This window comes from Gordonia sp. GN26, assembly GCF_054823965.1.
The window spans coordinates 1-41,960 of record NZ_JSYC01000165.1; the positions used below are offsets into that span (position 1 = coordinate 1).

General features: G+C 69.3%; 35 protein-coding genes. 28 read left to right on the top strand and 7 right to left on the bottom strand.

Features of this window, described 5'->3' with window-relative positions; translation table 11 throughout:
• Positions 1 to 83: 83 nt before the first annotated feature.
• On the bottom strand, positions 84 to 1,676 hold the full coding sequence (locus OK17_RS21630; protein WP_461418732.1) for a glycosyltransferase 87 family protein: 1,593 nt from the start codon (positions 1,674 to 1,676) through the stop codon (positions 84 to 86).
• A 136-nt stretch (positions 1,677 to 1,812) separates the two neighbouring features.
• Between OK17_RS21630 and OK17_RS21635 the strand changes: the two genes are divergently transcribed.
• Both OK17_RS21635 and OK17_RS21640 read left to right on the top strand, forming a co-directional pair.
• Positions 1,813 to 2,307, top strand: coding sequence for a polyadenylate-specific 3'-exoribonuclease AS (locus OK17_RS21635; protein WP_461418711.1), 495 nt, complete (start codon positions 1,813 to 1,815; stop codon positions 2,305 to 2,307).
• A 41-nt stretch (positions 2,308 to 2,348) separates the two neighbouring features.
• Entirely contained in the window at positions 2,349 to 3,746 is a 1,398-nt protein-coding gene (locus OK17_RS21640; protein WP_232718165.1) for a class II 3-deoxy-7-phosphoheptulonate synthase, read from the top strand.
• A gap of 135 nt (positions 3,747 to 3,881) precedes the next feature.
• Here OK17_RS21640 and OK17_RS21645 read toward each other — a convergent pair whose 3' ends face one another.
• Positions 3,882 to 5,126 carry a protein kinase domain-containing protein gene (locus OK17_RS21645; protein WP_461418712.1) on the bottom strand — a complete coding sequence of 415 codons (1,245 nt, stop codon included), beginning with the start codon at positions 5,124 to 5,126 and terminating at the stop codon, positions 3,882 to 3,884.
• A 124-nt stretch (positions 5,127 to 5,250) separates the two neighbouring features.
• Here OK17_RS21645 and OK17_RS21650 point away from each other — a divergent pair, with 124 nt between their 5' ends.
• Positions 5,251 to 5,616 carry an Rv2175c family DNA-binding protein gene (locus tag OK17_RS21650; protein WP_005200101.1) on the top strand — a complete coding sequence of 122 codons (366 nt, stop codon included), beginning with the start codon at positions 5,251 to 5,253 and terminating at the stop codon, positions 5,614 to 5,616.
• Here the strand turns inward: OK17_RS21650 and OK17_RS21655 are convergent.
• Both OK17_RS21655 and OK17_RS21660 read right to left on the bottom strand, forming a co-directional pair.
• Complete coding sequence (locus OK17_RS21655; RefSeq protein WP_461418713.1) at positions 5,585 to 7,177, bottom strand: alpha-(1->6)-mannopyranosyltransferase A; 1,593 nt, start codon at positions 7,175 to 7,177, stop codon at positions 5,585 to 5,587. The two genes, OK17_RS21650 and OK17_RS21655, sit on opposite strands and share 32 nt — an antisense overlap.
• Positions 7,174 to 8,325, bottom strand: coding sequence for a polyprenyl synthetase family protein (locus OK17_RS21660; protein ID WP_461418714.1), 1,152 nt, complete (start codon positions 8,323 to 8,325; stop codon positions 7,174 to 7,176). The genes OK17_RS21655 and OK17_RS21660 overlap by 4 nt, the downstream gene beginning before the upstream one ends.
• 11 nt (positions 8,326 to 8,336) lie before the next feature.
• Between OK17_RS21660 and OK17_RS21665 the strand changes: the two genes are divergently transcribed.
• Complete coding sequence (locus OK17_RS21665; protein WP_461418715.1) at positions 8,337 to 9,314, top strand: methylenetetrahydrofolate reductase; 978 nt, start codon at positions 8,337 to 8,339, stop codon at positions 9,312 to 9,314.
• Between the two features lie 22 nt (positions 9,315 to 9,336).
• Here OK17_RS21665 and OK17_RS21670 read toward each other — a convergent pair whose 3' ends face one another.
• The 3 genes from OK17_RS21670 to OK17_RS21680 all read right to left on the bottom strand — a co-directional run bounded on the left by OK17_RS21670 (position 9,337) and on the right by OK17_RS21680 (position 12,627).
• Entirely contained in the window at positions 9,337 to 10,224 is an 888-nt protein-coding gene (locus OK17_RS21670) for an LppM family (lipo)protein (RefSeq protein WP_461418716.1), read from the bottom strand.
• Between the two features lie 62 nt (positions 10,225 to 10,286).
• A complete protein-coding gene (locus OK17_RS21675; RefSeq protein WP_461418717.1) occupies positions 10,287 to 11,909 on the bottom strand; it encodes a phytoene desaturase family protein in 1,623 nt (540 codons plus the stop codon).
• Positions 11,910 to 11,958: 49 nt separating this feature from the next.
• Positions 11,959 to 12,627 carry a GNAT family N-acetyltransferase gene (locus OK17_RS21680; RefSeq protein WP_461418718.1) on the bottom strand — a complete coding sequence of 223 codons (669 nt, stop codon included), beginning with the start codon at positions 12,625 to 12,627 and terminating at the stop codon, positions 11,959 to 11,961.
• 320 nt (positions 12,628 to 12,947) lie between these two features.
• Between OK17_RS21680 and OK17_RS21685 the strand changes: the two genes are divergently transcribed.
• From OK17_RS21685 to sigJ, 24 genes are all read left to right on the top strand, one after another.
• The gene (locus OK17_RS21685; RefSeq protein ID WP_461418719.1) at positions 12,948 to 13,412 is read left to right on the top strand and encodes an SAV_6107 family HEPN domain-containing protein; all 465 of its coding nucleotides are present in this window, start codon (positions 12,948 to 12,950) and stop codon (positions 13,410 to 13,412) included.
• Between the two features lie 177 nt (positions 13,413 to 13,589).
• Positions 13,590 to 13,991: a DUF3040 domain-containing protein gene (locus OK17_RS21690; protein ID WP_232718175.1), complete on the top strand. Its 402-nt coding sequence runs from the start codon at positions 13,590 to 13,592 to the stop codon at positions 13,989 to 13,991.
• Positions 13,992 to 14,453: 462 nt separating this feature from the next.
• Positions 14,454 to 14,894: a division/cell wall cluster transcriptional repressor MraZ gene (mraZ, locus tag OK17_RS21695; RefSeq protein ID WP_006434990.1), complete on the top strand. Its 441-nt coding sequence runs from the start codon at positions 14,454 to 14,456 to the stop codon at positions 14,892 to 14,894.
• Positions 14,895 to 15,137: 243 nt separating this feature from the next.
• Positions 15,138 to 16,124 carry a 16S rRNA (cytosine(1402)-N(4))-methyltransferase RsmH gene (gene rsmH, locus OK17_RS21700; RefSeq protein ID WP_461418720.1) on the top strand — a complete coding sequence of 329 codons (987 nt, stop codon included), beginning with the start codon at positions 15,138 to 15,140 and terminating at the stop codon, positions 16,122 to 16,124.
• A gap of 2 nt (positions 16,125 to 16,126) precedes the next feature.
• Positions 16,127 to 17,017, top strand: coding sequence for a hypothetical protein (locus OK17_RS21705; RefSeq protein WP_461418721.1), 891 nt, complete (start codon positions 16,127 to 16,129; stop codon positions 17,015 to 17,017).
• A 103-nt stretch (positions 17,018 to 17,120) separates the two neighbouring features.
• The gene (locus tag OK17_RS21710) at positions 17,121 to 19,055 is read left to right on the top strand and encodes a peptidoglycan D,D-transpeptidase FtsI family protein (RefSeq protein WP_232718178.1); all 1,935 of its coding nucleotides are present in this window, start codon (positions 17,121 to 17,123) and stop codon (positions 19,053 to 19,055) included.
• Between the two features lie 190 nt (positions 19,056 to 19,245).
• On the top strand, positions 19,246 to 20,928 hold the full coding sequence (locus tag OK17_RS21715; RefSeq protein WP_461418722.1) for a UDP-N-acetylmuramoyl-L-alanyl-D-glutamate--2,6-diaminopimelate ligase: 1,683 nt from the start codon (positions 19,246 to 19,248) through the stop codon (positions 20,926 to 20,928).
• Entirely contained in the window at positions 20,925 to 21,473 is a 549-nt protein-coding gene (locus OK17_RS21720; protein ID WP_461418723.1) for a UDP-N-acetylmuramoyl-tripeptide--D-alanyl-D-alanine ligase, read from the top strand. Before OK17_RS21715 ends, OK17_RS21720 begins: the two co-directional genes overlap by 4 nt.
• A gap of 94 nt (positions 21,474 to 21,567) precedes the next feature.
• Positions 21,568 to 22,665, top strand: a complete 1,098-nt coding sequence (mraY, locus tag OK17_RS21725; RefSeq protein WP_461418724.1) for a phospho-N-acetylmuramoyl-pentapeptide-transferase — start codon at positions 21,568 to 21,570, stop codon at positions 22,663 to 22,665.
• A complete protein-coding gene (murD, locus tag OK17_RS21730) occupies positions 22,658 to 24,229 on the top strand; it encodes a UDP-N-acetylmuramoyl-L-alanine--D-glutamate ligase (RefSeq protein ID WP_461418725.1) in 1,572 nt (523 codons plus the stop codon). Before mraY ends, murD begins: the two co-directional genes overlap by 8 nt.
• 5 nt (positions 24,230 to 24,234) lie before the next feature.
• Positions 24,235 to 26,073 (top strand): putative lipid II flippase FtsW, encoded by a 1,839-nt coding sequence (ftsW, locus tag OK17_RS21735; RefSeq protein WP_461418726.1) that lies wholly within the window; start codon positions 24,235 to 24,237, stop codon positions 26,071 to 26,073.
• 73 nt (positions 26,074 to 26,146) lie between these two features.
• Positions 26,147 to 27,355, top strand: coding sequence for an undecaprenyldiphospho-muramoylpentapeptide beta-N-acetylglucosaminyltransferase (murG, locus tag OK17_RS21740; protein ID WP_461418733.1), 1,209 nt, complete (start codon positions 26,147 to 26,149; stop codon positions 27,353 to 27,355).
• A 71-nt stretch (positions 27,356 to 27,426) separates the two neighbouring features.
• A complete protein-coding gene (gene murC / locus OK17_RS21745; protein ID WP_461418727.1) occupies positions 27,427 to 29,031 on the top strand; it encodes a UDP-N-acetylmuramate--L-alanine ligase in 1,605 nt (534 codons plus the stop codon).
• Positions 29,028 to 29,729 (top strand): cell division protein FtsQ/DivIB, encoded by a 702-nt coding sequence (locus OK17_RS21750; protein ID WP_154883596.1) that lies wholly within the window; start codon positions 29,028 to 29,030, stop codon positions 29,727 to 29,729. The genes murC and OK17_RS21750 overlap by 4 nt, the downstream gene beginning before the upstream one ends.
• A gap of 294 nt (positions 29,730 to 30,023) precedes the next feature.
• A complete protein-coding gene (ftsZ, locus tag OK17_RS21755) occupies positions 30,024 to 31,199 on the top strand; it encodes a cell division protein FtsZ (RefSeq protein ID WP_005198817.1) in 1,176 nt (391 codons plus the stop codon).
• Positions 31,200 to 31,204: 5 nt separating this feature from the next.
• Positions 31,205 to 31,930 (top strand): peptidoglycan editing factor PgeF, encoded by a 726-nt coding sequence (gene pgeF / locus OK17_RS21760; RefSeq protein ID WP_461418728.1) that lies wholly within the window; start codon positions 31,205 to 31,207, stop codon positions 31,928 to 31,930.
• A gap of 49 nt (positions 31,931 to 31,979) precedes the next feature.
• On the top strand, positions 31,980 to 32,744 hold the full coding sequence (locus OK17_RS21765; protein ID WP_119033795.1) for a YggS family pyridoxal phosphate-dependent enzyme: 765 nt from the start codon (positions 31,980 to 31,982) through the stop codon (positions 32,742 to 32,744).
• A gap of 122 nt (positions 32,745 to 32,866) precedes the next feature.
• Entirely contained in the window at positions 32,867 to 33,580 is a 714-nt protein-coding gene (locus OK17_RS21770; RefSeq protein ID WP_461418729.1) for a cell division protein SepF, read from the top strand.
• Positions 33,581 to 33,636: 56 nt separating this feature from the next.
• Positions 33,637 to 33,978 (top strand): YggT family protein, encoded by a 342-nt coding sequence (locus OK17_RS21775; protein WP_006868152.1) that lies wholly within the window; start codon positions 33,637 to 33,639, stop codon positions 33,976 to 33,978.
• Between the two features lie 300 nt (positions 33,979 to 34,278).
• Positions 34,279 to 35,088 (top strand): DivIVA-like cell division protein Wag31, encoded by an 810-nt coding sequence (gene wag31 / locus OK17_RS21780; protein ID WP_006868153.1) that lies wholly within the window; start codon positions 34,279 to 34,281, stop codon positions 35,086 to 35,088.
• Between the two features lie 34 nt (positions 35,089 to 35,122).
• A complete protein-coding gene (locus OK17_RS21785; RefSeq protein WP_119032627.1) occupies positions 35,123 to 36,043 on the top strand; it encodes a hypothetical protein in 921 nt (306 codons plus the stop codon).
• A 325-nt stretch (positions 36,044 to 36,368) separates the two neighbouring features.
• On the top strand, positions 36,369 to 39,572 hold the full coding sequence (ileS, locus tag OK17_RS21790; protein ID WP_461418730.1) for an isoleucine--tRNA ligase: 3,204 nt from the start codon (positions 36,369 to 36,371) through the stop codon (positions 39,570 to 39,572).
• An 86-nt stretch (positions 39,573 to 39,658) separates the two neighbouring features.
• A complete protein-coding gene (locus OK17_RS21795; RefSeq protein WP_119032625.1) occupies positions 39,659 to 40,861 on the top strand; it encodes an NAD(P)/FAD-dependent oxidoreductase in 1,203 nt (400 codons plus the stop codon).
• A 29-nt stretch (positions 40,862 to 40,890) separates the two neighbouring features.
• Entirely contained in the window at positions 40,891 to 41,808 is a 918-nt protein-coding gene (sigJ, locus tag OK17_RS21800; RefSeq protein WP_461418731.1) for an RNA polymerase sigma factor SigJ, read from the top strand.
• Positions 41,809 to 41,960 lie beyond the last annotated feature (152 nt).

Consider the following 41,960-nt stretch of genomic DNA (forward strand, 5'->3'; position numbering starts at 1 on the left):
GGCTCGTCGCTTGCGCTCCTCGCACCTCAGCCAGCAGTGGGGACCTCGGCAGCAATGAACCCGAGCCCGGCGCCGGAGAAGCTCTAACCCGCTTCGCCGACCCTCGCCTCGTCGAGGATGATGCACAGTTCGGGAATCCAGTCGCGATCGGCGGGGACGACGTCGTCGAGGTCCAGGCTCCGGAGGTCGGCGGCGGTGAACCACTGCAGATCGAGGTGTTCGAGCGCGGCCGGGGTGCCGGCGCGGAGACGTGCGCGGTAGGCGTGCAGGACCAGACCGTTGGGGAGTGTCACCGGCTTCCCGACGGCGTCGCTCGCCTCCACCTCGGCGCCGAGTTCCTCGCGGATCTCCCGGACGAGGGCGGCGGCATGGGTCTCGCCGGTTTCGACCCGGCCGCCGGGGAGTTCCCACTTGCCGGCGAGTTCGACCGGATGGGCGCGCTGGGCGAGCAGGACCCGACCGGCGTCGACGACGGCCGCGGCGACGACGTCCTTCGGGCGGTCGTCGGGCGCATCGACGCCACGTGCGGAACGGGTGGCGATCATCCAGCCCATCGTGACGAAGGTGGCGATCGTCCAGGCCGCGCCGAGTACGGCCTCGACGGCGGCAGGGGGCACGGGACCGTATTCGATGAGGACGCGCAGGACCCACGGGATGCCGAGGCCGGCGACCACGAGCCACAGACCGAGGACCGCGCGGGCACCGGGGCGTCGTGCGCCGGCGCCGTGGACCAGCCAGATACCCAGCGGGACGACCCAGACCCAGTGGTGGACCCAGGAGATCGGCGAGATCAGCAGCCCGAAGAACTGCACGACGAGCAGGACGCCGAGTGCGTCGGAGACCGCGCGCCAGGTGAACACGACGACGATGGTGGAGACCACGACGCCGACGAACCAGATCCAGCCGGTGCCGACGTCGAAGCCGACGAACCGCGACAGTGTTCCGCGCAGACTCTGGTTGATGACCGCCTCGACGGGACCGATTCGTTCCGCGTCGCCGAAGAGGGTGCCGTAGTAGGTCCGGGTGACCTCCGGGAAGAGCAGCAGACAGCCCAGGACGGTGAGGACGAAGGCGAACGCCGCCGACAGCGCGCCCCACGGTTTGCGGACGGCGAGGTACCAGAGGCCGGTGATGGCCGGGGTGAGCTTGATGCCGGCCATCAGTCCGATCAGCGCGCCGCCCGCGAGCACGCCGCGTTCGTTCGGCGTCCCGTCGGCGCGGCGGGCCCAGGAGATCGCCAGCAGGGTGCCCAGCATGAGGAAGACGTTGATCTGGCCGTAGTCCAGGGTCACCCGGACCGGTTCGCACCAGATCGCCGGTGCGGTCCACAGCGCGGCGAGCGCGTGAACGTCGGTGGTGCGGCCGCACAGCCGCAGCGAAAGGACCACACACGCGTAGAGCGCGGCGAAGGTCGCGAGCTGCCAGCCGATCGCCACGACGTCCCACGGGATCAGCGACAGAGGATAGAGGACCACCGCCGCGAACGGCGGATAGGTGAAGGGGAGCGCGAAGTCGGTCTCACCGGAATAGGTGAACAAATAGAGCGACCCGTCGGCGAGACCCGCCGAACCGTCGCGGTAAACGTGCAGGTCCACGAAGTTCCTGCCGTTCACGGTCAGCGTGTCCCAGACGAGCCGCGCGATGATCGACGCCGCCAGGAAAGCGGTCGCCAGCACAGACCTGGAGCGCACGAATTACCAGGGTAGCCAGCAAAGGACGGCAATGGCCAAACGTGCGTCACCCCGGCGCGTGGGCGGAACGGGTCGAGGGAGTCCGGGGAGTGCGCGATCGGCGTATGTGAATACTGTCCCCATGCGGTTCTTCTACGACTCGGAGTTCATCGAGGACGGAAACACCATCGAGCTGGTCTCGATCGGGGTCGTCGGCGAGGACGGCCGTGAGTTCTATGCGGTGTCCACCGAGTTCGACCCCGGCCGCGCCGGTGACTGGGTCCGGGCCAACGTGTTGCCCAAGCTGCCGTCGCCGTCGTCGCCGGTCTGGAAGGACCGTCGCCGGATCCGCGAGGACCTCCTCGAGTTCCTCACCGCGGACGGCTCCGACATCGAGCTGTGGGCGTGGATCGGCGCGTACGACCACGTGGTCATGTGCCAGATGTGGGGTCCGATGACCGCGCTGCCCCGTCCGATCCCGCGTTTCACCCGGGAACTCCGCCAGCACTGGGAGGCCGCCGGGCGTCCCCCGCTCCCGCCGGCGCCGTCCGACGCCCACGACGCACTGAGCGATGCACGGCACAACCTGCGCCGTTGGGAGGCGATCGAGAAGGCCCGTCTGGACTCGCGTGGCTGACCCGGCGTAACTCGCGGGGGAGTCTGCTTTACGCTGGACCAGTGGTGAACTGGACCGTAGACGTTCCTATCGACGAACTCCCCGAACTGCCGCCGCTGCCCGGTGGGCTCCAGGAGCGTTTCGACGACGCGATGAGCCGCCCCGCGCTGCAACAGCCGAGCTGGCCCGCCGAGGAAGCACGCAAGATCCGCACCGTCCTGGAGTCGGTGCCGCCGATCTGCATGCCCGCCGAGGTGCAGTCGTTGTCGGCGCAGCTGGCCGACGTGGCCGAGGGCCGCGCCTTCCTGCTGCAGGGCGGTGACTGCGCAGAGACCTTCGCCGACAACACCGAACCCCACATCAAGGCGAACATCCGCACCCTGCTGCAGATGGCCGTCGTCCTCACCTACGGCGCGAGCATGCCGGTGGTCAAGGTCGCGCGTATCGCCGGTCAGTACGCGAAGCCGCGGTCGTCGAATGTCGACGCCCTCGGTCTGCCGTCGTACCGCGGTGACATGGTCAACGGTTTCCCGGCCGACGAGGCCGTGCGCCAGCACGATCCGTCGCGTCTGGTGCGCGCATACGCGAACGCCGCCGCCGCCATGAACCTGGTCCGGGCGCTGACCCAGGCCGAGGCCGACCTGCACCGCGTCCACGACTGGAACCGCGAGTTCGTGCGGACCTCGCCTGCGGGCGCCCGCTACGAGGCCCTGGCCTCCGAGATCGACCGCGGCCTGCGGTTCATGGACGCCTGCGGCGTCACCGACTCGAGCCTCCACTCGGCGTCGATCTTCGCCTCGCACGAAGCACTCGTCCTCGACTACGAGCGCGCCATGCTGCGTCTCGCCGACGCCCCGGACAAGGAGTCGCAGGAGAAGGTCCTCTACGACCTGTCCGCGCACTTCCTGTGGATCGGTGAGCGCACCCGTCAGCTCGACGGCGCGCACATCGCCTTCGCCGAACTGATCAGCAACCCGATCGGTGTGAAGATCGGCCCGACGACGACGCCCGAGCAGGCCGTCGAATACGTCGAGCGTCTCGACCCGCACAACGTTCCCGGCCGGCTGACCCTCGTCGCCCGCATGGGCAACGGCAAGGTACGCGAGGTGCTCCCGGCGATCGTCGCCGCCGTCGAGGCGACCGGCCACAAGGTCATCTGGCAGTGCGACCCCATGCACGGCAACACCCACGAGGCGTCGACCGGCTTCAAGACGCGTCACTTCGACCGCATCGTCGACGAGGTGCAGGGCTTCTTCGAGGTCCACCGCGCACTCGGCAGCCATCCCGGTGGCGTGCACGTCGAGCTGACCGGTGAGGACGTCACCGAATGTCTCGGTGGCGCACAGGAGATCTCGGACCTCGACCTCGCCGGCCGCTACGAGACCGCCTGCGACCCGCGCCTCAACACCCAGCAGTCGCTGGAGCTGGCGTTCCTCGTGGCGGAGATGCTGCGCGGCTGACGGTTCGGCCTGGCGGCGAGGTGGTTTCGATACGCCTCGTCGCAGGCTCCTCGGCTACTCGACCAGCGATGGGGTGCGCCTCGTCGCAGGCTCCTCGGTTACTCGACCAGCAGCGCTCTGCCGTCCGTGTCGAGGTCAGCCGATCGTGAGATAGGTGCTGCCGACCCAGAACCCGGCAGCGCCGAGACCCACGGCGATCACCAGCACCAACAGAATCCACACGACCGCGCCGAGGCGCCCGCCCCCGATGAGTTCGGGTTCGAGCGGGTCCTGGTCGTGCGCATCGACGGCGTCTCGGCGACGGGGAACCGGTCGGTCCTCGCGCCCGCGTGCCGCCGCGCGACCGTCCGCGTCACCGGCCCCGGCGACCGGGCGGATCGGTGCCGCGGGGGAATCCGGCGTCGACGATCCCGGTTCGTACGGTCCCGGTGCCGACTGGACGCGGGTGTCGTGGCCGACCGGCCCGGCTGCGCGGTAGCGCGACTTCATCTCTCGCTCCCGGGACCGCTTCGGTGCGGGCACCGTGAACGGCGGGAGGTCGAGGTCGTCGGCGACCGCGAGCAGCGCGTGCTGCATTTCGAAGCCGTCGGCGAATCGGTCGGCCGGGTTGCGTTCGGTCGCACGTAGCACGATCTCGTCGAACTCCGCAGGGACACCGGCGATCACGTCGCCCGGCGCGGGAACGTCGTAGGTGAGCCGCTGGTAGGCCAGCGACAGCGGTGAGTCGCCGTGGAAAGGCGTTCGGCCGGTGAGTAATTCGAACATCATCACGCCCATGGAGTAGACGTCGCTGCGGGCGTCGGCGTGGGTGGACTCGACTTGTTCGGGGGAGAGGTAGGCGGCGGTACCGAGGATGACGCTGGCCGAGGTGACCCCGGCTTCGGCGACGGCGCGCACGAGTCCGAAGTCGGCGACCTTGACTTCGCCGGCGTCGGAGATCAGCACGTTCTCGGGTTTGACGTCGCGGTGGACCAGGCCCGCCGCGTGTGCGGTCCCGAGGCCGCCGAGTACGGGTTCGGCGACGGCGACCACCGCATGCGGCGGCATCGGGCCCCGTTCGCGGAGGAGTTCACGCAGGCTCCCGCCGTCGACGAGTTCCATGACCAGGAAGGCGATGCCGTTGTCGATGCCCTGGTCGTAGACCGCGACGAGACCGGGGTGCTTGAGGCCGGCCACCGCCCGCGCCTCGAACTCGAAACGGCGCAGGAACTGCGGATCGCCCGAGTACCGGGAGTCCATCACCTTGACCGCGACCTCGCGTCCGAGCCGGAGGTCGACACCGAGGTAGACCGCCGACATGCCACCCCTCGCGATGGGTGCGTCGATGCGGTACCGGTCCTCGAGGACGGTCCCGAGCATCGGGTCGACGGGGGCGTTCACCCCGCTGAATCTACCTGCATGACCACGCCGTCGGGGGCATCGGCGCGTGTGACCCGCCCCCGGTGTCGGGCGCGCGGAGATCGGCGGTTTCATCGTGCCCGCCTCTACCGCTACGCTTCTTTCCGTGGGTTCCATTCCGTTGTCGCCTGACACCCTGTCCGCTGATGTCGAGATGCTGTCGGTCGACGAGGTCGCCGACCGGCTCGCGGTGTCCACCAACCGGGTGCGCACACTCATCCGCGACCACAATCTGCTCGCCGTCTCGCGCGGTGGCCATCCGGTCATCCCGGCGGTGTTCTTCGACGACGAGGGCGTCGTCAAACACTTCTACGGTCTGGTCGGGGTCCTGCTCGACGGCGGTTACACCCGCGACGAGGCGATGAACTGGTTGTTCACCGTGCAGGAGGATCTCGACCTCCACCCGGCCGCGGCGCTGCACACCGACTCCGCCCGGGAGGTCATCCGCCGGGCGCAGGCTCAGGCTTTCTGACCTCGTCCTCGCCGGCCGCCGGCTGCTCGGGTGTGCCCGTACGTTCCGTGGCCCAGGCCCATCGTCCGAAGCGGCCGAGCCGCAACGGGTCCGGACGTAGCAGCGACCAGGCGGCGAGTCCCGCGAGCAGGAACGCCAGCGTGAGCTCAACGGGCTTGTAGAAGACGATCGCATCGTCGGGCTGGAAGACAATGAGCATGAACGTCGACGCCCCGACCACGGTCGCGCGCGCCCACGGCGGAAGAGTGAACGCCACGGCGATCGCCAGCGCCCACGTGTAGTACCAGGGGAGTGTGGACGGTTCGAGCAGGAGCACGGCCAGCATCGCCCACGCCATCCCGGCAACCGCATCCCGCTCGTCTCGCCGGTGACGCCACCACAGCGCGACAAGCGTGACAGCGAGGACCACCGACCCGATCGCACGCGTGATCTCCAGCACCGGTTGCAGATTCAGAGCGACGAACGGTGCGGCGACCAACGTGACGACATGGGCGACGAAGGTCGGGATCGTGAACCAGTTGATGATCACGTCGGCCCAGCCCAGTCCCGTCAGCCAGCCGAGCCCGAGGCCCACCAGCAGGGTCCAGAGTCCGAACACCGCGACGGAGATGCCGACGATCGCGGCGAAGACGCCGACGACGTCGCGGGCGGTCACCGGGCGGCGGGACCGTATGTGGGACAGCCAGATCCACAGCACGAACGGCACCGCTATCCCCGCGGTGACCTTGATCGACACCGCGAGCGCGAGGACCGCCGTGCCGGCGACGTGACGTCCGGTCACGACCAGGACGACACCGGTGGTCAGTACGCCGGCCATCAGGAGTTCGACGTGGGGTCCCGCGACGAGGTGGATGAGGACCATCGGATTGAACAGGGCCAGCCACAGTCCCGCCTGCGGTGAGGCGCCGAAATGCCGTGCGAGGCGGGGGACCGCCCACAGCGACAAGAAGAGTCCGGGTAGGAGGACGAGTCGCACGGCGAGGATGCCCGCGACGACGTGGTCGCCGGTCACCTCGGTGACGACCCGCAGCAGACCCATGGTGAACGGCCCGTACGGCGCGGTGGTGGTGGCCCAGACCGTCGCCATGCTGTCGACGAGCGGACCCGGGTGGTGGGCCGGGCCGTCGGCGTAGGGGTTGAACCCGGCACCGAAGACCGCCCCCTGCGCGAGGTAGGCGTAGACGTCGCGGCTGTAGACCGGCACCGCCACGAGCAGCGGTGCGGCCCAGACGAGTAGCCACCGCTGCAGGGTCCGGACGGACGGGGAGTCCGTGGCGCCCCGGGCGATCCGACGTCCGAGTCGGACCCAGGCGAACACCATGGCGAAGACGCCGAGCCAGAAGAAGATGCCGAAGAGATTCTTGCCGTGACCGTAGGTGATCCAGCTGAGTCCCAGATCGGCGAGTGTCGTGGTGTTGCGGGGCGGGTCGCCGACGCCGAAACTACCCACGCAGACCAGGATCGCGCCGATCGCGCCGATGATCAGATCGCCGCGTGCGGTCCGGTCACGGACGCCCGTGTGTGCGGGCGCCGGGGTCGATGCCTTCACGTCGGACTTCACGCCTCGCGATGAGCGGTCCGGTGGGCGACCGCGGTGAGTTCGCTGCGGATGTCGTCGCCGATGTCGGCGGTGTCGAGTGCACCGATAGCGGCGCCGAGGAGGTCGTCGATCTGCTCCTCCATCTCGGCGACCGCGCCCACGTCGACGAGAAGCCCTCGCGCGGAGCCCAGTTCGTTCTCGTCGAGTGGGCGTCCGATGAAGTCCCGCAAACGGTTCCCGAGAGCGGGGTCGGAGTCGTCGGCGCGACGCAGGGCGGTGGCCAGCAGGGCGGTGCGCTTACCCGAGATCAGGTCGTCACCCGAGGGTTTACCCGTCCGCTCGGGGTCGCCGAAGACGCCGAGCTGGTCGTCGCGCAATTGAAAGGCGATACCGAGGTCGTGGCCGATCTTCCGCAGCGTCGCGACCAGATCCTCCGACGCACCGGCGAGACGTGCGCCGAGCTCGAGCGGGCGGGCCACCGTGTAGGCGGCGGTCTTGAACTCCATCACGCGATAGGCGGCGGCTGCCGAGTCGTCGCCGCTCGCCTCGTTGACGATGTCGAGGAACTGGCCGCCGAGCACCTCGGTGCGCATCGCCGCCCAGGTCGCGCCGACGGCGGGCGGGAGCGCCCGGTACTCGACGGTGCCCGCCGTAACCCCCGGCCGGTGATCGTGCACGAGGTCGTCGGCCCACGCGAGCGCGAGGTCGCCGGCCAGGATCGCGGCGGCCACCCCGTGGTCGGCGGCGTCGCCGGCCCAGGAGGCGGCGGCATGGCGCGACTGGAAGACACGATGCAGCGTCGGGTGCCCCCGCCGGGTGTCGGACTGATCAATGATGTCGTCGTGGATGAGGGCGCACGCCTGCACGAGTTCGAGCGCCGCGCCCACCCGCAGCGCGTCGCGGGCCTCACGACCGACGTTCGACGCCGGATCGGCCTCGGCGCGATCCGATTCGGTCATGCCACACCGCCATCCGGCGAAGGCGAAGACCGGCCGGATCCGCTTGCCGCCCTGCAGGACGAAGTCCCGGACCAGTTCGGCTGCGGTGCCGACCACCGGGGCGATCTCGGCCGCGGCGGGCACCGCGACGTCGAAGAAACTGCGCAATTCGGTCTCGACGGCCGCCGGGACCGCATCGAGCGAGGTCGGCGTGGGGGAGGCGGAGGTCACCCTGCCAGGCTATGCGAATCGCTCTCTACACTGTTCGGGTGACCCCAACCGCTCCGGCACCCTCGATCGTCGAACGCCTGTCCGCCCCGCACCGTGGACCGGTGCCGTTCTCTGTCGAGTTCATGCCGCCGCGCGACGCCGAAGGCGAGGCCCGCCTGTGGCGCGCGGTGCGGATCTTCGAGCGGTTGTCCCCGGCCTTCGTGTCGATGACCTACGGCGCAGGCGGTTCGACTCGCGACCGCACGGTCCGCATCACCGGCGAACTCGCCGCCCAGACCACGCTGCTCCCGGTGGCGCACCTGACCGCGGTCAACCACAGCATCGCCGAGCTGCGGGCGCTCGTCGGCGCGTACGCCGATCAGGGCATTGCCAACATCCTCGCGCTGCGCGGCGACCCGCCGGGTGATCCGCTCGGGGAGTGGATCGCCCATCCCGAGGGCGTCGAGTACGCCGAGGAGCTGGTCCACCTGATCGACACCCTCGGCGACTTCCACGTCGGCGTGGCGTCGTTCCCGGAGGGCCACCACCGTGCCCCGGACCTCGAGCACGACACCCGCAACCTGGTGAACAAGCTGCGCGCGGGCGCCGAGTACTCGATCACCCAGATGTTCTTCGACGTCGAGGACTACCTCCGACTCCGCGACCGGGTGCAGGTCGCCGACCCCGAACAGGGTGCCAAGCCGATCATCCCGGGCATCATGCCGGTGACCTCGCTGGCCTCCATCAAGCGCATGGCCGAGCTGTCCGGTTCGGTGATCCCGCCCAAGGTGATCGAGCGGTTCACCGAGGCCGCCGGTGACGGTCCCGAGGAGGATCGGGCGTCGGTTCGCGCCGTCGGCATCGACTTCGCCACCGAGACCGCGGAACGGCTCATCGCCGAGGGCGCACCGTGCCTGCATTTCTGCAGCCTCAACTTCGCCAAGGCGACCTCAGAGGTGCTCGGCCGCCTCGGTGTGGACGTCGACGCCGCGCTGCACGTCCCCGCCTGACGCGCCGGTTGGTCGCGGCTCCCTAACTGTTCTCGGTCGCCTTCGCGGCCTTCGGGTCGGCGGCCGCCGAGAGGCCCTCACCCGACAGGGTCGACGGCGCGGTGTTGGTGGCGACCGGTCGTCCCGGGCGCGGGCCGCGGTACCGCTTCGCGTAGGCGAGCCGCGCGATGACCAGCACCGCTATCAGGCACACGATGGCGACGAACCAGGACCAGCTGCTGACCGCGGCGGTCGCGGGGTCCGGGTAGGTGGCGTCGGCGGTGAAGTCCGACGGCTCTCCCGGAGCCGGCGTCCAGGTGACCGTCGACTCGCCGACCTGGTCACCATTGGTCGCCGTCACCGGCCCGCCGAAGGTGACCGTCAGCTGGACGAAGTTGCGACCCGGGATGAGCTCGGACAGGTCGGTGTCACCGCGGAATCGGACCACCTCGCCGCTGCGCTTGGCGGTGAGGTCCATCGTCAAGGAGGTCTCGCCGTAGGCGTCGGCGATGATGTCGCCGAGCTGGCCGAACTGGCCTGCGGTGAGATCGGAGAAACTCGCGCGGCTGCCCACGCGGGTGACGGCCTCCTCGGGCCTGTCGCCGCCGGCACCCTTGTCGTCACCGTCGGCGGAGTCCGACTCCTCCTCAGGCGTCTCCTTGTACTCGGTCACCGAGACCTGCCCCATCATCGACTCGGGGAGATCCAGCTGCGGGGCGCCACGGGGATTGTCCGGGGCCGTCGCGACGATGACACTGCCCGAATACCGATCGCCCACCGTCGTCGAACGCTCCAGACAGCCGGCCATCAGCGGCGACAGGAGGAGAGCCACGACCGCCACCGCCACCGGCATCAGCCGGCGGTGTCGGGACTGACCGCGGGAGGACTTCGGTGCACCCTGCTCGGGATTCGACAATCGCACGCTGCTCATCGTGCCAGACACTCAGCCGAACACCTGTCTCCGACGCTCGGCCGAACAGACGTCTCCGACGCTCAGCCGAACAGACGTCTCCCACGTAGGGCAGCGTGGCCCGCGATGTAACCGCTCGCGCCCGTCACCCCGCCGCCCGGATGCGTCGACGCCCCGGCCAGGAGCAGCCCGTCGGCGCCGGGGACGCGATGACCGGCCAGATCCGGGGTCGGTCGCCACATGAACATCTGGTCGATCGACATCTCGACATGCATGATGTTGCCGCCGATCAGCCCGAGTTCGGACTCGAGATCCTCGGGGGTCTGGATGTACCGGTGGGCGATGGACTCCGCGAAACCCGGTGCGTGGCGGTCGACCTCGTCGCACACCGCTGCGGCCGCCTGTGCACCCAGCGTCGACCAGTCGCCCCCGGCGTTGCTCGCGAGCCGGTACGGATGCCACTGCGCCCACAGGTTGATCGCGTGTCTGCCCTCCGGGGCGAGGCCGGGGTCGATCGCCGAGAAGCTCATCGCGACGACGGCGGGCCGCGGAGGCAGTGAACCCACCGCCGCGGCGGCGTGCGCGCGGACCAGGTGTGCACGGTCGGTCACCAGCAGACCGAGGGCGGAGTGGACGCCGTGGGCGGGCAGATCGTCGGGGAGGTCGCGGTAGGCGGGTAGCGCGGTCGTGCCGAGGCGTACCGCCATCCCGATCCCGCTGCCGACGACGATGTCGCGCCGCCAGCGGTCGATGGTCCCGGCGTCGAAACCGCCCGCCGCCAACAGATCCAGGGTCGCCAGGACATGGCAGGCGTTGATCACCGTGGGCGTACACCGACGCTCACCGGATTCGGTCTGCACTCGCCAGTGGTCACCGCACCGGGTGATCGAGACGGCCGGGTCCCCGCACACGATCCGGCCGTCGTCGGCGCCGATGCGGTGGACGAGCGCATCGGTCAGCGCACCGCTGCCGCCGATCGCGCGGCCGGGTGGGATGACGTGCATCAGGGCGGCGAACCCGACCATGGGCGCGGTGCCGGGCGCGTTCATCGGCGGCCCCGACTGCGCGCCGAACCAGGCGAGCCCGGCCTTGAGCTGTTCGGAGTCGAAGTAGCGGTCGAGGAGCGAGTCGCCGGACGTCATGAGTTCGGCGGTGAGGTTCATCATCGCGCCGCTGCGGCGTCCGATCAGGCCGGTGCGTTCGGTGGTGGCCGTCGACCCGAGACCGGCGAACGCCCGCCCGAACTGTCCCATCGACGCAGGTCGGTAGAAGGCGTCCATGACGGCCCGCGCCCGCGGCGTCCAGGTCTCGACGAACTGCCGATACGCCGCGGCATCCTTTGCGCCGCATGCCCGTTCGATGGAGACGCAGGTCGCGTCGAGGTCGGTCCGGAAGACGATCGCCGGCGCCGTGTCGGTCGCCGGCACGAAGGCCCAGGGGTCGCAGTCGACGTAGCGGAGTCCGTGCGAGGCGAGGTCGAGGTCGTCGAGAACAGGGGAGTGCCGGATCATCAGGTGCGCCGAGGAACCGCGATCGATGCGGTACCCGGGGAAACGTTCGACGGTCGACACCGCCCCGCCGGGGATCTCGTCGCGCTCGAAGACCTCGACATCGCGTCCGGCCTTCGCGAGGTAGGCCGCGGCGATGAGGCCGTTGTGGCCACCGCCGACGACAACGGCGTCGCGCCGCTCCCCGTGCCCGCTCATGCGTGTTCCGTGTCGTGCGCTGTCGTCGTTGTCTGTGCCACGCCCTCCATCATCCAGATTGTGGGGGACCGGGGGGCGGCGGTTGCAGGTTCAGCGGCAGCGGACGGCCGAGGAACGCGAACGGACGGGGGTCTCCGGTGAAGGTGAAATGCCGGAGCACGTCCGAGAAACCCATCCGCCGATACAGCGACCAGGCCCGGTTCTGCTCGGCGGGGATCTCCGGCGTCGACAACAGCACATGGCGTTCGGGTCGCTCGGCGAGCAGCCGCGCCAGCAGCAACTGACCGATGCCGCGCCCCTGCGCGGTGGGGTGCACGTGGAGCTCGGTCAGCTCGAAGTAGTCCCGGGCGATCATCTCGATGTCCGCGGGGGAGCGTCCCGTCTGCCGCAGCCCGAGCCGGAGTTGCTGGTTCCACCACTGCCCGGTCGCACCGGTGTAGCCGTAGGCGATGCCGACCAGGACGTCGTCGGGGCCCGTACCCACCGGCGGTCCGACCCGACGCCGGGACGTCGGCATCGACTGCGCCTCGTGCGGGGGCAGGGTGGCGACCGCGCCGACCGCACGCCAGCCCGGCCGGGCGATGTGTTCACGCCACAGCGACGCCCGGTGCACCTCGGTCCCGCGGGGATACCCCATCGCGGTCACATAGACGTCGAGGGCGGGCTCCAGCCACACGCGGGAGTCCTGACCACCGAGGTTCACCAGACGAATCGTCAACGTCGGATCGTCTCCGGGCTCACCGAGCGGGCCCGCACCGCCCCGGCCATGCGCTCTCCGACCATCTGGTGTGACTGTCCTCTCGGTATGGCGGGCTCCGCGGAATCGGGTCGCGGGAGTCGGTGTTGAAGAAGGATGCGGGCGCGGCCCCACGCCTTGAAGAGACGCGCACCGCTAGCTATATTGAACGTGTCGAACGGGTGTTCGATGAATGTGCCTCCGCAAGCTGTTCGCGTTCATCCCGACGACATGACGGTCCGGTGGCGGACGAGGGAAGCGTCTGCCACCGGACACCGTCGCCAGCGAGTGAGGAGGATGCCATGCCCGGACGGCCCACATCCCGCCGGTCCACCCCCGTCGACCCGGTGATGGTCGGACGTGCGCGCGATCTCCTCCAGCGTGCCCATCTCCTCCTCGACAACGCCGATGGTGTCTCCGACGACGCCGAGCGTTTCCGGCAGTTCTATCTCGTCGCCCTCCGTGCGGCCGGTGCCGCGATCGCCATCGGCGAGCCGGCCGGCCCCGCCCGCCGCAAGACGTCGAACGCCTGGACCCGTATCGGTGTGGTCGCTCCCGACCTCGCCCCGCTGGCCGCGCGGTTCGCCACGCTGTCGCCCGTCCGGATGAAAATCGAGTCGGGGATCATCCGAACACTCGACCCCGACAGTGTCGCCGGCATGCGACTCCTCGTCCTCGACTTCCTCCGGCAGGTCGAGACCTTGGTCATCGCTTACGAGCAAGGCAAATTCGGGACAGAGGACCCCCAAATCGGGCGAACTGCGTGAGGCCGGACACACTTTCGGCGTTCCGTTGTCGTTCCGGTATGTGCATCCGGGCCCACAACAGTGAGTAATGGTGGTCGCGGCTGATTTCACCTCGTATCATGGGAGAATAAGGCGCAGACGCCTCACCGGTCGCGGTTGACCGTCGTCGGCGTCGCGGATCAGGGAGAAGGAGGGTCGGTGCCACTTTCGGAGCACGAGCAACGCATGCTCGAACAGATCGAGAGCGCTCTGTACGCGGAAGACCCCAAGTTTGCGTCCAGTGTCAAGCGTCGTCGGCTGGGTAAGTCGAGTGGCCGTCGTCGCCTACAGGCGGTGGCGGTCTTCGTCGTCGGCCTCGTGATGCTCGTCGGCGGTCTCATCGTCAAGATCGACATCGGGGGCTTCCCGATCGTCAGCCTCCTCGGCTTCCTGGTGATGTTCGGTGCCGGCCTCTTCGCCCTCTGGGGTGACGACCTCGCCGACTCCGCGACCGCCGCGCCGCGCGCGGGAGGCAAGAAGCAATCCGGGTCTTCCGGCTCCAAGCGCAAGCTGTCGGAGCGGATGGAAGAACGATTCAACCGTCGGTTCGAACAGGAGTAGATCTCCGGTCGGTCTGACGGCCACGACCCTCGAGAGCCGCGCACCCATGTGGGTGCGCGGCTCTTTTGCTGTGCACGACCCGGCTTCTCACGTGCGATTCGGCGCGCTGTCGACCATGTCCCCACCGTCACCCACTCCCGGCCCCCACCTGCCCCCACCGGCGTTCCCCACCTTCCCCCACCCGAGTTCCCCACTTTGCCCCACCTGGGAAGAAGCACTGGTCGCATGGGCATCTGAAGCCTCAGAAAGCCCGTCTGTCACACGATCGATGGGCAAGGCGACACGCGTTCACGCACGGGACACGCACGAAGTGTCAGAAGTTTCACCTGCTTGAACTGGGGATTTGCTGGATAGTGGAGGTCGAGTGGGCTTCTGGGGTGGAAAGTGGAGGAAAGTGGGGTACTGTGGCAGCACTGGGTGAGGCGATCCGGAGCGCGGAACCCAGGGGCAGGAGGTGTCGACATGTCTGTGCGATTCGTCGGCACCTACACGCCCAAATTGGACGACAAAGGGCGACTCACGTTGCCCGCCAAGTTCCGCGATGCACTGGCAGGAGGGGTAGTGGTCACCAAAGGCCAAGACCACAGCTTGTCGGTGTATCGGACCGAAGAGTTCGATGCGATCGCGGCGAGGATCGTCGAGGCGTCACGCAACGACCCTGACCTGCGTGCGTTTCAGCGGACCTTCTTCGCCGGTTCGGAAGAACAGCGACCGGACGGCCAGGGCAGGATCAGCCTGTCCTCCGACCATCGCGTCTACGCGGGACTGTCCAAGGAGTGCGTGGTGTTCGGCAGCTTCGATCACCTCGAGATCTGGGATTCGGCCGCATGGGACGAGTACCAGTCGCAGCACGAGGAGAACTTCTCGGCAGCCAACTCGGCCGCGTTGAACGCGGTCTTGTAGCCGAGAGGGGACGAGGCGAAGCGGTACTCGGGCTTCGGGTGGCACGAGGCCCCGATCCGGTCCGACCCTGGCGTACTTCCCCAACGCCAGGTACGGAATCGGATCGGGACCTCGCTCCATCCGGGGCGCGGCCCGACGGTGATGAACCGTCCGCCCGCGACATGAAACTCCTCCGACAAGTCCTTCGCACCGAAACGCCGACTCTGCCGACCGACATGGCCGACACGCCGATGGGGGCCCTCCGTGGATGACACTGGTGACGACACTCGCCGCTCCGGCGAGTTCGGCCACATCCCGGTCATGGGCCGGCGCATCGTCGAATTGCTCACCCCGGCACTGGAATCAGAAGACCGGCGGGTCTTCCTGGATGCGACGCTCGGTGCCGGTGGGCACAGCGAACTCATCCTGAACACATTCCCCAACGTGCACCTCGTCGGTATCGACCGCGATGCCTCCGCCCTGGACATCGCGCGGCGCCGACTCGAACCGCACGCGGACCGGATCTCCCTGCACCAGGCCACTTTCCACGAGATCGCCGACGTCCTCGACGACGCCGGTGAGGAAACCATCGACGCCGCCCTGTTCGACCTCGGTGTCTCGTCGATGCAGCTCGACCAGGCCGGCCGGGGTTTCGCCTACTCGGTCGACGCGCCCTTGGACATGCGGATGAACTCCGACGACCCGCTCACCGCGGCGGACGTCCTCAACACCTACGGTCACGGCGAACTGGCCCGTGTGCTCTCCGAGTACGGGGAGGAGCGCTTCGCAGGCAAGATCGCCTCGGCGGTCCTGCGGGAGCGCGAGAAAGAACCGTTCACGACGAGTGCACGTCTCGTCGAACTGCTCTACGCCACCATCCCGGCGGCGACCCGGCGGACCGGTGGCCACCCGGCCAAGCGCACCTTCCAGGCCCTGCGTATCGAGGTCAACCACGAACTCGACGTCCTCCGCGAGGCGTTGCCGACCGCGCTGTCGGCGCTCACCGTCGGCGGCCGTGTCGCGGTGATGAGCTACCAGTCGCTCGAGGACCGGATCGTCAAGCGGGAGTTCGCGGCCCGCACGACCTCGACCTCGCCGCCTGGCCTGCCCGTCGAGTTGCCCGGCACCGCCGCGGAGTTCCGCCTCGTGACCCGCGGCGCCGAGCGTCCCGACGACGAGGAACTGACCATCAATCCGCGATCGGCACCGGTTCGAGTCCGGGCGGTCGAACGAGTCGAGAAGAAGGGCTGATCATGACGATCCTGCACGACGCCCCTCGTCGCTCCGGCTCCGGCCGTTCCGACGACAAGCGTTCCGGCTCAGATCGTTCCGGCGCTGGACGTTCCGCCACCGAACAGAACAGTCGTCGGTCGCGGCGCGCCCGCATCGAGTCCGAGCGCGCGACCCGTTCGCGGGCGGCCCAACGCGCGCTGGATCGCCGTCACAAGCGAATGGCCACCGGCGCGGTCGCACCGCGTGCGGCCCGCGGCGGGCTGTCGATGTCCGGTGTCTCGCTTCGAGAACGGTTGCAGCACACACCTTTCGTGGTCCCGGTCATCGCATTGCTGGTCCTGGGCCTCGGTCTGAGCCTGTGGCTGTCCACCAAATCGGCCCAGGACTCCTACAAGCTCGGCATCGAGCGGACGGAGAACCAGTCGCTCATCGACCAGCGGGATGCGCTCAAGCGGACCTACGAATCCGGCAACTCTGCTCCGGAACTGTCCCGGGAGGCAACCCGACTCGGCATGATCCCGTCGGACAACCCGGCACGGATGATCGTCGACGACCCGCGCCGGCCCCGCATCGTCGGGAAACCCGCACCGGCGTCGGGGAAGCCGATGGCCGACCTCAACCCCGAACTGAAGCCCGACCCCACCGAGACCATCGACCCGCGCAAGGTGGACGACTCGATCGGACTCGGCGGCGGCGCCGTCGGCGCACCCAACCCACCGGCCCAGCAGACCCCGGGTCAGCAGACCCCGGCCCCGTCGACCCCGGGACAGTCCGGGCCCACGCCGTCGCCGCAACCCGTTCCGGCGCAACCCGATCCGGCCCCCGGGCAGGGGGAGGCCTCGCCGCCGGCCGAGTCGGGGCCCGCGCCCTCGAGCCCGATCCCGGCGCCGAACGTCGTGCCCCGGACGTGAGGTGGCCGCGGGTCGTAAGGGCTGTCACAGTGCGCCCACCGATCTGCAACCCGCCGACGCCAAATCCCTGTCACGACCTTGAAGCGGTGAACAATTGACGACCATGACACGTGCGACCTTCGAGCGACTCGGCCACGCGCCGTCTCGCCCGGGACGTCGCCCGGGCCAGGGATCCCGCGCGACCGCAGGCGGCCCGGGTGGCCGCGGACCGGGAAAGGGCGGTCCCCGAAACAGCGGGGGACTGCACAGTTTCGGATTCCGGACCAAGGTGTTCGGAGTCGTCGTGCTGCTCGTGGTCCTCGCGGTCGCAGGGAAGATGATCGTCGTCCACACCATCCAGGCCGGGTCCATCTCGGCCGAGGCCGCCCAGCAGCGCGAGTACACGCAGGTCCTGACGGCCAAGCGTGGTTCCATCCTCGACCGCAACGGTCGCCCGCTGGCCTACACCGACGAGGCCCGGTCACTGACGTTCCTGCCCAAGGCGGTTCGCAAGTCGATCGATGAGGAGCACCGCAAGAACGACGAACTGCCCGGCGTCGACGAGCGCCTCAAGGAGATCGCCAAGGGCGTCTCGGTGGCACTCGGCGGCTCGATCAGCGAAGAGGACCTCCTCGCGAAGATCACCGGCGACGAGCCCTTCGTCTACCTCGCACGGTCGGTGAGCCCCGACGTCGCCAAGCGCATCACAGAGGAGTTCCCCGAGGTGGGCGCCGACCCGGAGAGCATCCGGCTCTATCCCGGTGGTTCGCTGGCGGCCAACGTCATCGGCGACGTCAACTACGACGGCAACGGTCTCATCGGCCTCGAGGCCTCCCTCGACGCGATCCTGTCCGGCACCGACGGTTCCCGTACCTACGACCGCGGATCGGACGGCGCGATCATCCCGGGCAGCACCCGCAACGTGCACCCGGCCATCAACGGTTCCACCGTCCGCCTGACCCTGGATTCCGACACCCAGTGGTTCGTCCAGAGTCAGGTCATGAAGGCCAAGCAGGCGTCCGGAGCGAAGGGTGCCTCGGCGGTCGTGCTCGATGCCAGGACCGGCGAGGTGCTGGCGATGGCGAACGACGGCACCTTCAACGCCTCGCTCCCGCTGTCGGACCAGCCGAAGGCCGAACTCGGCAACCCGTCGGTCACCTCCCCGTTCGAGCCCGGCTCGGTCAACAAGCTCGTCGCGGCCGCCGCCGCCATCGAGTACGGCCTCACCCGGCCGGACACGGTCCACCAGGTGCCCGGCAGCATCCAGATGTCCGGCGTCACCGTCCGCGACGCCTGGGAGCACGGCGTCGAGCCGTACACGACCACCGGCATCTTCGGTAAGTCGTCGAACGTGGGCACGCTGATGCTCGCCAAGCGCATCGGTGAGGAACGCTTCGCCGACATGCTCAAGCGATTCGGGCTCGGCCAGCGCACCGGCGTCGGCCTCCCGGCCGAGAGCGCCGGCGAGGTCCCCGCACTGAGCCAGTGGTCGGGCGGTTCCTTCGCCAACCTGCCCATCGGGCAGGGTCTGTCGATGACGCTGCTGCAGATGACCGCGATGTACCAGGCGATCGCCAATGACGGCCTGCGCATCCCGCCGCGGATTCTCGCCGGCGAGGAGCGCGACGGCGACACCACGGAGGGGCATGCTCGTCCCGAACCGGTCCGCGTCGTCAGCGAGGAGACCGCCCGGACGGTCCGCGACATGTTCCGCTCGGTGGTGCAGGACGATCCGATGGGCGTGCAGATGGGTACCGGCACCAAGGCGGCCGTCAGCGGCTACCAGGTCTCCGGCAAGACCGGTACCGCCCAGCAGGTCGATCCGTCGTGCGGCTGCTACTCGAACTCGCGCTACAACATCACGTTCGCCGGGATCGCCCCGGCCGACAACCCGCGCTACGTCATCGGGATCATGCTCGACAACCCGCGCCGCAGCTCCGACGGCACCGGGGGACAGTCCGCCGGACCGCTCTTCTCGACCATCGCGTCGTGGATGCTGCAGCGCGCCCAGGTCCCGCTCTCTCCGCCGACCCCGAGGCTGACCCTCACCGCGAAGTGACCCCCACCCCGTTGGTCGGCGCACCGCGTCCCGGACGCCGATCCCGGGGTCGGTATCGTGAGTGCAATTCTGCGCCGAACACGAATGGGCCCGCGGTGATCGGACCGCGAACACCCCGACCACCAGCACCCAGACCACCAGCACCCCGACCACCAGCACACCGACCGAGAACAACCGAGGAGGCGAACACATGACGTCTCGTGGTTCCTCGCACAAGGGATCGGCCGGCAGACGCAAGGGCAACAAGAAGGTCCCCGGTCGTCCGCGCGAGGTCGCGCCCACGGCCGTGACGGTCCTGTCGACGGCCACCGGCGCCCGGCTCGACCTCGTCGGCGGCGCCGACCGCGACACCAGCGTGCAGGGCGTGACCCTGCGCGCCCAGGACGTCCAGCCCGGCGATCTGTTCGCGGCCCTCCCCGGTGCGGCCACCCACGGCGCGCGGTTCGCCGACCAGGCGGTCGCCGCCGGGGCGACCGCGATCCTGACCGATCCGGCCGGCCGCGCCGAACTGAGCCGCGTCCTGCCGCCCGAGACCGCCGTCGCGGTCCTCATCCACCCCAGCCCGCGGACCGTGCTGGGCAGCGTCAGCGCCCGTGTCTACGGAAACCCGTCGCAGCGACTGAAACTGATCGGGATCACCGGCACGTCGGGCAAGACCACCACGTCGTATCTCGTCGAGGCGGCCCTGCTCGCCGCCGGGCACTCGGTGGGACTCATCGGAACCGTCGAGACCCGCGTCAACGGCGTCGCGCAGCCCAGCTCGCTGACGACTCCGGAGGCCCCGACCCTGCAGGCGTTGCTGGCGTCGATGCTCGAGGACGGTGTCGACGTCGTCGTCATGGAGGTGTCCAGCCACGCGCTGTCGCTGGGCCGCGTCGACGGCGCGCACTTCGCGATCGGGGCCTTCACCAACCTCTCGCAGGATCATCTGGACTTCCATCACACGATGCGCGCCTACTTCGACGCCAAGGCGCAGTTGTTCGTGCCGTCGTCACCGAACCACGCGGTACGCGCCGTGGTCTGCGTCGACGACGAGTGGGGCCAGCGGATGGCCGATCTCGCCCGTCGCCCCGGCGAGGCGGCGCATCTGCAGCCGGTGACGGTGTCGACCGGTCCGACGCCCGCTCACTGGCATGCGGGCCCGTCGGACCTCGCCGGCGACGGCACCTCCCACACCCCGATCACCGAACCCGACGGCGACCACGTCCTGGTCATGCCGCTCCCGGGCCGCTACAACGTGGCCAACGGACTGCTGGCCGTCGCGGTGGCCCATGCGGCGGGTGTGCCGATCTCCACCGCGCTCGACGCGGTCGCGTCGGTGAGCGTGCCGGGACGTCTGCAGCGGGTGGATCGCGGTCAGCCGTTCCTCGCCCTGGTCGACTACGCGCACAAACCCGGAGCCGTCGAGGCCGTCCTGGCGACCCTGCGAGGTCAGCTCGGGGAGGGACCCGGCCGCGTGGCCATCGTGGTCGGTGCCGGCGGCGACCGTGACGCGGGCAAGCGGCCGCTGATGGGGGAGGCCGCGGCGCGCGGTGCCGAACTCGTCATTGTCACCGACGACAACCCGAGGTCGGAGGAACCGGCCGCCATCCGGTCCGAGGTTCTCGCCGGCGCCCGCGGCGTCGACGCCGCCGACCGCCCGGCCGGTGCCGAACCGGTACGCGAGGTCGGGGATCGTGCGGCGGCGATCGCCGAGGCCATCGCCTGGGCGCGGCCCGGCGACATCGTGCTGGTCGCGGGCAAGGGGCATGAGGCAGGGCAGGAGATCAACGGCGTGAAGCATCCGTTCCACGACCGCGAGGTCGTCGCACAAGCGCTGGACGAGTTGCCGGACGCGACCACCGACCCGGTGGGCGCGGAGGGTGATCGATGACCGAACCGCTCGTCACGGTGATCCGCGGGGATGCGCCGGTGACGGTGGACGACGCACGTCTGCTCATCCGCCGGCTCGCCGAGCACGCCGGCGCGTTGCGCGGCAGCACCGCGGCGGACACGCGCGGCCAAGCCGCGGGGAATCGACCGCGAACCTGGGCGATCATCGCCGAGGTCGCCAGCTCCGACGGGACCGCCGAGAACCAGCGCGTCGTCGAACACGATCTCCTCGGACGTCTGGCCGTTCGGCTGGCCGTCGACAAGACTCTCTGCGTGGGCGACTCCCGGTCGGTTCATGCCCTGCATCAGGGCGCCGTCATGGAGGGGTCCTGGGGCGACGAGGCGCGCATCGTCGACACGGTCGAGGCCGCCGCGGCACTCGTCGACACCGACCCGGACTGGCGGCCCGCCGCCGGTGATGTCATCCTCCTCGCGGCGGCGAGCGCCGACCTCGACTCGGTGGTCACGGCGTGGGGTGCGAGCTGCGGATGGCAGATCCGCGAGGATACTGACTCCGGTCCCGGCGACGAGGGGACCGCATCATGAGGGCACGCGATGAGGCGCGCCTGCCGAGAACACTGAGCAGAGTCGGAGAGAAGAGCGTGGCGGGGAACGGACGAGCGAACACGAGGGCAGCACGGTGACCCAGATCCTCCTCGCGGGTGCGATCGCGATCGCGGTGTCGATCCTGCTGACCCCCGTGCTCATCAAGGTGTTCTCCAAACAGGGCTTCGGCCAGGAGATCCGGGTCGAGGGCCCCCAGAGCCACCAGACCAAACGCGGCACGCCGTCGATGGGCGGCGTCGCGATCCTCGCAGCACTCTGGGCGGGCTACTTCGGTTCGCATCTCGTCGGGTTGTTCACCGACGCCGGCAACGGACCGACCGCGTCGGGCCTGCTCGTGCTGGGCCTCGCGACCGCGCTCGGCATCGTCGGCTTCCTCGACGACATCATCAAGATCCGCAAGCACCGCAACCTGGGACTGAACAAGACCGCGAAGTCGATCGGTCAGTTCATCGCCGCGATCCTGTTCGGTGTCCTCGTGCTGCAGTTCCGCAACGACTACGGTCTCAGCCCGGCCAGCACCCACCTCAGTTATGTGCGCGACATCGACGCCATCGGCCTCGGCGCGGTGGTCTTCGTGGTGTTCTGCTGGCTCGTGGTCGCCGCGTGGTCGAACGCGGTGAACTTCACCGACGGCCTCGACGGTCTGGCCGCCGGTTCGATGGCGATGGTCCTCGGCTCCTACGTCCTGGTGACCTTCTTCCAGTTCGTCAACGCCTGCGCCGGCGGTGCCAAGCCGCCCAGCGACATCCCGACCGGGTGCTACCAGGTCCGCGACCCCCTCGACCTCGCGATCATCGCGGTGGCCGGCGGCGGTGCCTGCCTCGGCTTCCTGTGGTGGAACGCCGCACCGGCGAAGATCTTCATGGGTGACACCGGCTCGTTGGCGCTCGGCGGCATGCTCGCCGGCCTGTCCATCACGACCCGGACCGAACTCCTCGCGGTCGTCATCGGTGCGCTGTTCGTCGCCGAGATCATGTCGGTGGTCATCCAGATCGCCTTCTTCCGGACCACCGGCCGCCGTGTGTTCCGGATGGCGCCGTTCCACCACCACTTCGAATTGGGCGGGTGGGCCGAGACGACGGTGATCATCAGGTTCTGGCTACTCACAGCCATAGCCTGTGCGCTCGGCCTGTCGCTCTTCTACGGCGAGTTCCTGGCCACCAATGGCTGATCCGCGCGACGAGAACTCCGCGTCTACCGGCGACCCACTGGGGTTGACCGGTAAGACCGTGGTGATCGGCGGCGCGGGAACTGCCGGCATGTCGGCGGCCCGGTACCTGGTCACCAGGGATGTCCGCATCCTGCTTGCCGACGATCGGTTCGCCGCACGCGACGCCGACGCCGCCGACCGGGATGCGGCGGTCGCTGCCGTCCCCGGGGTCGCGGACCTGATCGGGCAGGGCGTCGAGGCCGTTGCGATCTCCGATCTGCTGGCCGACCCCTCGTGGACCGCCGACACCGCGGTCGTGATCGTCTCGCCCGGATTCGCCCCCACCCACGACCTCGTCGTGCAGGCCGCGGCGGACGGTGTGCCGGTGTGGGGCGAGGTCGAGTTGGCCTGGCGGGTCGACGCCGCGGGTCTGCTCGGGGAGCCACGCACCTGGCTGGTCGTCACCGGCACCAACGGCAAGACCACCACCACCTCGATGCTCGCCGACATCGTCGAGCGCTCCGGGCGTGCCGGCGCGGCGTGCGGCAACATCGGCCTGCCGGTTCTCGATGCCATGCGCGCGACGCCCCGCGTCGACGTGCTGTGCGCCGAGCTGTCGTCGTTCCAACTGCACTGGGCACCGTCGGTCGCCCCGGCTGCCGGGGTGGTGCTCAACGTCGCCGACGATCATCTCGACTGGCACGGCACCTTCGACGCCTATGCACTGGCCAAGGCCGGTGCGCTGCGCGGCGACATCGCGGTCGTCGGTCTCGACGACGCAGTTGCATCAGGTCTGCCGGGCGCGGGACGCCGGGTCGGCTTCACGCTCAACCCGCCGCAGGACGGCCAGCTCGGCGTCGAGGACGGGCAACTCGTCGACCGTGCCTTCGGTGCGGGTCGTCTACTGCCGGCCGGCGCCGTGCATCCGGCCGGTCCGTCGGGCGTCGCCGACGCCCTCGCCGCCGCCGCACTCGCCCTCTCGATCGGTGTCGAGCGCAACGCCGTCGAGGCCGCGCTCACCGATTTCCGGCCTGCCGCCCATCGCGGCGAGGTCGTGGCGACGCGCGACGGCATCCGCTTCGTCGACGATTCCAAGGCCACCAACCCGCATGCCGCCCAGGCTGCGGTCGCCGCATACAACCGCGTGGTGCTGATCGCGGGCGGCCTGCTCAAGGGCGCGTCGATGGACGCCATGCTCTCCGCCGTCGGCGATCGGCTCGCCGGGGTGGTCGCCATCGGCCGGGATCGTGAGCTGGTCGTCGAAGCGATCGCGCGACACGCCCCAGAAGTCCCAACAGTCACAGTATTCACAGGGGACGATGGCACGGTGAACGTGCATCGCCAGGGTCAGACCGCACCCGTCCTCTCGTCGACCCAAATCCCGGGATCAGACGCCGCCGTTGCCGTGATGGACCGGGCGGTCGCCGAGGCATGGGAGCTCGCCGCGGCGAGCGACCCGAAGCCCGACGCGGTGCTCCTCGCACCCGCCGCGGCATCGCTGGACATGTTCGCCGGCTACAGCCGGCGCGGTGACGCGTTCGCGCACGCCGCACAGGACATCGCCGGCACCCCCACCTCGCGGTGAGTGGCGTGCGTACCGACAAGACCGCGGTCGACGCCGCGGACGACGAGAGCACCTTCGACGACGGGGACACGTTCGACGACGGAACGGACGAGACCACGGACGAGGGCCGGACCGCCACCGTGCGGCGGAAGGCGTCGAAGCCGGTGGCCGAGGTCTCCGCGGCGGCCTCGACCGCGGCGTCGGTGACGGCCTCGCTGCCGGCCATGCTCGTCGAAGGCGTGCGCAACCTCCTGGCGCGGCCGCTGGCCTCCTACCAGCTGGTCCTCACGATGGCGTTCATGCTGACAGCCTTCGGTCTGGTCATGGTGCTGTCGGCGTCGTCGGTCGAGGGGTACTCGCAAGAAGGATCGGCCTACGGATTGTTCACGACGCAGGTCATCTTCGCCGGACTCGGCCTCGTCGTCTTCTACTTGATGCTGCGGGTCCCCGTCCGTCTGCTGCGGCGCTTCGCCGCGCCGTCGATGGCCATCGCCATCCTGCTGCTCGGGCTGGTGCTGATCCCCGGCATCGGCACGCTCAGCCAGGGCGCCCGACGCTGGTTCGTCATCTCCGGTGTGTCGGTGCAGCCCTCGGAGCTGGTCAAGGTGGCGCTGTGTATCTGGGGTGCGCACCTGCTCGCCTCCCGGCGCCGGGACAACGCCTCGATCAAAGAGCTCCTGATCCCGCTGGTCCCGGTCGCGATGCTGGTCTGCGTGCTGATCATCCTCGAGCCGAACCTCTCGACGACGATCACCATCGCCATCATCGTCGGCGCGATGCTCTGGTTCGCGGGGCTGCCGATCAAGGTCTTCTCGGCCTTCGCCGTCTCCGGTGTGGTCCTCGCGGTGATCCTCGCGCTCGTCGAGGGTTACCGCTCGCAGCGTGTGATGAGCTTCCTCGGCGGTATCGACGACCCGCAAGGTGCCGGCTACCAGGCCCGCCAGGCGACCTACGCGCTGGCCAACGGCGGCGTCTTCGGTGTGGGCCTCGGGCAGTCGAGCGCCAAGTGGAACTACCTGCCCAACGCGCACAACGACTTCATCTTCGCCATCATCGGCGAGGAACTCGGCCTCCTCGGTGGCCTGCTGGTGGTGTTCCTGTTCGTGCTGCTGGGTTACATCGGCTTCCGCATCGCACACCGTTCGACCGATCCGTTCCTGCGCCTGATGACCGCGACCATCACCGTGCTGATCCTCGCGCAGGCGTTCATCAACATCGGCTACGTCATCGGCCTGCTGCCGGTCACCGGTATCCAGCTGCCACTCATCTCGGCGGGCGGTACATCGACGCTGACGGTGCTCGCGATGCTCGGCCTCCTGGCCAACGCGGCGCGACACGAACCCGAGGCCGTAGCGACCCTCACCGCCGGATCGCAGGGCCGTCTGGCCCGGATCCTGCGGCTCCCGACGCCGGTGGCCTACCGGCAGACGCGGGCCGAGACCCTGCGAGATCGGCTCGACCAGCGTCGCTCGGCGAGCGGACGGCCCGCGGGCCGCACCGCGGGACGGGGTGCACCGGGACGGGTCGGGACATCCGGGCGGGCGGGAGCGTCGACCCGTCGCGGACGACCGGCCGAACCGGCTCCGGGCCAGGGCCGGTTCACCATGCCGTGGAAGCGGACGAAGACTGCCGAACCGGCACCCGCACGGGGTGCATCCGCACGACGTCCGGCAACGGCCGGTCGCACCCGACCTGCGCCGTCGGCACGAGCGGGCGTCGACTACCGTGGCGGGTATCCCGGCGCCGGCAGTGCACGTCGCTCGGCGTCACCGGGATGGCGGGCGGGCGCGCATCAGCCGCGGACGCCGAGGTCCGCCGACCCCGGGCGCGATCGGCCGACACACGGCCGCGCGGGACGCCGCTGACGGCTCCCGCGACAGGCGATGCCGCTGCGTGGGACAGACGTGCACAGTGGCTGGAGATGGAGTGACAGAGCCGGTGAGTTCGGGTGCAGCACAATCTGATACGACCGGAGGCCCGGGCGGGCGGCCGCTGTCGGTGGTGGTCGCGGGCGGCGGGACCGCCGGACACATCGAACCCGCGCTCGCCGTGGCCGACGCGATCACCCGCATCGACCCGACGGCCCGCGTCACCGCACTCGGGACCAACCGTGGCCTCGAGGTCGACCTGGTGCCCGAGCGCGGATACGACCTCCGGCTGATCCCGCCGGTCCCGCTGCCGCGCAAGCCGGGGATGGACCTGGCCAAGACCCCCGGGCGCCTGGTGTCCTCGGTCGCCGCGACCCGCAAGGTGCTCGCCGACGTGGACGCCGACGTCGTCGTCGGCTTCGGCGGATACGTGTCGGTGCCCGCCTACCTCGCCGCGCAGATGCATCTACGCGGACGCAATCGCATCCCGATCGTCATCCACGAGGCGAACGCCTCGGCGGGTATCGCCAACAAGGTGGGCGCCCGGTTCGCCGACCGTGTCCTGGCCGCCGTCGACGGCTCCGGGCTCGACGCGACCGTCGTCGGCATGCCGGTCCGCGGTGTCCTCACCGAATTGGACCGGCCGGCCCTGCGGGCCAAGGCGCGCCACTACTTCGGACTCGACGAGGATGCCCCGACCCTGCTCGTCTTCGGTGGTTCGCAAGGCGCGCAACGCATCAACGCCGCGGTCTCGGGCGCGGCCGAAGCCCTCGCGAAGGCAGGCATCGGTGTCCTGCACGCCTACGGACCCAAGAACTCGATCGACCCGGTGATCGTCGAGGGCGCCCCGCCGTACCGCGGAGTCGGCTACCTCAAGCGGATGGACCTCGCCTACGCCGCCGCCGATCTGGTGATGTGCCGGTCCGGCGCGATGACCGTCGCCGAGGTGTCGGCCACCGGTCTGCCCGCCGTGTACGTCCCGCTGCCGCACGGCAACGGCGAACAGCGCCTCAACGCGCTACCGGTCGTCGAGGCCGGTGGCGGACTCATCGTCGAGGACTCGGCGGTCAGCGCGGAGTGGGTGGCACGCGAGGTCCCGGCCCTGCTGCAGGACACCGAACGACTGCAGAAGATGTCCGCGGCGGCCGCGGGCACGGGCCATCGCGATGCCGCCGCGGCCGTCGCCGACGCCGCCCTCGAACTGGCTCGTGGGTTCCGGGCGGGCCGGGGACCGTCCCGTAAGGCGTTTCGTTCGCGCCGATCGGCCGGCGAACAGTGACAATTGGACGGGACCGGGTCGGAGGGGACAGGGACGGCGAGACGACCGGACCCGGAGTGGGAGGTGACGACATGAGCGAGGGGACGACTGTGGGAACCGGAGGACTGCCGCCGCAGCTGGCCCGCGTGCACATGGTCGGCATCGGCGGCGCCGGCATGTCCGGGCTCGCCCGCATCCTGCTCGCCCGCGGCGGCCAGGTGTCCGGATCGGACGCCAAGAACAGCCGGGGCATCCTCGAACTCCGCACCCGTGGCGCCCGTGTCCAGGTCGGACACGATCCGTCCGCACTCGACCAGATCCCGGGCGGCCCGTCGGTCGTGGTCACCACCCACGCCGCCATCCCCAAGACCAATCCCGAGCTGGTGGCCGCACGCTCGCGGGGGATCCCGATCCTGCTGCGCCCGCGTGTGCTCGCCCAGCTCATGGAGGGTGACCGGACGCTGCTGCTGGCCGGGACACACGGCAAGACCTCGACCACGTCCATGGCCGTCGTCGCACTCCAGCACGCCGGCAGCGACCCGTCGTTCGCGATCGGCGGCGAGCTCAACGAATCCGGCACCAACGCCCATCACGGCGGCGACCCGGTCTTCGTGGCCGAGGCCGACGAGAGCGACGGTTCGCTGCTCGAGTACACGCCCGACGTCGTCGCCGTCACCAACATCGACGCCGACCACCTCGACTTCTTCGGCTCGATCGAGGCCTACGTCGAGGTGTTCGACAAGTTCACCGAACGCATCCGGACCGGCGGCACACTGGTGGTCTGCCTCGACGATCCCGGATCGGCGGCACTCGCCGGACGTGTCCGCGGCGATCTCGCCCAGCGCGGGGTGGAGGTCCTCGGCTACGGCCGCGGCACTCACGCGGTCCTCGCGCCCGGCGTGCCCAACGTGGCGACCCTGCTGTCGTGGGAACCGCGCGCCGCCGGGGGAGCGGCACGGGTCCGTTTCACCGCGCCGGTGACCGGCCCCGCCGACGAGACCGGCACGGTCGTCGAACGGGAACTCATCCTCCCGCTGCCGGGAGAACACATGGCGCTCAACGCGATCGCCGCGGTCATCGGTTCCGTGCGCGTCAACGCCGCGGCGACCGCCGACGCCGCGGGTGCCCTCGACGGCATCCTCGCAGGGATCGGCGCGTTCGGCGGGGTCCATCGTCGCTTCGAGTTCCGCGGGCGCCGCGGCGGCGTCGAGGTCATCGACGACTACGCCCACCATCCCACCGAGGTGCGCTCGGTGCTGTCGGCGGCGCAGTCCATGATGGCCGCGCGGGTCGGCCCCGACGCGCCACGCGGTCGCGTCATCGCGGTCTTCCAGCCCCACCTGTACTCGCGCACGGTCGAGTTCGCCGACGAGTTCGCGGCCGCTCTCGACCTCGCCGACACCGTGGTCGTCGCCGACGTCTACGGCGCCCGCGAGGCACCGATCCCGGGTGTCAGCGGCCGGACCATCACCGACAAGCTGACCCGGCCGTCGGTGTTCGCGCCGGATCTGTCGCGGCTGGCCGGTCAGGTCGCCGGCCTGGCCCGACCCGGAGATGTCGTGCTGACCCTGGGCGCGGGCGACATCACCATGCAGGGTCCCGAGATCCTGGCCGCACTCGGCGCGGACACCGCGACCGACGACGCGACGACCGGTGAGGGCCCCGGCGACGGGGGCCTCACAGGACGGGTCTCGTGATCCGCTGGCCGACCCGCCGCCGGTCCCGCCTGATCCTCGGCACCCTGATGGTCGTCGCCGCGGGGGTCGGGTTGGTCCTGATCGCCTACCTCACCCCGCTGATGGCCGTGCGCGGCACCGACATCCGGGACAACGGTTCGATCCCGGCCGACGAGATCCTGCGCGTCGCGGCCGTCCCTCAGGGGACACCTCTCCTCCAGGTGGACACCCGTGCCGTCGCGCAGCGCGTCGCCGGCATCCCGTCCGTCGAATCCGCCCGCGTCCAGCGGTCCTATCCGTCGACGCTCACCATCACCGTCGTCGAGCGGGTGCCGGTGGTGATCGTGACGAGCGGGGACGAGGTCCACGTCCTCGACCGGTCCGGGGTGTCCTTCCTCCACTACGTCCGCGCCCAGGGCGTGCCGCCGGAGGTGCTCAAGCTCCCCGTCCTCGAGACCCCGAACCCGGGCCCGGCCGACCCCACCACCCGGGAGGCGATCACCGCGGTCGCCGGATTACCGGAATCGCTGGCGCGACAGGTCAAACGGGTGTCGGCGAGCTCTCCGGTCGACATCGAGTTCATCCTCACCGAGAATCGCCGGGTCATCTGGGGCGACAGCGATCGGGGAGCGGAGAAAGCGCGAACCCTCACGTACCTGTTGAGCCGGGACGCCAAGATGTACAACGTCTCGAGCCCCGAGTTCCCGGCCTACAAGTGATCGAGGCGGCCGCGGGTTGCCCGCACGCGCCGGCAATCGCGTCAGATTCGTTGAAGATCTGAGAAATTCACCGAAATTCGGAAGCGACTTCCCGACACGCCGGGCGCTGTTGTGGATACCGGGGCCCGGGATGCCTAGCGTCATCTCCACAACGAACTACTTGACATAACTCTAAATCTATGGTTCAGGTTTAGGGTTTTGCCAGCACCTAGCCGCTGAGACCTCAGCACCGGAACACGCTGAGAGATCAGCAACGGAACATCGAGCACGACCCATTACGAGGAAGGCGAGCGCATGACGCCACCGCACAACTACCTGGCCGTCATCAAGGTCGTCGGCATCGGCGGCGGCGGCGTGAATGCCGTCAACCGCATGATCGAGCAGGGGCTCAAGGGAGTCGAGTTCATCGCGATCAACACCGACGCGCAGGCCCTGCTGATGAGCGACGCCGACGTCAAGCTCGACGTCGGTCGCGACTCCACCCGTGGCCTGGGTGCAGGCGCCGACCCCGAGGTCGGCCGCCGCGCCGCCGAGGATGCCCGCGACGAGATCGAGGAGCTCCTCAAGGGTGCCGACATGGTCTTCGTGACCGCGGGCGAGGGCGGCGGCACCGGCACCGGTGGTGCCCCGGTCGTCGCGCAGATCGCCCGCAAGCTCGGTGCTCTCACCGTCGGCGTGGTCACCCGCCCGTTCTCCTTCGAGGGCAAGCGTCGCGGCGGACAGGCCGAAGCGGGCATCACCGCACTGCGGGAGTCCTGCGACACCCTGATCGTGATCCCCAACGACCGCCTGCTCCAGCTCGGCGACGCGCAGGTGAGCCTCATGGACGCCTTCCGCAGCGCCGACGAGGTCCTCCTCAACGGTGTCCAGGGCATCACCGACCTCATCACCACCCCGGGTCTGATCAACGTCGACTTCGCCGACGTCAAGGGCGTCATGAGCGACGCCGGCAGCGCTCTCATGGGCATCGGTTCGGCCCGCGGTGAGGACCGCGCCAAGAAGGCGGCCGAGTCGGCGATCAACTCGCCGCTTCTCGAGGCGTCGATGGAAGGTGCTCGGGGCGTGCTGATCTCGATCGCCGGCGGCAGCGACCTCGGCCTCTTCGAGATCCACAACGCAGCCACCCAGGTCCAGGAGGCGGCCCACGAGGACGCCAACATCATCTTCGGCACCGTGATCGACGACAACCTCGGCGACGAGGTCCGCGTGACCGTCATCGCCGCCGGTTTCGACGGTGGCACCCCGAAGAAGCGCTCGGACGTGCCCGCCGCAGCCGCCGGCCGTTCGGCCGTCGGTCAGGGGCAGGCCGGCGCGGTGTCGGCGCCGCCGAAGAGCGACCCGCTCTTCGGTGACATCCCCAAGGGATCGGGTGATCCCTTCGGTGGTGAGCGTGAGCCGGAGCCCCCGCGTCGCAACACGGTGCACCTCGACGACGACGATGTCGACGTGCCGTCCTTCATGAAGCGCTGACCCGCATGCGGGTACGTCGTGTGGTCACCACGCGTGCCGGCGGCGTCTCGGTGGCACCGTATGACTCGTTCAATCTCGGTGACCATGTCGGAGACGACCCGGAGGCGGTGTCCGCCAACAGGAATCGTCTGGCCGAGCAGATCGGATTGCCTGCTTCGTCGGTCGTCTGGATGGAGCAGATCCACAGCCGCAACGTGACGGTCGTCGACGGTCCGGTCACCGAACCGGTCCCGGCGACCGACGCGCTGGTGACGACCACGCCGGGCCTCGCGCTCGCCGTGCTGTCGGCCGACTGCGTGCCGGTGCTCCTCAGCGACGACGAGGCCGGCGTGATCGCCGGTGTCCATGCCGGTCGCGTCGGGGCACGCGTCGGCATCGTGCGCGAGACGCTGAAGATGATGGTCGACCTCGGTGCGCGCATCGAGTCGATCGGTGCATTCCTGGGCCCGGCCGCATCCGGCGAACAGTACGAGGTGCCCCCGGCGATGCAGGCCGACGTCGAGAAACATCTGCCCGGGAGCGCGAGCCGCACCACGAAGGGCACGACGGGCCTCGACCTCCGTGCCGGTCTGCGCCGCCAGCTCCTCGAGGCAGGGGTCGCCGGGGTCGCCGTCGACCCGCGCTGCACGATCTCGGACCTGAGTCTCTTCAGCCACCGGCGTGGCGCACCGACCGGCCGCCTGGCATCGGTGATCTGGATGGACGACGAGAGTGCGCCGGACGGGGAGTAGGCCCCCGGTGCTCCACGCGGGGAATGACGGGTGCTCCGCACGGGGAATGATGGGGGACATGAGCGACTCTCTCGATGACGCACGCACCGCCGAGCTGTCCGAGCGCCTCGAATCCGTACGCGGGCGGCTCGACGCGGCCGTGGCGGCTGCCGGCCGGCCCGCCGGGTCGTGTGCGCTCCTGGTCGTCACCAAGTACTTCCCGGCCGAGGATGTCCGTCGACTGCTGAATCTGGGCGTCCGGTCGTTCGGGGAATCCCGTGAGCCCGAGGCCGGCCGCAAGGTCGCCGAGGTCCTCGCCGACTGGGCGCCCGAGGATTCCGCCGACGTACCCGTGTTCGACATGATCGGGACCGTCCAGTCGAAGAAGGCCCGTTCGATCGCGCGGTGGGCGCGCGCGGTGCACTCGGTGGATCGTCCGAAGGTGGTCGACGCCCTGGGCCGGGCCGCGCGAGCCGCGCTCGACGAGGGGGAGCGGACCGGACGTCTGGGGGTGCTGCTCCAGGTGAGTCTCGACGGGGACCCGCAACGCGGCGGCGTCGTCGAGGCGGATCTCCCCGCACTGGCCGATCAGGTCTCCAACGAGGACGCGTTGGCGCTGCGCGGGCTCATGGTCATCGCCCCGCTCACCGGCGAGCGGAAGCACTGGATGGCCGAATCCGCCCGCATTCACAACGCTTTTCGCGATCAGTACGCCGACGCCGTCGAACTGTCCGCGGGCATGTCGGGTGACATGGAAGAGGCGGTTGCAGCCGGCTCGACATGCGTGCGTGTCGGAACCGCGATCATGGGCGATCGGCCGCTACTCTCTCAGTAATCACATTGGTAACAACAGAACCAAGTGACACAACAAGCGCAGATATCTCAGCAAGCACAACGACATCAGATGCACCATCCGGCACGGCTGCACACCGGCGTCGCACGACAGAGAGGCCGACTATGACCACGATGCAGAAGTTCAAGGCTTACTTCGGCATGGTGCCGCCCAGCGAGTACGAGGACGACTACCTCGAGGACGGCTCTGCGCTGCGTGCCCCGTCGCGTGAGCGTGCCTACCGTGACGACTACTACGGTGACGGCTCCTACGACCCCGGTTACGAGCCCTCCCTCCGCGACCCCGGCTTCCGTGAGGCCGGCTACCGCGACGAGATGGCTTACGACGACCGTCATTTCGACGGCGGATACGAACTCGCCGGCGACTTCGTCCCCGAGTTCGCCTACGCCGGACCGCGTCCGGCTCCCGAGGCCCCCATGCGGTCGGCTGCACGCCTCGAACCGTTGCAGCGTTCGTCGAGTGCCGCCCTGCGTGCCGCCTCGTCGCGCCCGGCCGCGCCCGAACACCGTGAGCTCGAGCGTGTGTTCGCCGACGGCCCGCTGCAGAAGATCACCACCCTGCGTCCCTCGGACTACAGCGAGGCCCGCACCATCGGTGAGCGTTTCCGCGACGGCAACCCGGTCATCATGGACCTCGTCGACATGACCAACGACGATGCGAAGCGCCTCGTCGACTTCGCTGCGGGCCTGGCCTTCGCGTTGCGCGGCTCCTTCGACAAGGTGGCCACCAAGGTCTTCCTGCTGTCGCCGGCCGACGTCGACGTGTCGCCCGAGGATCGCCGCAAGATCGCCGAGACCGGCTTCTACAACCACTCCTGATGCAGGTGGGCACCCTCGGTTCGCACCGTCGGGTGCTCTTCAGGCAATCTTGACGCGTGGCTGCGATTTTGTTGGGTGTCCTCTACTACATCCTGTTGGTCTTCTGGTTGCTTCTCCTCGGCAGGCTCGTCGTCGAGCTGGTGCGGACGTTCGCCCGCGAATGGCGGCCCACCGGGGTGGCGGTCGTGATCATCGAGACGGTCTTCACGCTGACCGACCCGCCGATCAAGGCGTTGCGCCGGATCCTTCCGCCGATCCCGCTCGGCCCGATCCGCCTGGATCTGTCGCTGATGATCGTCATGCTCGTCGTCATCATCGCCATGAACATCGTGAACGGTCTCCGCGCCGACGCGGTCGCCGATTCGCTCGCCACCGCACTGGTTCTCATCCGCTCCTGATCCGCCGACGAGTCGCCCACCGGGCCCCTTGCGACCCGGGTACCTTGGGGTACGTCGATGGACTACCGTTGGTTGTCGTCTTCGATGCCCTGCCCGTTCGGAGGAGTTTCGACCGGGCTCGGCATCAAACAGTGCGACCTACGGTTCGCATGTGACAGGATTGGACGCCAGTTACAGATTTTGACTGGTATGAATAGTTAGTGACAACCTGTATTGGTCGAACGACTCACGTCGCGCGATCCGGGTTGGACGGCACGCCAACTGAACACAAGCTTCACCACAGACACGAGGGGAACCGACATGCGGCTGACTCCAGCTGATGTGCACAACGTCGCGTTCAGCAAACCGCCTATCGGTAAGCGCGGCTACAACGAGGATGAGGTCGATCAGTTCCTCGATTTCGTCGAGGCCGAGCTGGCCCGGCTGATCGAAGAGAACACCGACCTCAAGCAGCGCGTCGAGGAACTCGAGGGTGAGGTCGCCGACGCCCGGTCGGGTGCCGGCGCAGCCCCCGCCGAGGAGCGGACCCAGATGTTCGCCAAGCCGCCGGCCCAGGAGCAGCCCGCTCCGGTCCAGCAGCCCGCGGCGTCGAACGACGATGCCAACGTGCGTGCCGCCCGCGTTCTCGCACTCGCGCAGGACACCGCGGACCGTCTGACCGGCAGCGCCCGCGCCGACGCCGACGCGATGCTGGCCGACGCGCAGACCCGCGCCGACACGATGGTCTCCGAGGCCCAGAGCAAGTCCGACGCCATGCTCGCCGATGCGCGCCAGCGTTCGGAGGCCATCCTGGCCGACGCCCAGACCCGTTCCGAGGCGCAGCTGCGCCAGGCGCAGGAGCGCGCGGATGCGCTGCAGAGCGACGCCGAGCGCAAGCACAGCGAGATCATGGGCACGATCAACCAGCAGCGCGGTGTGCTCGAGGGCCGGATCGAACAGCTCAAGACGTTCGAGCGTGAGTACCGTACCCGTCTGAAGACCTACCTGGAGTCGCAGCTCGAGGAGCTGCAGCAGCGCGGAAGCGCGGCACCGGTCGAGGGTGGCCGTCCCGATCAGTCGTTCTCGAACGATCCGGGCAGCGGCGGTTTCAGCAGCTACTCGCCGAGCTGACCTCCCTACCGGACATGCACCCTAGGCTGGTGATGTGCTGACCTTGGCCCTGGGCGCGACCCTCGTCGGGTTCGTGCTGCTCATCCTCGGTCTCATCACCGGGACCGTGTGGCTGGCCGTCGCCTGCATCGTCATCTGTCTCCTCGGTCTGGCCTTCCTGCTCGTCGACGTGTTCTCGGGACGCAACCGGGATTCCGCTCGATCGCTGGAGGACATGGTCCCCGGAGCCGGACGCGATGAGGTCGACGCCGATCGCGACGACGCCGGTTCTCCCGGCGACCCCAGCGATGCCGACGAGTCCCGGACACGCCGGTATCCGACAGCGATGCCGTCGGCACGGGACTCCGATACCGACGGGGAGACGGTTGCCTACGAGCAGCCCTCCTTCGAACCCGGTATGGCCGCACCGTCCGGTCCGACGCCGTCTCGGCCGGAGGTGCCCGAGAGCCGCCCGGCCCCCGAGCGTCGTGAGGGCAACCTCGAGGACTACCTGCGGTCGGTTGGCGAGCCGGTCGGCCGGCCGAACTCCGGTCCGACGCCCGCTCCCGGCCAGGCACCGCCCGGTCGGGGTGCACCGGGCCAACCGCCTCGTGCGCCGTACCAGGCGCCGGGTCAGCAGTCGCCCGGCGGTCAGCCGCCGCGTCCCGATTCGCCGCGGCCGCCGCAGTCCGGGCCGTTCCCGTCGGGTCCGTCCCAGCAGGGGACGCGTCCGCCCCAGTACGGGAATACGCAGTACGGGAACCCGCAGTCGGGGTCTCAGCAGCAGTACGGACAACCGCCGTCGGGGCAGCGTCCGGCGTGGCCTCAGGGCCAGGACTCCGCGCGACCTGACCCCGCCCAGTCGGGTGAGCGGCCGGAGGGGGAGCAGCCCGAGTCCCCGGAACCGCGGCCCGGCCGGCGTCGTGCGCCGGATTTCGATCCGCTCGACCCGAACTGGCGTCCACCGCTCGACTGACCCTCTCGTTCTCGACCACGCACCGCCCGGACGGCGATACCGATTCGCCTGTTCGGGCGGTGCGTCGTTACACTGGTTGACGCGTTGATCCGGCCATCACCGGGGAGCACCCGGAAGAACAGAGCAGCTGCGGTTGAAGCCGAGCAGCGCTCCCAGTAGAACCGGGCGGGAGTGGCCCGTCACAGCCACGGGACCGCACGGGGAGACCCGCGCGATCCGGTGAGTGGCGCCGGAGTGCCGGCGCAAGCGGGGTGGTACCGCGCAGACCTTCCGGTGTGCGTCCCCGTGCCGAGGAGAGACATCACCAGGCACGAGGAGACGAGCCGTGACCGACACGAACGAGACGGGCGCCAACGCGACCGGACGTGTGTACCCCAAGGTCGACATGACGGGTGGGACGGGCCGTAGCGCCCCCGATTTCCCGTCCGTGGAGCAGAACGTCCTGCAGTACTGGGATGCCGACTCGACCTTCGCCGCGTCCATCGAGAACCGTGCCGACGCCGAGGAGTTCGTCTTCTACGACGGCCCGCCCTTCGCCAACGGTCTTCCGCACTACGGCCACCTCCTGACCGGCTATGTCAAGGATGTGGTACCCCGGTACCAGACCATGCGCGGCAAGAAGGTCGATCGTCGATTCGGTTGGGACACACACGGTCTGCCTGCCGAACTCGAGGCCGAACGCCAGCTCGGGATCACCGACAAGTCGGAGATCGAGAAGATGGGCATGGAGAAGTTCAACGAGTACTGCCGTGACTCGGTTCTCCGCTACACCGGTGAGTGGCGTGACTACGTGACCCGTCAGGCGCGGTGGGTGGACTTCGACAACGACTACAAGACGCTCGACCTCGACTTCATGGAGTCGGTCATGTGGGCGTTCAAGGCCCTCTACGACAAGGGCCTGATCTACCAGGGTTACCGCGTGCTGCCCTACAGCTGGTACGAGCAGACGCCGCTGTCCAACCAGGAGTCGAAGCTCGATGATGCCTACCGCATGCGCCAGGACCCGGCGGTCACCGTGCGGATGCCGCTGTCGGTGCCCGAGGGGCCGCTGGCCTCGCTCGACGGTGTCAACGCGCTGATCTGGACCACCACGCCCTGGACCCTGCCGTCCAACCTCGCGATCGCGGTCAACCCCGAGGTCACCTACGTGCACGTCAAGGCCGCCGACGGTCAGCAGTACCTGCTGGCCGAGGCACTGCTGGGCGCGTACGCCAAGGAGATCGCCGAACCCGAGGTCGTCGGCACCCACCTGGGCAAGGACCTCGAGAACCTGTCGTACACACCGCCTTTCGACTTCTTCGTCGGCCACCCCAACTCTCACCGGGTGCTGCTCGGCGACTACGTCACCACCGAGAGCGGCACCGGCGTCGTCCACCTCGCGCCGGCCTTCGGTGAAGAGGACATGGACCTCGCGACCGCCAACGGCATCGAGGTCGTGCAGCCGCTCGATCCGGGCGGCCGCTTCACCTCGCAGGTCCCGCCGTACGAGGGCCAGATGGTCTTCGACGCCAACCCGGTCATCATCAAGGACCTCAAGGCGGCCGGCCGCATCCTGCGCCACGAGACCATCGAGCACTCCTACCCGCACTCGTGGCGGTCGGGACAGCCGCTGATCTACATGGCGGTGCCGTCGTGGTTCGTCGCCGTCACCCAGTTCCGCGACCGCATGGTGGAGCTGAACAAGCAGATCACCTGGGTGCCCGAACACATCCGCGACGGCCAGTTCGGCAAGTGGCTCGAGGGTGCGCGCGACTGGAACATCAGCCGCAACCGCTACTGGGGTGCACCGATCCCGGTGTGGATCTCCGACGACCCGGAGTACCCGCGCATGGACGTCTACGGTTCGCTCGACGAACTCGAGCGCGACTTCGGCGTACGCCCGGACAATCTGCACCGGCCGTTCATCGACGACCTCACCCGCCCGAACCCGGACGACCCGACCGGGCGGTCGACCATGCGCCGCGTGCCCGAGGTCCTCGACTGCTGGTTCGAGTCGGGCTCCATGCCCTACGCGCAGGTGCACTACCCGTTCGAGAACCGCGACTGGTTCGACGGCGGGGACTCGGCCTCGGCGGTGGCGCACAACCCGGGCGACTTCATCGTCGAGTACAACGGTCAGACGCGCGGCTGGTTCTACACCATGCATGTGCTGGCGACCGCACTGTTCGACCGTCCGGCGTTCAAGACCGTTGCGGCCCACGGCATCGTGCTGGGCGACGACGGGCAGAAGATGTCCAAGTCGAAGCGCAACTACCCGGACGTCAACGAGGTCTTCGACCGTGACGGTTCGGACGCGATGCGCTGGTTCCTGATGGCCTCGCCGATCCTGCGCGGCGGCAATCTCGTCGTCACCGAGCGCGGCATCCGCGAGGGTGTCCGCCAGGCGCTGCTGCCGCTGTGGAACGCCTACAGCTTCCTGCAGCTCTACACGGATCGTCCGGCGACCTGGCGGACCGATTCGCAGAACGTTCTGGACCGCTACATCCTGGCCAAGCTCGCGACCACGCGCGATGCCATGACCGAGGCGCTCGACACCTACGACATCGCCGGTGCGTGCGATTCGTTCCGCGAGTTCGTCGAATCGCTGACCAACTGGTACGTGCGCCGTTCGCGTGCACGGTTCTGGGCCGGCCAGGAGGAGGACACCGACGCCTTCGACACCCTGTACACCGTGCTCGAGGTGGCCTCCCGGCTCGCCTCGCCGCTGCTGCCGCTGGCGACCGAGGCCATCTGGCGCGGTCTCACCGGTGGCCGTTCGGTGCACCTGACCGACTGGCCGACCGCCGACGAGCTGCCGGCCGACGCCGACCTGGTCGCGGCGATGGACGAGGTCCAGGCGGTCTGCTCGGTCGCGTCGAGCGTGCGCAAGGCCAACAAGCTGCGCGTCCGCCTGCCGTTGCCCGGTCTGACCGTGGCCTCGCCGACCGCGGCCGCGCTCGAGCCATACGTCGACCTGGTCAAGGACGAGATGAACGTCAAGTCGGTCTCGCTCGCCACCGATGCCAGCGAGTACGGCCGCTACGAGATCGCGGTCAACGCACGCGCGGCCGGCCCGCGCCTGGGCAAGGACGTCCAGCGCGCCATCAAGGCTGTGAAGTCCGGCAACTGGTCGGTGGAGACGAACGCCGAGGGTGCGGAGGTCGTCGTCGCCGACGGCATCGAACTCCACGACGGTGAGTACAGCCGCAAGCTGGTGGCGGTCGAACCGGATTCCACCGCGGAGCTGCCCGGTGGCAAGGGTCTCGTCGTGCTCGACACCACGGTGACCCCCGAGCTCGAGGCCGAGGGCTGGGCCAAGGACCGCGTGCGCGAACTGCAGGATGCGCGCCGAAACCTCGACCTGGACGTCTCCGACCGCATCACGGTGCGCCTCGTCGTACCGGCCGAGCGTCTGGAATGGGCACAGACCCACGCCGACCTCGTCGCCGGCGAGGTCCTCGCCGTGGAGTTCGACGTCACCGCCGCGGGTGCGCCGGGAGCCATCGAGCTCGGCGACGGCGTGACCGCCGACGTCGCGAAGGTTGGCTGACCAGCTATTTCTGTCTGACTGTCACATTTCTGCCGCCGTCGGTGTCTCGAGGATGACCACCTCGAACACCGACGGAAGGCAGAACGATGCGCAACACCGACATCACCCAGGAACTCAACACCCTCACCCGGACCCATGTGGTCGTCCTCGGCGCCGGCTATGCGGGCGCGATGGCGGCCAACCGGCTCCGGCAGAACCCCGACGTGGTTGTCACCGTGGTGAATCCGCAACCGTTCTTCGTACAGCGCATCCGGCTGCACCAGTTCGTCGCGCGGACCGGTGAGCCGCAGACCGGGTTCGACGACGTGCTCGGCGACGGCATCGACGTCGTCGTCGACACCGCCACCCGGATCGACGCGGAGGCGCGGCGGGTACACCTCGCCTCGGGGAAGCAACTCGACTACGACTACCTGATCTACGCCATCGGCAGCCGGCACCAGCTCCCGGACATCCTCGGCGCCTCGGACCACGCGCTGTCGGCCTCGGACTGGACTGCGGCACAACGGCTCCGGCAACGCCTCGACGCTCTGGACGCCGGTGCGCCGGTGGTCGTGGTCGGCGGTGGGCTCACCGGCGTGGAGATCGCCGGGGAACTCGCCGGACGCGGGTTCGCGGTGACGCTCGCCGGTGGCGGTGCCGTCGCACCGTCGGTCGGTGAACGCGGCCACCGGGCCACCCTCCGGCAGCTCGGTCGACTCGGAGTCGACGTGCTCGAAGACGCTCGGGTGACCGCTGTCGAGGCCTCGCGGATCACCATCGAGACCGACGGTCGTGAACAGACGTTGCCCAGCGCGGCAACGGTGTTCGCCACCGGTTTCACCGCCCCCGAGCTCGCCGCGGACAGCGGTCTGACCACCGACGGGGTCGGCCGTCTACGAACGGATGTCACTCTGATGAGTGTCGACGACGATCGGATCGTCGGCGCCGGCGACGCGACCGTCGCGGCCGGCACCTCGCTGCGGATGAGTTGCCAGGCGGCGGAACCACTGGGGGCACAGGCCGCGGACGCCGTCCTCGCCCGGATCGCGGGTGACGCCCCGAAGCCCGTGGATCAGGGCTTCGTCGCCCAGTGCACGAGCATCGGCCGCCACGGTGCCACACTGCAGTTCACCAATCGAGACGATTCGCCTGCACGGATGGTCGTGACCGGCCGTGCCGCCGCACTGGTCAAGGAGATGGTCTGCCGCGGTACCGTGTGGTACATCCGCCGCGAGGCCACGCGCCCCGGTGCGTTCAGCTGGCCGCGCGATCGTGAGGCGACCGCAGACCGTGAATCGGTCCTCCAGTGACCGGTTCGCCGACGAGAGGTGGGGCTCCGGTGACCAGCAGCGACTCCGCGAAGGTCGAGAAAGACCGGCGGGCAGCGCGTTTCGCCGAGTTGCGGCCGCTGCTGTTCACCGTCGCCTACGAGATCGTGGGGACCGCGGCCGACGCCGACGACGTGCTGCAGGACAGCTATCTGCGGTGGGCGGAGGTCGACGACGCCGAGATCGCCGACACCAAGGCGTATCTCGCGAAGATCGTCACCCGCCAGGCACTCAACGTGCTGAGGTCACGGTCGCGGCGACGCGAGGAGTACGTCGGACCGTGGCTGCCCGAGCCGATCCTGACCGACGAGCGGGACCTCGCCGACGACGTGGTCCTCGCGGAATCGGTGTCCACGGCGATGCTGATCGTGCTGGAGTCGTTGAGCCCGGACGAGCGCGCGGTGTTCGTGCTGCGGGAGGTGTTCGGCTTCTCCTACAACGAGGTCGGCGACATGCTGGCCAAGCCGGCGGCCACCGTGCGCCAGATCGGGCACCGCGCCCGGAACCATGTCGAGGCGCGTCGCCCCCGGTTCGACCCGGTGGACTCCGAACGTGCGGTCGCGGTGGTCGACGCGTTCCTCTCGGCCGCGCAGTCCGGCGACGTGGAGGGCCTGCTGACCATGCTCGCCCCCGAGGTCGAGTTCACCGCCGACAGCGACGGCAAGGTGACGGCGGTGCGCCACCCGATCCATGGCGCGCTGGCTGTGGCCCGGTTGCTGACCGGGTTCGCCCGGCTCGGCCGGGACATGGACTACCGACTCGAACCGGCGGTCTTCAACAACCAGTCCGGCGTGGCGATCTACATCGACGGCCGGCTCGAGGGCACGTTCACCCTTCACATCATCGACGGCGTCATCGAGCAGATCTATGCCATGCGCAACCCGGACAAACTGGCCGGGCTGGAGGAACCGCGCACCGTGGCGCGGTGAGGTCTCGCTCCCTGAGGTGCGAGGAGCGTTGGCCGCCGGGCTGAGTAGCGACGAAGGAGCGTATCGAAGTCGACGAGCCTGGAAGGCCTGGTGAGACAACGTCGTCACCCGACTGCCGAACCTCAACCCGACCGGCAGACTTCGATCGACGT

Bases quoted from the DNA above. Each gene is read 5' to 3' on its own strand.
- OK17_RS21635 (WP_461418711.1), top strand. From the start codon at position 1,813: ATGCGGTTCTTCTACGACTCGGAGTTCATCGAGGACGGAAACACCATC.
- OK17_RS21665 (WP_461418715.1), top strand. From the start codon at position 8,337: ATGCGAATCGCTCTCTACACTGTTCGGGTGACCCCAACCGCTCCGGCA.
- OK17_RS21670 (WP_461418716.1), bottom strand. From the start codon at position 10,224: ATGAGCAGCGTGCGATTGTCGAATCCCGAGCAGGGTGCACCGAAGTCC.
- OK17_RS21675 (WP_461418717.1), bottom strand. From the start codon at position 11,909: ATGAGCGGGCACGGGGAGCGGCGCGACGCCGTTGTCGTCGGCGGTGGC.
- OK17_RS21685 (WP_461418719.1), top strand. From the start codon at position 12,948: ATGCCCGGACGGCCCACATCCCGCCGGTCCACCCCCGTCGACCCGGTG.
- mraZ (WP_006434990.1), top strand. From the start codon at position 14,454: ATGTCTGTGCGATTCGTCGGCACCTACACGCCCAAATTGGACGACAAA.
- OK17_RS21705 (WP_461418721.1), top strand. From the start codon at position 16,127: ATGACGATCCTGCACGACGCCCCTCGTCGCTCCGGCTCCGGCCGTTCC.
- OK17_RS21710 (WP_232718178.1), top strand. From the start codon at position 17,121: ATGACACGTGCGACCTTCGAGCGACTCGGCCACGCGCCGTCTCGCCCG.
- OK17_RS21715 (WP_461418722.1), top strand. From the start codon at position 19,246: ATGACGTCTCGTGGTTCCTCGCACAAGGGATCGGCCGGCAGACGCAAG.
- OK17_RS21720 (WP_461418723.1), top strand. From the start codon at position 20,925: ATGACCGAACCGCTCGTCACGGTGATCCGCGGGGATGCGCCGGTGACG.
- murD (WP_461418725.1), top strand. From the start codon at position 22,658: ATGGCTGATCCGCGCGACGAGAACTCCGCGTCTACCGGCGACCCACTG.
- murC (WP_461418727.1), top strand. From the start codon at position 27,427: ATGAGCGAGGGGACGACTGTGGGAACCGGAGGACTGCCGCCGCAGCTG.
- ftsZ (WP_005198817.1), top strand. From the start codon at position 30,024: ATGACGCCACCGCACAACTACCTGGCCGTCATCAAGGTCGTCGGCATC.
- pgeF (WP_461418728.1), top strand. From the start codon at position 31,205: ATGCGGGTACGTCGTGTGGTCACCACGCGTGCCGGCGGCGTCTCGGTG.
- OK17_RS21765 (WP_119033795.1), top strand. From the start codon at position 31,980: ATGGGGGACATGAGCGACTCTCTCGATGACGCACGCACCGCCGAGCTG.
- OK17_RS21770 (WP_461418729.1), top strand. From the start codon at position 32,867: ATGACCACGATGCAGAAGTTCAAGGCTTACTTCGGCATGGTGCCGCCC.
- wag31 (WP_006868153.1), top strand. From the start codon at position 34,279: ATGCGGCTGACTCCAGCTGATGTGCACAACGTCGCGTTCAGCAAACCG.
- OK17_RS21795 (WP_119032625.1), top strand. From the start codon at position 39,659: ATGCGCAACACCGACATCACCCAGGAACTCAACACCCTCACCCGGACC.